Source organism: Oryzifoliimicrobium ureilyticum, from assembly GCF_037199735.1.
GTDB classification, from domain to species: Bacteria; Pseudomonadota; Alphaproteobacteria; order Rhizobiales; family Rhizobiaceae; genus Rhizobium; species Rhizobium ureilyticus.
In genome coordinates this window covers 171,726-229,396 of sequence record NZ_JBBBVQ010000005.1, presented here as the reverse complement: position 1 = coordinate 229,396, position 57,671 = coordinate 171,726, and the positions used below count along the sequence as shown (strand labels likewise).

Below are 57,671 nucleotides of genomic sequence, written 5' to 3'. Positions count from 1 at the left end.
GCACTTCCGCGACGAGCTTGCGAGAACTGGAACTGCTGAAGCCGGCGCGGAAAAGAAACTCGATAGTTGGGTGACCGGTGGGCGCCTCTTCGAGATCGCCGCTGAGATCAACGAAAGCCCAAGCGCAACGGCCCCTACGGTTTCAGACGCTGAAAGCGCCGCAGTCCATCTTGAGATCCTCGCTTTGAAAGCCGAGCAAGAGCGCGCTCAGGGCAAAGCATTTCCCAAATCGAAGACGCCAAATCCCGGCCTATCGATCAATGCCGTCGTATTCGCGACGTTGGGTCACGTTGGCAAGCGGCTCACCGCATAACACCGCAGAAATAGGCGGTCATTTTGCGGCTCGTGAGAACCTAGCGTCACCAAGCAATCGGAAGGATAAAACCCAATGTCCAACGTCGCTTCGCTTTTAGATCCAGACAACTGGTATCGCGCATTCAAAACATGTTCAGGGATCAAGGAAAGCGAGAAAGCTCATTTCATGAACGTCTTGTTGAATGATGGCCGCAGCCCGAGACCCTCTGGATTGAGGCTTGTCGTCGACAACACCGGCCGTTTGGAAAGCAGAATGCCGCCCGCCCGATAGAGACGAACGGCATTAAGGAAAACGAGCGTGAGCGCGCTCAAGTCAGACAACGGCGATGTTACGTTACAACGTATCACATTGCAAGAATGGAAACGTCAGATGGATACCCTGAATTCAAGATATGGACGCACAACTGAAATAAAACCTCAAAATATTGCGTCTCAGCCTGCTCCGGGCGATAATTCTCCCTGGTGGGATTATCTGCAAAAGCAGCGGGCTGCGGGTCGATCAAGAGCGGCCAATCCGACCCCGCCGTCTGCCGATACCGATGCGACGGCCAGGACACCAAGCTTTGCCGAACAACTGGCCGCGAGACGTGCAGAGCGTCTGCGGGATACGGCGCCGACATGTGGCGTTGCGGCGCCGTCAACTCAGAAAGACGATAGCGAGCGAAGTGCCGATCGCGATCAGATCAAGAAGTTTTGCAACGTCATCTTCAAGCGCTGCGTTGACGAAGCTGGCAATCTGATAGCCGGCCGTTTGGTTCTACGCGCGGTCAGGAATACGCCAAAAAAGGGCCATGACTTCCCAACAGTCAGCCGCAGCGCAATCACTCATGACGACGGACTTATCGACAAGATCGCGTCAGCGGCTACCGACGCTGCGCGTCTTCACGGCGACGATGCTTCTGTGTTTTGCCCGCCTGTATGTTTGTTCAGCGTACTAGGTAAATCGGGCGAAAGCGATGTTTTAGCCGGTCCAGCCATCGCCGTTGATCTCGACACCGTAAATCCCATCGAAGGCAAGCAAAGGCTCGAGACCGTCCTTGGACCGGCGACGCTGGTAGTCCGATCCGGAGGCATTTGGAAAGGCCCCGGCGGCGAGCTTCTGGACAAACTGCACCTTTATTGGAGGCTGAAGCGCCCAGCCGTAACCGATGATGAAAAGGCCCTTCTGAAGGCCGTCAGAAAGCGCGCGGCCGAACTTGTGGGTGGAGACGCTACGGCCGCGCCTCTATCTCATCCGCTGCGTTGGCCTGGTTCATGGCACACCAAGGATGAAAAGAACCCGCGCATATGCCGCATCATAGGCGGTGACCAAGAGCGAGAAATCGATCTCAACGATGCTGCAATCTTACTGGACGCCGAAACGTCGAACCTTCAGACGAAAGATCGGAAACAGGGGCAGTTCACGACACCGACAGCCTGGACGGCTGAGCAGTTGATGGATGTCGCAGAGAACATCCCGAACGAAGACTTGCATTGGGACGGGTACAATACAATCGGCCTCGCATTTTTTGACGCATCACATGGTTTCATCGATGGTTTGGAGGCATTTATCGCTTTCAGCGCAAAGTCGGAGAAACACGACGAAGAGTACGCCGAACAGCGATGGGAACACTATAAATCGCATCCGCCAGATCGCGTATCGGGCTCGTTCCTCATAGAGCAGGCTCGCAAAGTCGACCCGCTTTACTGTTTGCCTCTCCCTGCAATTTCTGATGAGGAACGCGTCAGGCTGCATGAGCTATGGCACCGCCAAAGACCTTCAGAGGACAAGGCCGACGCGACCGTCGAACCTCACGACATTTTCAATCATGATTTGCCCTTAGATCTGCGAGATCCGCCGGCGGGCTGCCTGCCTGGACTTGTCGACCAATGGGCTAGGAGTGAAGCGCGGCGGAAGGGGACGCCGTTGGCATTTCCGGCAGCCGCGGCCATTACTGCGATCGGAGCCGCAATAGGCTCGTCGCTCAAAATCCAAGTCCGTCAGAACGACACGACATTCGTTGAACCTGCCTCCTTATGGACCGCGATCGTCGCAGCGCCAGGAAGCGCGAAATCGGCGATCATCAGCGCTGCCATAAAACCCCTACAGGAACTCAACGCGCAATGGCTGAAGGAGGATTTGCCAAAGCACGCCGCATGGTGTCGAGAAGTGAAGGCCGCAGCGAGGAAAAAGGAAGCGCAGCCGCCTACGCCAAGGATCCGGCGCATGATTGTCGACGACGTGACGATCGAAAGCCAGATCCGCATCCACGCGGCAAATCCTAAAGGAATATTGCGTGCGCCGGATGAGCTTAGCGGCTTTGTGGAGAGCTTTGGCGCCTACAAGCGAAACGGCGGTGCTGACCGCAGCATGGCTCTAAGGCTGTTCGACGGCGGCAGCGTCAACGTCGACCGCGTCAGTTCCGAACCTCTTTTTGCCGAACATGCACTTATGAGCGTGATTGCAGGCAGTCAGCCAGACAAGATTGCCTCGCTCGTAGATGATCTTAAAGACGACGGCATGCTGCAGCGGTTCTTGTTCATAATGGACGATAGCGCACGCGAATGCGCCTTAGATGAAGCGGAAGACAGCGCGGCGGCCAACCGGTATCGGCAACTACTTCAAAAACTGGCTACCGAAACGTACGTCTTTCCGACGTCGATCAAAATGGAGCCGGCAGCGTATGACGATTTCCGCGCTTTCCATGCTCAAACCTTAGATCTTGCGCATCTTCCAGGCTCGAGCTCCGCTTGGAAAGGCCACCTATCAAAGATGGAAAAGATTGCAGCGCGCATCGTGCTAATTTTTCATTGCGTCGACATGTTTGATCGCACGGGGGAAATTGATTGCGAACTGCCAGTGCCTCAACCGACCGCGCGCAGGGCGCTAGCCTTTTGTCGGTTTCTACTAAGACACTCCCTCGCCTTCTATTCGAAATTTTTCGATCCAGATCCTGCTTACGCTGAGGCACTTAAGCTCGCTGGCTATTTGCTCACCAAGCCGGAACTTAGAAGCCTCGGGCAGCGAGACATCTATAGAGGCGTGAGAACATTAGGAGGTGCCGAAAACCGCCGAGCGCTGTTTGCGGTTGCCCGATCCTTAGAAGATGCTGGCTGGATCTCGGTTAAGTCACGCGCCGCTGAGGGACCGACTGAATGGACGGTAAACCCACTTGTACATACACGCTTCAAAGAACGTGCCGCATACGAACGCGAGGAGCGAGCACGCGCGCAAGAAGACATTCGGATGGCTGTCGAAGCCCGCAGCGCTTTGCAAAGGGGTGTCTGACGATGATTTACCTTGCATTTGTCCCAACTGTCCCTCGCGCACGCGAAATAGAGTTCAATCTCACTTTCTCTCTTCCTTATCTTCTGCTTACCCCTCGCATTTGTTTTTCCAAACTACCCCACGCGCGCGAGGGACAGTTGGGACAAGACCAGAAAAGGCAACCGACCAGTTCAAAACGATACGTGGCGTTTCGGGTCGGGGACAAATTGTCCTCAATGGCGCGGCGGAAATTCCTGCCTGTTAGCCGATACCTCAATGTCCTTATCTTTCTAAGGTCACCGCGAAATGCGTAACACTCCTGTTCAACGTGCGAAGGCGCGAAAAGCAATACTTGATTGGCGCCGCAACGTCCGTCCGCTTCTGCCCAAATGCGGGGCGAAACGCCGTCGAGACGGGGAGCCCTGCCAGCAGATCGCAATGGAAAACGGCCGATGCCACAGGCACGGCGGCCTGACCGGCTCGGGAAGCGATTGGCATAAAACCAAGTTCACGGGCATTAAAAGCGAGGCGAAACTGAACCGTAAGCTGCGTGACCAGGCAAAGGCGGAAAAGAAGAGGCGCGCGCGGCTGGATGCAATGACAGATGAGCAGCGCGCAAAATATGAAGCCTGGCAGCGCGCGCATCGACCAGGCGCTCCCACGCGACGCGCACAAGCTCGAAAAGAACGCAGCGACGCATCGACATTGCGTTTCGCGTCACCCGCACCGATCGATCCAGAGATCCAAGTCATTCAATGCGAGATAGATCGGCTGGAAGCGACCTTGCGAAAATGTGCTGACGACGATTTAGGGATTTTTGGCTGATGGATGAATTTCAAACCGAACGCGACCTGCTTCGCCGTATCCGAACGGAGGGCATTCTTGCAGCATATGAGGCCGCTCTTGATGTCTGCCGAGACAAAAAAGCGCCAGCGCCAGCGAGGGCTACAGCTTCCGGCGTCCTTTTCCGCGTTGCTGGCCTGTTCAATCCGGCCAAAGATGAAGCGGCTAGAAAGGAAGCCCACGAGATGACCGCCGCGGAGATATCGGCCGAGATAAAGAGACTTGGCGGTGACTTCCAAGCGAAGACGCCTGGTATTTTCGACTAAGCGATGCAGTAATCACTTTTGGCAGCGCGTCGGTCGCCGAAACGGAAGAACATTGCTTGGTTTTTCGACGGCGCTGCCCGCGCGTTCAAGCGCTTGACGAATTACAGCGGCGATATCCGGCGGAAGATCAAGGGCGGCGTAATCGCTCATTTGGACGGTCCAAAAATTTGTCGGGGAGCGAGAACGATACATTATCCGGCGTCTTCAAGCCACATGCTCGAGCCCGCATTATTAACTTCAGAAACCAGTATTTTTGCGCACCTAAAGGCGTTGTGATGGCCTTCCGATTATTATTATGGAAGTCAGACATGAACTTATTTCGGAACACAGACGAAGAATACGACGGGCTGCCTCCTGAACCTTTCGATCAAGCAGCACACGATAGGGCGCTAGATCATGCCGTTCGCTTTGATCACGTGCAAAGCCTCCTTGAAGAAGCAGTCGCTGGCGAAAACGTATCGGAGGCAGCAGGTCATGCGATCGCCATGATACGAAATGCTGCTTTCAATAGGAATACTTCGCGGCTCAACACGAGCGAACGAGATGAGTTGTTAGATTTGCTCGTTGGCGCACGCGAAAAGATTTTTAGCTGCCTCGGCGACCGTCTCGGGAGAAATTCGCCAAACCCAAAGATGCAAGCTTTCGCAAGCGCCGCGTTTGGGGCTTCCTGCGCCCTTATCGTTTTGTGGGCAGAGGAAGACCCGAAATCGAACCGCAGTCGAGAACTTTGCAGCGATCTTGAGGATTACACTCGTTGGCTGCGAAACGAACTCCATAATGTCTCCATAGAGGCGGACATTCAGCGGCGCCAGGCAGCACGCGTTCAGCTTATTGTTGATCAAATCAAAGAGGCAGCTAACAGCCAACGCCTCATGTAGTTTGGGAAATTGCCTTTGTCTGCCAATGTCTTGCGTCAAGTTAGGCTTTGACAGACGCAACATCGATCCCTGAAAAAGAGACTCCACAAACGGAGGCTCGTATGTCAGGCATCGTAGAAAGAGATCTAAGTAGGATCGATCTAGCTATCGGCGGGATGGCTAAGCGCTACCAAGAGAATGTTTCCGGCGAAGACGTCGAATTTCGTATTCTGACGCCTAAACGCCACGGGCCCTTGATTGCGCAGACAGCAACAGCGAATGGCTTTTCGCTGGATCTTATTTTTGACCTGTTCGAAACCGATTTCGTACTGCTAAGCCTTACGGGTAAGACAGAGTTCGCTCGCGATGTTCGGCTTAGGCTACGCAAATCAAGATTTGCCGAACTCCCGCCCAAAGCCGTTCAACCTGCTTCAAACTCGGTGCCTGGTCAGTGACAGATCACGCGATGCCGGCAGCCGGATTATCTTCTTCCTTTTGCCGGCGGGCTAGGCGCGCCAGTGTTGAACGTGAACACCCTGTCGCCGCCTGGATATCGTTCCAGCTTTGGCCGGCGGACAGCATTTTGAGGATCGCAGCGTTTCTTTTCGCGTCTTCAGGTCGACCTTGATAGCGGCCAAGCGATTGGGCCTTCTTGATGCCCTGAACCTGCCTACGGCGTCTGTCTTCGTAATCCTTCCGCGCAACAGCAGCGAGCACGTCAAGCATGAGCTGATTGATTGCCATGAATACGCGAGAGGTAAATTCGTCTGAAGGCGCTGCTAGCTGCCAGCTTGTCGGAAGATCCAAAGCGACAATCTTTATCTGTCTGCCGTCGATTTCCTGCCTCAGGCGTTGCCAGTCGTCGGACGTCAATCGCGAGAGGCGATCGACCTGCTCAATCAGAAGAACGTCTCCAGGCTTTGCGTCGCGTAACAGGCGGAAAAGCTCCGGCCTCTCTAACTTGGCTCCGCTCTCGTTTTCAAAATACCAAGAGGCAATCGATAAGCCTCGCTCTTGTGCAAATCGCTCGAGATCGGCTCGCGCGCGTTGCGCATCTTGATCGGACGTTGATGCCCGCAGATATGCCCTAATGAACAAAGGAGTTCTCCAGTTCGCTTAACATGGTCGCATTATTATAGGTCTGTTTTGAGTGGTCAGCACTGACTTATCGAACCAGTATTAGGCCGGTTCGATAAAGGCATACCCAAAAGATCGCTTCAATGGACGCTGAAACGGAGCGCGGCGCGACAACGTGCGCGCACGTCAAATCTGTCAGTGTGCATTTCCATTACTTCCAGCTCGTCGCGCCACTCGCGAACACCGGCCATGTCAGCGCGAGCCTTGGCGTCGGCAAGCATTGACAGCGCCTCTTCCAATGAAGCCAATTCTCTTTCGCGGGTGAGATCAAAGCGGGCCGCATTGACTTTAGGGGCATCATGCTTTCGTGAGCGCCTTTTTAACTCAATAACCTGCGCGGAATTAACGGCAGCAACTGAACGCGAGACGTGGGGGAATTGGATAATGTTAGACATGCTCGACCTCCAAGTTTGATGACTGAAGTGTCATTTAAATGGTTCGATATGTCAAGCAGCAGTTTTCATTTTTTATTTAGCTAGTGACGGTTCATGATTATCAAACGCGCGCAAGTTTCTCCGGCCAAGCCCCGCACCTAGCCCGGGTCACACCCCTGGCATCACTCAAAGCGCGTCTGCGGAAACGGCATCTGACCCCGACATAAAAATTGCCCGATCTGGAACTTTTGGTCGCTAAAAAGCTAGGAGCCAGAGGCATTTTCGCTGGAAAAGATGCGCAACGAATGTTATGCATTTACTTGAAATATCACGGACATGCGGAGATCGTGACACCGCGCAAGCCACTCCGGCTACTCAAGCCGGGCAAACGTCAACTCGAAAATCAAGCTAAACCTTAGCCGCTTGTTTCGACGTTTCTGGATGCGCCCCTTTGTCCGATCAAAACCTCTCTGAATACTATCTGTCCGCCGCCCTCAATCAGTTCCGCCTCATCCCCTGCGGAGACGATCCGATTATGCATGCGGTTGTTGGACTAGCTACGATTTCCAGTCTGTGGGAAGCGCCCGACGAGTGGCGAAACACGCATTCTGACCTTGTATTGCGGCTGCAGGAGAACATTGAAGACGCTACCTCTCGATTAACCGAGGCTTTGTCGAAGTGGCTTACTCCGGATTATGTCACCTTCTCGATGGCTACGGCTGTGTCCTTCCTCACCCCCGGCAGTTCCGAAACGAAGTTCGATCAGCTTCTTCACATTGGTCTTATCGAAGCCGAACTGAAGGCGATCCTGTGCAGACGCGAGATATCGGCTCGCGGCAACGTCATGCTCCGAAATTTCCAGATCCATCGTGCCAAAGATGCCGCGGTGGACGATCATGTCATTCAGTGAGGTCCAGGCGTGTCATCCATTCAGCAGAACCGCTTTTATAACGACCCCGCGCTCGGCACCGCTTTCTCTAATCTGGCCGCTGCTTTTGCGCCGCCGAGCGGGTCGGACCTTGCAGGATACGCCGTCGCAAGCGCGAAAAAGGCAGAGGCCGAACGTCTAGGCTGGCTGTTTTCCAACCCGAGCGATCCAACTGCGTCAGCCCGTTCGGCGCTGATCGGCGTTCAAAATTATGGTGCGACGCCAGCCGGCTTTGCGGCTACCGACGCGACGAACCGGCGCGGGCAGGATATTTCGGCTGCCACCTCTCGCTTTAACAATGCAGCCGACAACGAAAGGGCAATCGCAACTAACGGCGCCGACAATGCGAGAGCCTTTGCGGCCGCCCGTTACGGTCCAATTTCAAAAGACGCCGTTCTGCCCGCATTGCCCGGAAGCGTTGCCGATCTTTACGGCGTTCCGCAATCAGGACCGGTGCAGGGCAACATCAGTGTCGGACAAGGCGAAACGGTCGTCACTCCGGATAACCGGACGATCGTCGGTCAGCCTAAGCCGATGACGGAAGAACAGGTCAAAGCACAAGAGCGGCAGAGACTTTCAGCCAGCGGCTTGCTCACAGACGACATGTTGCGAAACCTGGTCCTTGGGGAACGAGCTCCTGTGAAGGTTCTTGACGATAATGGTAACGAACGATGGGCGTCTGCCGGCGAAGCGGCGCGCACTGGCGCTCCTGCCCCAAGTTCTCCAGAGCGCGCCCTCATTGAAGGGACGGCTTCAGTCGGCGGCCGCACGGTGCAGGTCTTCCGAAAGCCGAGCGACAGTCAGTATTTCACGGCTGATGGCACTGCTGTACCGCCGAACGTCCAGGTTTTCGACAAAGCGCGGCCCATTGGGACAAACGATCAGATCGGAATGAAAGGGACGGAGTTCAGCGATCGAAACGCGATTTTCTACAATCGCGCCGCGCCAGCGAGCGCGAATATCGATGAAGCGATCGGCAAGGGTTATGTGCCCGGCGCCACCGACTTCGAACTCATGCTCGGAAAGGCCGGAAACGTCCTACCGATCTCGATGTCCAACAGCATGGTCTCTGATGAAGGACGACGTTTCTACAATAACGCGATGAACTTTATGTTGAGTGTCTTACGTCCTGATACGGGCGCAGCGTTCGGGCGCGAAGAGTTCCAGAACTACGCCCGGGTCTTCATTCCGCTCCCCGGCGACGACGCGCAGACGATCGCAGAAAAGGCCGCCGCTCGTAACACTGCTCTTGCAGCCTTGCAGGGCACTTCGCGCGGGGCCGCCGACCAGATCACAAGACTGATGGCTGCAAATGGCCTCGATATCCCGCCAGAAATGGCGAACCGGATGAGAGAAAACCAGCAGCTCAACTCTCAGGGCACAAATCCGGCGCCGACCGCAGCTGCACCAAAGAGCAATTACGCCGAGGGAACGATCATTGGGAACAAGGCGACGGGCCAGCAGATGATCCTTCAGAACGGAAAGTGGGTGCCATATGGCGGATGATCTGCCTCCTGGTTTCGAAGTCATCGGCGGCCCGGACGCCTTGCCGCCAGGCTTCAGCGTTATCAAGCCGGGCAATGCCGCAACGGCCGCGGCCCCCAAAGAAAGCACGGCGTCAGATGTTGGCAAAAGCTTTGGAAGCGGCATCGTGCGCGGGCTTGCCGAAACGGCGATGCTGCCTGTCACCATTGGACGAGTTGGGGAAAAGGCGGGCAACTGGGTGTGGGATAAAGGCGAAGACGCTATCCGGGTGGCGCTCGGCTTGCCGCCGGCTGATCCTGTTCTTAAGCAGAAGATCGCGGACGCGCGAGCAGCATCGCCCGCCGGTAAATTCGACGCCGCCCTGTTCGGCGGGCAAGATAGCGTGCGTGGCGCGATGGACGACACGCTGCACGCCCCTCAATCAAAAGCAGGACAGTACGCCGAAACGATCGGCGAGTTCGTGCAGCCCGGCATGCTTCGAACAGCCGCCGAAAAAGGGATCGGGGCAGCTGCTCGTCATTTTGTTGCAGAAGCAGCCGTTCCCGGCGCAGCATCAGAAACGGCGGGCGAGCTGACAGAAGGAACACGTCTCGAACCTTACGCGCGTGTTCTTGGCGCGGTGCTTGGCAATGCGGCCGTAGTACTGCCCAAGACCATGAACACGCCGGAGGCCGTCGTTCGCCGTGCGCTCGGTCCCGCCGAAAACATCGATTGGGACCGTGCTGCAAGACTTCAGAACAATTCGACCGGCATCACTTTATCAGGACCGGAAGCCGTTGCGCATGCGCAGAATGGCACTACCGGCCTTCCGGATCTCTTACGCGTCGTTGAGGGATCGCCTGCCGGTCGTCAGAAAGTCGCTCCTTTCTTTTCCGCGCGCCAAGGGCAGGTCGACAACGCCGTTGGATCTCTTCTTGATGCTATCTTCTCGCAGAGCGCAAAACCTTCAGAGCTTGGCCCCACAATTTCAAAGGCTGCCGAACTCGCCCTTAAGAAGGGTCCGGAAGGTCAGGCCGTTGCCGATGCCGTCTACGCTGCCGGGCCACGAATGACGGACATGGAAGCCGGCTCGGTCATTCAGCCGGAGCTTCACAAAGTCTTCCAAGGTCGGGATAACATGCGGGACGCGCTCGCCGACCAGGCTTATGACGCTGCCCGTCGCTCCGCTCCGACTATTCCTGTCGATGATCTGCCAGTTACGCCGACGGTCAGAAACCCGAGCTACACGCGGCTTGATCCTGGCGAGAACATATTGACCGGTGCGCCTCAGATGCAGCCGACTGGCGTGCCGGCCGATATTCAAACGCCTTCACTCGTCAGCAGAACCGGCCCTGATCTTATCCAGGTCGATCCGCGCAAGGTTCTTCAAACTATCGACCGCTTGAACGTTGATGCTCGCGCCGGCACACAGGACGCATTGCAGTCGGTGCGCTCGATGCTCTTTCGTGACGGCGGAGCCGATACCAGCGTCTCTGGCCTTGAAAAGACACGCGGCGCCGTGGGTGATCTTATCACAGCGGCGAAGCAGGGCGGCCAGATGCAGCAAGTCGAATATCTGCGTGAGGTCCAGCGTTCTCTCGACGATGCGCTGTCATCCGTTCCGGAATACGCGAAGGCAAATGACCTTTATAATGCGGCGAGCGCGCCGCTGGCTCCTTTCCAGAACACAGCCGCCGGGAAAGTGATCGCCCGCGATGAGTTCAATTCGCGCTTTTTGATGAACCCGGAAAATGTGCCATCTTCATTGTCGGCGCCGTCTGAACTTCGCAATTTCGGATCGGTGGCCTCGCCGCAAGCCCGCGAAGCCATGGGCGCCAATATTACGACCAGATTGCTTGATGCGGCAACGGACGCTTCTGGCAATGTGTCGCTGGATAAATTGCGCACCGCCATCCGCGATAACGAAGACGTCCTGAACCAGATGCCAGACGTTCGCGATCGACTGCTGCAAATCGCAGACAAGGCTGAAGCGTTTGATGCAGCACGCGCCGGCAGCCAGCTCGGCCGCGTTGCGGCAGCCGATACGACCGAAGCTGCGGGGGCCGCGATCCTACCGCAACGGCCGCTGGTCGGCTCGGAAGCTGAAGCGGCCGACACTGTTCGGCGTCTTGTAGCGGAAAATCCCGAGGCAACCGCACAGATCGTTCGCCAGGAACTGGCGCAACGATACGCGCAGGCGGCTAAGGACACACAGGCCGGATCTCACGAAGCTGCCGGTATCAAGTTCAGAAATTCGATCGCCGGTTCGGCCCCACAGGATGCAGTCTTGCGAGCCGTCCTCGGAAATCTGCCCTCTCAGGAAGCGATGAAAGCAGCACCCGAACTTCTGGACGTGCTTCATGCGACAGGTCAACGAAAGGCGATCGGTAGCGCCACCGACTTTAACGCGGCGATCCGCGGCGACTTAAGCGTTAATTCCCCTGCACAGAGGTTCGGCGATATGCTGAGATCGCTCGGCTCCACATTCGTCACGAATGCGGCTGACACCGCTCGTCGTGCCGCCTATGGCAAAAGCCTCGACAGTCTCGCCGATCTTTTCACGGCGCCCAATTCCGTTGAATTGATCAAGGAAGCGGTAGAGCGAACAGCCAAGAGCGGGCTTGAGGAAGTGGCGCGCAGATCAGCTCGCCAGGCGCCCGTCGCAACACAAGGACATCGATGATTTGAAGATTTTGCCACTCAACTTGCTCACAATCTTGCTTTCGCTGGCGCAATTGCAAACGGCCTTCGCCCAAGAGCCAATCATTGGCCGCTCATCGGTTATCGATGGCGACACGATTGATATCTCCGGAACTCGCATCCGAATATGGGGCATCGACGCTCCGGAGAGTTGGCAACGTTGCCTGGACGCCAAGGGAAATCCGTATCAGTGCGGGAAGAACGCCGCCGACGCATTGGACCAGTTTCTTGCGGCATCACGACCGACAAGATGCGAGCAAGTCGATGTTGATCGGTATCACCGCATTGTCGCTCGCTGCTCCAGATCGGACGGCGCTAGCGTGAATGCCTGGCTAGTTGAGACTGGTAATGCGATCGACTGGCCGCGCTATAGTCATGGCGCTTACTCAACGATGCAGGAGAAGGCGAAGGGCCGACGAAGTGGGATTTGGCAGGGCACCTTCGTTAAGCCATGTATCGCTAGAGCTAAACTCGCCGGTCGCATCGCTTCATGCTGAATGTCAGCTTCTCAATTATTAGAAACCGGCTTCACTTTCTTTAGCGTCGCCATCAACTCGATAGACAGTGTTCCTGTATCTATGAATATGCGAGGAAACAAGTTGACCTTATCGGGGTGAAGTTCGCCTACAACAGCAAGAAAATACGGCGGGCCAATCTTGTCCAGATTTGCAAAACCCATGTTAGCAAACATCCGCAAACAATAAACCAACAGAACCTTGTTTTGCTTTCTAATAGCAGCAAAGACCCAAGCCATGTCAGCCTCCAGCGGAGCATACCTCCCCTCGATAGCGCCAATTAAATTAAAGACGTCATTTCGGTGGCCAAGGACAATGTCTGGCAAATAAGGATCAAAACCATCTATGCCTAAAAAGTTGACTGCTTCGCAGTGGGCAATTTTAGCGATAACCCTTCCGAGTAAATCAAAATCCAACTTTTCCTCATGATACATTGGAACGCGGCCCGTCGGCAGTTTCGGAGTGGATATCTCGTGTTTGATCCAGAATCCGATCCCGACGTCCCCCCAATTCTCAGCAGACCCTTTTTCATGAAGCAGGCCGGGTAGATTGAAATGGGGAAGACTAAGAGGTGCTGGGTGCTCGGTTTTGGCGTCCAGCATCACTTCCTTAAGTCCGTTGTCCGTCCTCAAAAGCTGGGGGAACTCGGTCCTTCTGTTCTTTTTGTGGCGAGTGAAGACGTTTGCCGCAGTTCTGAACACTGCTAGATGGCTTCCCGTGATATAGCCCTCAATTCGTTTCGTTATATCTGTGCATTTGACGCATGTCGCCTCACGCAGTTGGTGCTTTCCACCAAGAGACTTTGGGATGACGTGCTCGTCTGTTAACCCTGCCGCCAAATCATCTGCGCCGCAGTAAATGCATTTTCCGATCAACGGGTAGGGGCTTACGTTTTTTGCCATCTCGGTACGTTCCAATTCTTTGGAGGCGTTCTGTTGATGATCACTAGGGATGAAGGCTTACCGCAATCATTGATCCTCGATCACCATCCACCTGGTCTAGACGCAGCGCTACGCGCACCGCATCGGTGACCTGCAGCATCTGTCTGCCAATCATACTGACAGTTTCCCGGGTACTGGCGATAACCACCGCCGCCACAGTTTGCGTTTGCGCAGACGGCGACCGCTGTTCCCGCAATAGCTATGGCTGCCACTGTCGCCGCTGCCTGGTTTTGCTGCTGAACCATCGCCATACATGAATTCGGATCAACTTTCCGCTTCACAAGCTCCTGAGCGACTGCTTTTGCAAAAGCAGGGTCGGTTGTTTCTACTAAAGTCCTGCAAAGGGACGCTTTGCTGATCGACTTCGGGTTGCGATAGAAATCGACTTGAGAAGTACTTTGGCAGCCAGACAGGACAAAGCTAGCGCACGCCGCGAAGGCGACGGCAAGACGAATATTTTTCATTAGTTCCCCCTGAAGTACTTCCGGAAAGAACCACACCAAAAAATAATAGTCTACAAAATTTTCTCGGAATGCGAGCGATACGACTTGATCATATTGACTCAAAATCGATCGGTACTCATTCTGTAGTTATCGGGGATGGGGATCTTTGATGGTTACTTGGCTTCGGGCGTCAGGATTTTGCCTGTTATTGGTATGCGCTGGCTGCGCAATGATTCCGCGCACCCAAACAAATTATCAGAAACTCGTTTTTGACCTCACCTCAAGGGTGAAGTGTGAACTGGCGGTAAACTACCGCAACATCCTGAAGGGCAAGGACGGTAGCAATCGGTTCTCAGGTCTCAAAGTAGCGTTTTCATTGGAGATCGATACACAACGAGAATGGAGTTTGGGTGTGTCGCCATTTAGATACATCGAACCCGTCACGGACGTAATGAACTGGTCTATCTCGCCTAGCATTGAAAACAACGCCAGGCGTTTCGTCAAAGTCACCTACATCATTCGTCCGGAAGATCTTTTAGCCAAGTGGCCTCAGTCTCAGATTAAGCAATGCGACACTCCCATATCTGGCGAACTCTACACAATGTACCCGGGCAACTTCGCAACCGCCGAATGGTTCAACCAAATTGCGCTAGAGGCCGATAAGCCCGATACTATTGGCTATACCGTCGACTTCACCACCACAGTTTCCGTATCAGCCGGCGCGTTAAGAGAGACGCGAAATTTTTCTGCCTCCCCAACCGGATCCTTCCGAAGAATTCTGAAGAACTCGGTCGATTTTGCGTTTTCCTTCGAGGGCAGAGATAAGGCCGCACCATCGCAGACGGATCAGCTACTGCGACAGATATTGTTTACTCTTCAGCAAGCGCGCGACAATACGAAAAGGTAAGCAGCCGCACAGCTAAACTTCCGCGGTCGCACTATCCCACAAACGAGCGATCACCTGGGTCTCTATCTTCTTGAACAGCGGTTCGCCTTCGTTTTTTAGCTTGTCTGCCGCTTCTCTCATGAGCGGCCTAACGTCGTGCTCCTCGTTTATCTGCTGCTCTATCAGAGCCGCATGGAGCAGTTCGATCATTTTCTTCATGTCTTCACGGACTTCGGGAACGACGAAGATTCCATGTTTCGATAGTGACGAGTTGGCGTCGCGGAGCTTGTCCATAGCATCCGCATAGCGGTAACGCTCAGAGATCTTGATGTATGTTTTCTGCTTATCACTAGCGTTCTTGATATGACGCCTGTCCCTTTCCGAAAACTGAGTCTTTGCAAGGAACTCGTCTAGATCAGTCTCAGTCATTCGGCCAACATCAGCGTATTGCTTAAAAACCGCCATATACGAACCAGCCCAAGTTCGTGCCTCTACGAGCGCCTCCCAGATACTCGGTAAGACCTCGAACTCTTTATCATGGAGCCTTTTCGCCCGATCAAAAACGCCGTTTATCCTGTGCCGTAAACGCTCCAATTCGCGTGTCTGTTCTGCCTTAAAGGCCTCTAGTCGTTCCGCAAACTTCTGATCGATCCATTTCCCTCCCAGAAATTTGAAAAAGGCATACGCCGTTCCGACAAGAAGGGTCACTCCGATGCCGGTCAGACTTAAAACAGCAAGTATCACCTTAGCCCAGTCCCAGATGATCCACATTTGCTGGACGTACTGCATAACGAACCTTCCCCTCTCGGTCGGCTGGCTTTTCCGCAGCTATATGTAGAGAGGGCCGGCAAAAAGTTGTTAACAAACCAACGATCTCTGCGGATCAATCGCTATGCACGTTTCATCTGGCCCTTGCTTAGCATTCACCGCAATGTGGTTTATCTGCAGATTGGCGTTTACTTAGTTCATATCGTTGATGAGGTCGCTTCTTCGCTTGTTCCAATTTTTTTGTTCTGAAAATGCTTAAACCCTTGCCTGTCTAAGCCCTAGCAGTTCATCACTCTTCTTCTATATCCGAATTATTGTATTAGCGAAAAAACTGATCAACGATATCTCTGAAGCGCAGGCTATATAATGAAGCGTGACGATGAATTCATCCGGAAGATACTTCTCGATCTGGAAGATTCAGCCGAGATCTCGATTTTGGCCGGCCTTGAAGTTGGCCCGGATGAAGACGAGGAAAAGCTTTTTTACCATCTTCAGCTTCTTTGCGACGCAGGCTTAATGGTTGAGATGCAAAGAAGCGTTTTCAGAATGACCAATCAAGGTCACGACTTTGTCGCAGCAGTTCGCACTGAAGGAATATGGAACAAAACCAAGGCCGGTGCGAGCCAGTTGGGCGGTGTGACACTTGGTATCCTCAAAGATATCGCTGTCTCCTACCTCAAGCAGGAAGCAAAGAAGACGCTGGGGCTTGATCTACCATGATGTCGGCTGGGTACGACTTCAGATTTCACAGGTCGTAAACAGTTCCCGATCCTCTACGTTAGAAGACCTACTACCGATGTTACTGACGCAAAAGCCATTGTTGTTAATGCAACACTTTCTACTATTAGGTCATGGAGGTGCGACGGGGACGCGTCCCGGCACGTGATAATTGAGACATATATCTTAGGAAGCTGAGATTAAGTGGGCCCGTGTTTAACCTCAGGGTTTGCACGCGAAAGCAGTGTAGCCAGGTTGACACAATCGCTGCGATAAATTCTAACATATCACTAAACAGCCTTGATTCCTGTTTAGGTTTAACTTAACTCTTCCTGTGTTAGATGGTATCTCCGAATTTAGAAGAATATGAGGAAGAGGATGGCGCCCTAATTGTTGCTTCGGGCAATTACGCCAGAGTCTTGCTTTTTGGTGAGGCTCGTGAAGAGTTTGAGCTTCTAATGAAACTCACTGATAAAGACAGCGTCGCTGCGTGCATTACGCTTAAGCGGTACTTCAAGCAGTACGCTGATTATGGCCCAGAATATCTCACAAAAAAAATGTATCGGAATGAAGGTCGCCATAGGGTGTCAGGAACAAATGTGCTGGTCCATGCCTTCAAGGGTAAACACGTTCGAATATACGGTGTAGCAGACGCATATAAGGGCTTGTTATGCTTCTGTGGGACATCGTGCGATCCTGCAAAAAAGCAACCAAAAGCAGATCCCGATAAAATTGAAAAAGCCGCAAAAGAATGGGTAAGGATAACCAATGGCAGCTAGAACTCGTGATGTTTCTCCAGAACAGGTAATTATTGCTGAGAACGCACTCATTGACTTCCAATTTGCCGTCATCAAAGCGCTCAATGAGAACAAAATTTCCCAGAAAGAACTCGCAGAAACGCTGGGAATTACGCGAGCTCGTATGAGCCAGATTCTCTCATCAGACGCGAACCCAACTGTTAAACTGATGGGACGCATCGTTTCGGCTTTAGGCTTGGAAGCGCGCTACATGAAGAAGTCTGAAGCAACACCCCAGGTTGCTAGCGTCATGAGCGCTCTCGCTGATTTTGAAATACCAGAGACGATAAACAATTCTGCTGCTGTGCACGCTGGAAGCTGGTTTGTATCTGGATGGCAAACAGGACAAAGAGAGTGGCATAACGATAACCGAAAAGAGACCAAAGATCGTCGTAGGTCAGGCGCATTTGCCGCGTAAGAGATAGAAATTGGCTAAAACGAAGAAAAAATCGGAACCTAAAGCAGCTGATGCTTACGCTCGAGTTGTCGATCATGCAAATCTTGAAGCGGTTAGTCTTGTTAACCTGAACTTTTCGGTAAAGCCGACTTTTTTCACAAAGAGAAGTGAAATCGAGTTGGGCTACGAGATTGGAGTGGAGGAAAATTCATACAACCGCGAAACCGGAAGCGCTATTTCTGTGATCGATTGCTCGGTAACCGCTGTTGTAGATGAGGAAAAGCTTTTTGACTGCGAAGCAAAATATATCGTCCTGTATTCCATTTTAGAAGAATGCGACGAGGATGCAGTCCAGTCGTTTCTAAATCGCGTGGCCGTTTTTGCGTGCTATCCTTATTTTCGTTCGGTTGTCGCATCCGTTGACTGGGCTGCCGGCACACAGTTACCTCCTATGCCCGTTCACCGTGAAAACAACGCAGTACAGGCGAGAGGCCCGAAAGCAACGAGCCCGGAAAGCGGAGAAGCATAAACCAGCGCACACTTTGAGTTTAAAGTCACAAAGTGTGCAAATCAGGGTGCCGACCGCTGACGTTAGAATAAAGGCCTTTCAAAAAGGGACTCTATTGGAAATAGCACAAAGGCCCTACCTATATCGGAAGATTTTTACACGGACCGGAACTTTGCGTTCCTACAATCTTCCAGTTATCAGCGGTCCCGGCTTCCCCGACATGGACCGTTTGAACCAGCAACTGACACTGGTTTGATCTGGTAACCGCTGGCGTGATATTTGTTGCCGGTAGCGTTACGAAAACAGGCGCCGTCCTGAAGACAAATACTCGGCCGTCGGTGATCGGATAAGCGTCCTGCGGCAACAAACCGGTCTTTGCCTGAAACTCTGCCATTGTCGAGCCGTTGTAGCTCTCGAGCCGAGCGTTCAAGTCCGCGTTTCTTTCGGCCTCTGCCTCTTCCATCGTCTGACAGCCGATTAGACAAAACCCTGTAAGCAAAAGCACGCAGATCATTCTCACCATCGCACTACTCCCACTTTATCCCGCGCCCAACGGGTCGCGCCCCAAAAGACATCGTGAGCATTTACTGAAAAATGTCTTCGATCATTTCTGGGGCCTTTACGGATTTCGGCTCACAAAATGCCGCCCAAGCTTCCATCAGTTCACGTCGCTTAGCGATCGCGTCGCCGCGGCGGTATGCGCGTTCAGTCGTGTCGCCGACAACATGGGCCAGGGCAGCTTCAGCGATCTCACGGGGAAAGGCAGTTTCCTCGCCGCACCAATCGCGGAAGGATGATCGGAAACCGTGAACCGTGACGTCGACTTCCATCCGCTCAAGCACCGCTTCCATCGAAGCTGAGGAAAGTGACTTGCCTTCGTTCTGACCCGGAAAAACGAAGGCGTCCGGATCTGTGCCGATGATCGCCATCTCGTCAAGGATCTCCATCGCACGCGGCGCCAGTGGAACGCGATGCTCTCGGAAGGCTTTCATGCGCTCCGGCGGCACCGTCCAAATCGCGGCCTTACGATCCAGCTCACGCCATCGCATTCCGTAGGTCTCGCCCGACCGGGCGGCAGTGAGAACGGTAAATTCGAGCGCTTTGGCAGCCAGCGCCGGCCGGTCGCGCAAAGCCGCGATCAAGGCAGGGACGTCAACGTAAGGCATAGCCTTGTGGTGACCGCGGGATAGCTTTGTTCGCTTCGGCAACAGGTTGGCCAGATGGCCGCGCCAGAGCGCCGGGTTCTCTCCCGTTCGATAGCCTTTTGATTTAGCCGCATCCAGCACGCGTTCAATCCGACCTCTCAACCGCGATGCTGTTTCCGACTTTGTCAGCCAGATCGGCTTGAGCACTTCGAGAATGTCGGCCGTGGTGATCTGGTCGACCTTCTTCTCACGCAACGGCTTTGCGTACTCTTTCAGGGTCATCTTCCATTGCGCAATGTGCTTGTCATTTCGGAAAGACGGCTGCATGGCCTCGATAAACTCGTCGGCACACTCGCCGAATGTCGGAGCTTCAGAAGGAACGGCGTTCTTCGCCTCTATGGGATCAATCCCGGCTTGCAGCTTCTCGCGAGCATCCTTCGCCATCTCGCGGGCTTTAGCCAGGGAAACCGATACGTTCCCGCCCAGGCCCATTTCACGCAGGCGATCATTTCGCCGGTACAGGAACACCCAACGCTTTGCGCCCGACTTATCAACGACGAGATAGAGCCCTCCCCCGTCACTGTGACGGCCGGCTTTCGTGATGCTCGTCACCTTTCGGTCAGACAGTTTATTCAGAACAAGCGCCATTTCCGCCCCAACAATTACCCTAACAGCTTGCCGTCATTCTATGCTATTTGCTGAGACAGCCCAATACGGGTGACGCAGCTAAATAACTGACGATATTAGATATTTCTGGATATCACTAGACAGTGTGAGACGGTAGTACGGCGGACCCCCTCTCCGCCAGCTTGGACCTGGATTGCCAGCGTTTCCGTATTAAATGTAGATCGTCTTCGTAGTTATATGTATCTGCTTTTCCTTGGCAGGGCCACAACCGGGGCACTGGTCGGCGAATGCTAGTGCGCCAGCCTGTCAGCTTTGTAGGTTCCGACATGTAAGCCAGACTCATTTTGTTTAACGTCTCGGCGCGACGTGTTAAGATAATGCGTATTTTTTTAACATATCGAGTCGCACATGTTAAAGCCGTCCTACCAGCTGCCTGATCTGACATCTCTTGCTCGTCTGGAAACTATCGAAATTTTCAAGGCGCTTGCCGCAGCCAATCGGTCGCTAGCTGAATTAAAGGGTCGCGCAGCAGCCATACCCAATCAAGGTATCTTGATTGATACGCTTGCACTGCAAGAAGCAAAGGCGAGCTCCGAGATTGAAAACATTGTCACCACCCAGGACGAGCTGTTTCAAGCCGAGCTGTTTCCTGAGGGTCCAGAATCCCCCGCGGCAAAAGAAGTTGCTCTCTATCGTGACGCCTTGAAATTTGGCTTCGACAAGCTCCGACAGACCGAGGGTCTGATTACGAATGCAACGATTGTTGGCATGTTTCAGCTTCTCAAGCGGCGCACCGATGGATTCCGCCAAACGCCAGGCACGGCGCTCAGAAATGATCGTTCGGGTGAGATCGTCTATGTGCCACCTCAGGATCTGCACGAGATAAATGCAGCAATGAGCTCGCTTGAACGCTTCATCAATGATGACCAGCACTCAACACTGGACCCGCTCATCAAGATGGCATTGATCCACCATCAATTCGAAAGCATTCATCCGTTCCCTGATGGCAATGGGCGAATAGGGCGAATTCTAAATGTGCTTTACCTTACGCGCGTGGAGTTGCTCGAAATACCAATCCTTTATCTCAGTAGAGCGATCAACAACTCGAAGGGCGAATACTACCGGCTCTTGCAGCATGTTCGCGATACCGGTGAATGGGAAGATTGGCTCGTATACATGCTCAAAGCGGTAGATGAGACCGCCAGAACAACGCTTGATCTATTAGAAAATATTCGCGGACAGATGGCATCTGTCAAGAAAAGGATGCGCAACGAACTGCCTAAGATCTACTCACAGGACCTACTCAATAATCTGTTTCGGCACCCATATACGCGGATCGATTTTGTGCAAGGCGAGCTTGGAATTACACGTCAAACTGCCGCGAAATATCTCGACACTCTTACTGAACATGGGTTTTTGACCAAGCAGCAGAATGGCAGAAGCAATTACTACATCAACGCGCCGCTCGTTGCTCTATTCCTGAAGGTCTCTGAATAGTCGGAGCGCGCCGAAATTACCCTCGGCTCCGGTCCTGGGGCGTTCTACGCATGACCTTCAACAAGCTTTGACACCTTAGACACCGATCCGAAAGCCGAGGCAGCGGTAGCTACCGTCGGTTGCGTCGAGAGATTAACCGGGTTGATATTGCAGCTGGTATAGGATGTATCTCCCGATAGGCCAAAGCCTTTCCATGAAACGGGAGCTATTCGTGTTCAAAATTGAAAAGCAAGAAAATCGGATAGAGCGTCTTTCGCCCCGGTCTTTTACAGAACTGGGTTTCAAAGAGCGCGCTCATCTGCAGGAGTGGATCGCGAATAAGCCGGACGCCTTGGGCGAGGAGCTGCTCGTCATTCAAAAAGAATTTGCCGGTTTCTCCGACACTAAAGAGCGCCTGGATCTTCTCGCGATCGACAAGCAGGGCTCACTAGTTATAATCGAGAACAAGCTCGACGACACTGGCCGTGATGTCACCTGGCAGGCGTTAAAATACGCCTCTTACTGCGCCCGGCTGACCTCCGACGATATTCGCGATTTATTCCAGTCCTACCTGGACCGACATTTCCCTGGTGCCAGTGCCGAAGAGCAGCTTTGCACTTTTCTGGACGAAGACGAATACCAGGACGTCACGCTTAACAAGGGGCTTACGCAACGTATTATCTTAGTCGCGGCAAACTTCCGAAAAGAGGTCACCTCGACGGTTCTCTGGCTATCAAGCTTCAATCTGCGCATCCAGTGCTTTAAGGTCGCGCCGTTTTCGCAGGGTGACAATCTTTTCCTGACCGTCGACCAAATCATTCCAACTAAAGATACCGAAGATTTCATGATCGGTTTGGCTGTGAAGGCGCAAACTGAAGTGAAAGGGGTCGAGGCTGAGAAGACACGACACGCTCTGCGGTTAGAATTCTGGACGCTATTGCTCTCTGCGATAAACCAGAAGAGTGCCCTATTTCGAAACTTGTCTCCTAGGACGACGCACTACCTCGGGACCAATGCAGGAAGCCGCGGGGTGAGCTTCACGTTTGTGGTGACCGGCGGGGCTGCTAGGGCAGAGGTCTATATTGATGCAGGTGCAGAAGGAGAAAACGAGCGTATTTTCGACGCACTTCAAGCTGATGCCGAGGCAATCGAAAGGGAATTTGGCGAAGAGTTAGTCTGGGAGCGTCTCGAAGGCCGAAGAGCTTGCCGGATCAAAGCAGAACGACCTGGCAATATCTTCGATCGTGAACAGTGGCCAGGAATGATTGATTACATGGTCAATGCGATGATTCGGCTCGACCAAACATTCAGGGCGCGCGTGGCCGACATTTCGAAGAGGATTGTCCCAACTTCGCCTGGGCTGGGATAGTCCTTGGCTCCCCTCTAGCGGCATCCTAAGCGTGATCTTCAATATCAATTGGAGCTCACATTGGCGACGATCCGTAAACTTAGGGGACGCTGGCAAGCGCAGGTGCGTCGTCGGGGCATGAAGCCCCGCTGCAAGTCGTTCGACAGCAAGCTTGAGGCCGAGAAGTGGGCACGCGAGCTTGAAGCTCAAGTTGATCGCTTCGGTGCTGCTCCGGATGCGAAGATCCTCGAAAGCACGACGCTTGGGCAGCTCTTAGAGCGCTACCAGCTTGAGATCTCGCCTCTGAAGCGTGGATCCACCCAAGAGATTCAGCGGATCGACGTCCTTCCTCGCCACAATCTTACATTCCAAACGCTGATCGGGCTGAGCCAGCAGGACATTGCGTCCTTCCGCGATGAACGGCTGAAATCGGTAGTTCAATCCACCACCGTTCGCGAGCTGGGTGGAAAGATGTAGTTTTTAGCAGCGCCGAATCTAAGCCAAAATTAGCCTTACCGCGCCGCGATGTAGGCCGCCGTCACGGCCAGAATACCTGCGGCGGAGCGGTTCAGCGCCTTGAGGGCCCTCGGCCTTTTCAGAAGCTCGCGCGCTTTCGCCGCGAGGAGAATGTAGGGCAGCAGGACCGCCATCAGGACAAGGAAGGTCGTGCCGACGAGGACCGCGTAGTCGCGCAGGCCGATGTCGGCGAGCGGGATGAGCGTCGGTACCAGCGCTACGTAAAACAGCATGGTCTTTGGATTGCCCAGCGTGACGAGCAGGCCCGACAGAAAGGCCATGCCGCCTCTTGCCCCGCTTTGCGCCTTGATATCCTGTCGCAAAAGGCCAGCGCTCCAGAGTTTCCAGGCGATATAGCTGAGATAGGCCGCGCCTAGATATTTGATGATGAGAAATGGCGTCGTGAAATTCTGAGCGACGATGGAAAGGCCAAGAATGACGGCCGTGAGATAAGTCAAATCGCCGAGGATGAGGCCGAGACCCATGTAAAAGGTCGGGCGGAAACCGGAGCCGAGCGCCCGTGCCACGAGGGCCGTCATGCCAGGGCCAGGAATGGCCGCAGCAATGAAAAGCGCAATGGCATATGTGATCATCAATGAAAGCGTCATGACGGCGGTTCCTCCGGGCGCTCATCTGCTACTCCCGGAACCGGACGCAGGCAAGATGTGACTGACGCACTGCATCGCGATGGAAAGAGCCGCGCTACGCTTGCAACTGCGCTTGATTTGTCGCGAGTGCCTGTCTTGCCCAGTCGTGCCACAACTCCATCGGCGGCAACCAAATCCAACCGCCTTTCGCGTCCCCAACGGCCTCTGCCTTACCCGCTGCCGCACAGGCCGCCGTCAACAGGCAGATATAGGCGGCACGCTTTTCATGATCGCGCTCGCCCTCCAATGTCTCGAGGAGATTTGACGAACGCCAACCAATCCAGGACAAGAGCGCCGAGAAACAGCCAAGCGCAATGGCCGCATCGTACATCGCATCGAATTTCTTGCCTCGCACAATCGGTCCGGTCGAAAAGAAAGCGTCGGGAAGCAGAACACCGAGAAAGGCGTTCGGAAAAGCCTCGATGACGGCGGCGGGGGCAAGCACAGCATGGGTAAAGGTCGCCACCGCGGCGAGATGACGGACCTGATCGAAGGTCTCTTTCGCAGCTTGCTTTAAATTCAGGCCCGTCCCGAAATGGCTGGAGCCCGGCTTACAGCGTTTTTGAAACTTGCCGCGAGAGAGGAGCTGTTCGCAAGACCGGACCAGATTGTCGGGTGATCCCTCCGGCACAAGAGGCCCATCGATGGCAATGATAGAAAACTGGGCGGAATATGGCAGATGAACGCGACGTCGTTCCCAATCACTATGGGTTCTTGCCGCATCGATGTTCCCAGCGAGGCTCCAGGCGATACCGGTGGTCGGCCTCGATCTTGAAAATCCCACGTCGATACCAAGGAGAGAGGTGTGTTCGCTCCACATGGAAACGTCTCCAATGTGTGGTGGGATCCGTACCCAGAATAGAATGACCGGGAGCCTTTATAAAGGGCCCGGTCACTTACGCCATCATCAGACAGTCGCTATGCTTTCTGCCTTACGCGAAGACCTCGGCACCGCCATAAGGGGACAAAGGATCCGGACCATACTTGTTGGGGCCGTCTGTGCCTTTGAGAACATCGATGACAACCAAGGCGATGCTCGCGGCAAAATTCAGAAATGGAATGAAACCCGCAACAAACACGCCAAGATACCACCAGCCGGACATGTTTCGATCATGAAGCCGCCGAACCTGCAAAGCGATCATGGGCACGAGCGCTGCTAATCCAAGTATTCCCGCGATGATAAAGACCGCAATGACAGGCAGAGGAAATCCGCCCTGAGCTGACTCAGCTGGCATCTGCATCGCCCCTGCAAGGAACAATAAAACGCCGAAGGCCAAGCAGCAAAGAACGTAGAAAAGCTGAAACCACCAAAACTCTGATCGCGAAGCCCTGCCTGAAAAGGTTGCATATTTGTCCTTCAGCACAGTGCAAACTGCTTCACCGAATCCCATTTGAAACCCCGTTGCTTATTTCGAAGGCACACAACCAATCACACTTTCAACACAATTGCAAAGCCTGTTCACATGTTAGTGAAGACTGAAATCGCAACCTGCGCGCACATATTTGCGGTCAACGGCTGTCTACGCGCTGGAACCAAGGGTTGAAGAGTGAACAGGCTGGTTGGAGATTGGGCTCTACCAGCGATGCATCCATTCCGTGTCATCCGATGAACGAACGATGCGGTGGATTTTTATCAAAGCATCCGAGACGCTTTGTCGGAAAACCGCTGACAGCTAAGGCTTTTGCCGCGGAGCGATGACTGCCTTACCGCTGGTGACATCGTTCGCCATTTTCATGAGATCTGTCAGCTCGGCCTCGGGAACAATGAAATCAAGATGGGCCCCAGTTGCGGTAAAGCGCTCACTCTTCATTCGCACGCCATGAATTGCCAAAAGGCGCGCCTTCAGGAGCGCGATCGTGGAAAATGGAGCGTCTATCGCCACCTCGGTCTCCGCAACCAGTTCCTTCGCCTCGCCCGCCTGTAGGCAAAGTGACGCAGTGCCACCATAAGCACGCATCAAGCCGCCACTGCCGAGCAAGGTTCCGCCAAACCAACGCGTGACGAGGACAGCAACCATATCAAGGTCGGCGCCTTGTATCGCCTGCAGGATCGGCCGGCCCGCTGTTCCGCTTGGTTCGCCATCGTCGCTGAAGCGGTAGTTTTGTCCGATACTCCAGGCCCAGCAATTATGGTTGGCTTCCGGTACGGCGTGGCGCTGGATGAATTGCTTGGCGGCCGCTTCGTCAGCCACCGGGCCCGCTGCCGCGATGAAGCGGCTGCGCTTGATGTCCTGATGTGCAGTGCAAAGATTTGTCAGTGTGAACATAGGCTTTGCTTAGGACATTACGCGACCAGAGTGAAATGAGGATCAACCCGATATTCCAGCGCGCTTGCAGACCGGTAAGCCTGCGGATGAGATTAAGGCCGGCCCGAAGAGCAATTAGTCGATGACACGAACCCCCTCGGCATTGAAAAGATGCAGCCTCTCCAGCGGCAAATCGAAGGAAATTTCCTTGGCCGGGACGAGCGTTGCACGATCCTGCGTGAAGACCTTGAATGCAACGCCGTCGATCGAAAGATGTAAGATGACGCCAAAGCCGGTCGGCTCGACCAGATCGACGGATGCCGAAAAACGGCCCTCAGATGTCAATGCAACATGCTCAGGCCGAATGCCAAGCGTCACCTCCGCGCCGGAAGAAAGCTGGGTGGTAACCGGGGCAGGAACAGACAGGCGGCTGGAAACGCGAACTGCCGCCGTTGTGCCTTCCCTGTAATAGACGCCCTTCAGGAAATTCATACCGGGCGAGCCGATGAACCCTGCAACAAAGAGATTGGCAGGTCGATCGTAAAGCTCCAGCGGCGAGCCGATCTGCTGTACATAGCCGCCATGCATCGCGACGATCCGGTCTGCGAGCGTCATGGCCTCGATCTGGTCGTGTGTCACATAAATGGAAGTTGCGCCCAACTGACCATGCAAGCGCTTGATTTCGGCGCGCATTTGTTCGCGCAGGCGTGCGTCGAGATTGGACAAGGGCTCATCGAAGAGAAAAGCCTTCGGTTGGCGCACGATGGCACGGCCCATCGCAACGCGCTGGCGCTGGCCGCCCGACAGTGCTTTCGGCCGCCGCTCTAAAAACGTGTCGAGACCGAGCTTGGCTGCCGCTCCATTGACGGCATCGGCAATCTTCTCCTTCGGCGTGCGCCGTATGCGAAGGCTGTAGCTCATATTGTCGGCAACCGACATGTGAGGATAGAGCGCGTAAGACTGGAACACCATGGCGATATCCCGGTCCTTCGGCGCTGCCTCGTTCACGCGCTTTCCGGCAATGCGGATCTCCCCAGAGGAAACCTCTTCGAGCCCTGCGATCATGCGCAGCAGCGTGGATTTCCCACACCCGGAAGGGCCGACCAGCACAATAAACTCGCCGTTCTCAATGGTGAGATCGACGCCGTGAAGCACCGGGAAGTTACCGAAGGTTTTGCGGACAGCCTCAATATGGATGGACGCCATTTGATTTCCTTTCAGCCTTTAACGGCGCCAGCCGTCAGGCCCTGGACGAGATATCGCTGGATAAGCAGGAAGAAGATGCATGCCGGGATGAGCGCGAGAACGCCTGCGGCCATCATCTGCCCGAAATCGACGGAGAATTTCGAAACGAAGGTCAAAAGGCCAACCGGGAATGTGGCCGACTGATTGCCTGATATCAGCATCAGGGCGAAAAGAAGCTCGCTCCAGGCTGCGGTGAAGACGAAGCCGAGGGTCGCCGCAATGCCGGGCAGGGTCAATGGCAGGATAATCTGACGGAAGGCGGTAAACTTGCTCGCCCCGTCGATCATCGCCGCCTCTTCCAGATCCTTCGGAATTCCATCGAAGAAGGATTGCATGAGGAAGGTGGCAAAGGGCACGTTGAAGGTGGTGTAAACAATGACGAGACCCGTCAGACTGTTTGTCAGGCCCAGCGGCGAAAGCATCTTGAAGATCGGCGCAACCAGCATCACCAGCGGAAACATCTGGGTGATCAACATCAGCGAAACGATCCAGTATTTCCCGCGAAAGACGAAGCGGGACAACGCGTAGCCCGATAGCGAGGCGATAACCGTGACGCAAAGCGCCGTCGCCCCCGAAACGATGAGGCTGTTGCGAAAGAAAGTGGGAAACGCGCTATGGGTCAACACGAAGCTGAAATGATCGAAGGTCGTGCGCGATGGCCACATACGCACGCCTTCTGAATAAAGAAGATCGTTCGGCGTCACGGCAACCTTCAAAAGCCAGTAGAGCGGAAAGAGCGCAAACGCGATGTAAGCGAGAATGGCCAGACGATGCGCGCCGATGACCAGGATTTTTTGAGGTCGCATCTGGTCAACCCTTTTTAAGCAGCGACTGCCGCAACAAAACGATCAGCAACGAATAGACGAGAAGCAGGGCAAGCAAAGCGAGCGCGACGGCGGAGGCATAGCCGAAATCGAGCCGCTTGAACGCTTGGGTGAAGATATAACTTGCCACGATTTGTGTACGGTCGGCCGGCCCGCCATTGGTCATGACGACGATGAGGTCGGCGAAGTTCGCGATCCAGACCGTGCGCAGTAGAACCGTGATCGCAATGGTCGGCGCAAGAAACGGCAGGGTGATCGAGGTAAAGCGCTTGACGGGTCCTGCCCCATCGATCGACGCTGCCTCGTAAAGGTCACGCGGGATCGCCTGCAGCGCGGCCAGAAGGGTGATGGCAAAGAATGGAATGCCCCACCACACATTAGCAATGATCGGTCCCCACATCGCCAATTGCGGATCGGATAGAATATTGCGCGGCTCGCTCATCAGCCCGAGCGCGAAAAGCCAATGGGGAATGGGCCCGATGACGGGATTGAACATCCAGGCCCAGTTCAAGCCCGCCAGGAAGGTCGGGACTGCCCAGGGCAGAAACACCAGAGCCTGGGCAATGCCTCGTCCGTAGAACGGCTTATCGAGCAGCAATGCCAGGATGAGCCCGAAGATAAACTGCAGGATGACCGATGCGCCGGTCCACCAGAGCGTGTTCTTCAGCGCTCTGAAGAAGGCCTGATCCTGGCCAAGTGCACGAAAATGCTCCAAGCCGACAAAGCCGCCGGAAAAGGGATTGAGCAATTGCACATCGCGAAAGGCATAGGAGATCCCTAAGACAAGCGGCGCGAGCATCACCGTCAGGATGAGACACAGCGCGGGGGCGCTGTAGAGATAAGGTTCCGACGCTTGCGCCAGTCGCTGCAGAAACGAACGGCGATCGTCCGGATGGGCGGCACGCATCATAATATCCAGCTTTTAAGAGAATAGGCATGGCAGGGCGACTTGAGGCCGCCCTGCCCACAGAACTTTACTTCTTCGAAAGATACTTCTGCTGAGCCTTCGTCATGTAATCGGCCCACTGCTTGGCAAGGTCTTCCGGCGAAATGTCGCCGAGAAGCGCCTCCTGCGAGGTTTTGATCACGAGGGAGTCCTTGAAGTAGGCAAACTCCTCAAGATAGGTCGGCATGGTTGTCGGCACGGCATCCTTGTCCGCCAGTTCGTCGAACCAGCCTTTGAACTGCGGGCTGGCATAGAACGGGTCGTTGGCGGCCGATTTCAGCGCCGGCAGAGCGCCGGTGCGCTTATTCCAGGCAATATTGCCTTCCTTGCCTTCCAGCGTCGAGATGAGCTTCCAGCTGAGATCCTTGTTCTGGCTTGACGCCATCATCGACCAGCCAGCATAACCGATGGTCGGAAACGCTTTGCCCGATGGCCCTTTGGGCATACCCACGATGCCGAAATCCTCGGCCTTCATGCGCTCTGCGATGGCGATGAGAGCATCCGGATCCTGGTCAAGGAAGGCGCAGGTGCCGCTGTAGAAACCAGCAACAATCTCGTTGAAGCCCCAGTTCACAGAATCCTTCGGCGCATAGCCGTTCTTGTAGAGGTCGACGACCCATTTGATGCCCTTTGTCCAACCTTCGCTGTCGAAAGTGGATGTGCCATCTTGCTTGAAGAATTCGTTGGAGCCGGCCATCGCGGCACTGAACATGACCCAGCCGTTCAGGCCGCCGGGGCCGCCGCGCAGGCAGTAGCCTGACTTGCCGGGAATGGCCGAGACCTTCTTGGACGCATCGAGAAATTCGTCCATGGTTTTGGGCGGCGCACTGACACCGGCCTGCTCAAGCAGCTTCTTGTTGTAGAACATTGCCCGAAGGTAGAAGCCGTAGGGCAGCATGTAAGCCGTATTCTTGACGCTACGACCAAGTTCCAGCGTCCGGTCGGAGAGATCGGCTGTGCTTTCCCAGTTCTTCAGGTAAGGCTCGAGGCTTTCCAGCATGCCGTTATTGGCATAGAGCGACAACCAGGTGTCGGGCATCTCCATGACATCAGGCACATCGCCGGCCGAGACCATGGTGGCAAACTTCTGGAAGGCATCGCTCCAAGGCAGGGATACGATTTCGACCTTCGTGCCCGGATTTTCCTGCTCGAATTTGGAGACGATCGTTTTAAGCGTTTCGGTTCGCTCTGGACTGGTAATCACTTCGACCAGTTTCAGCGTCGTGTCGGCAAATGCCGTTCCCGCCATCATTGCCGTAAATAGCGTTGCAGTAATCAGTCTTTTCATTGTCATTCCCCCTTTTGGTTCCCAGGTTTAGGTTTCTTAAATCTTCGCGGCGACAAGCGCCTCTTCGATGTCTCGCCACAGGGCTTCTGTGCCTTCGAGCCCGATATGCAGGCGCACGGAGCGCGGATCGATGCCGAAAGCCTGTGCAGAATTAGGCTGTGCCTTTTGTTGCACGACCACTTCGCCCGGCACGATTAGGCTTTCGTGGCCACCCCAACTGACGCCGAGCTTGAACAGCTTGAGCTGATCGGCGAAGGCGCGAATATTGACGCCCTCGCGGAAAATGAAGGAGAAGAGGCCAGACGTGCCCTTTAACCCAGGCGGCAGGCGATTGCCCAAGGCAGGATGGCAAACCGTCTCAACCACTTCAAGGTTTTGAAGGCGGCGCGCGATCTCAAGCGCCGATGCCTCGTGAGCCTTCATGCGGATCGGCAAAGTGCGCAGACCGCGGGCCAATAGCCAGGCCTCGAAGGGGGCCATTTTACCGCCGAGATAAGGCAGGCTTTCGCCGCGGATCTTGTCGATGAGAACCTTCGCACCGGCAACAACGCCAGACACGACATCCGAATGACCTGATAGATATTTTGAAGCTGAATGCAGAACGATGTCGACCCCGAGCCCGATCGGCTGCTGGAAGACAGGGCTTGCCCAGGAATTGTCGATCACCGAGACAGCGCCATGCTGCTTTGCAAGTCTAGCCAATGCGCCGACGTCGTGTGTTTCCATCACCCAACTGGTCGGGCTTTCGAGGTAAAGCAGCTTTGCGCCCGGCAGCGCCGCCGCGACCTCATCTTCGTTTCGCCCGTCGACATATGTCACGTCCACCTTCATTCGTTTCAGGATCGTCCCGAACAGTCTGAAGGCATCCGGGTAGACATGCCGCACGGCCACGATCCGGTCGCCTGGCTCGACAAATGCAAGAACGGTGGAGGAAATCGCCGCCATGCCGCTCGCAAAGCCGAGCGCATCTTCGGCGCCTTCAAGCTTGGCGATCATCTCCTCGAAGAAGCGCACTGTCGGATTGAGGCCGCGCGAATAGACCGGACGCGTCTTTTCGCCCCTATAAGTTGCCAGCATCTCGTCGTAGGAAGAGAAGGTGAACAGCGATGTTTGAACGATAGGCGGCACTACGGCGTCAAAGGCATGCCTCTCGTCATGGGCCGTGATCAGAGAAAAAGCATCAAGCCCTTCGGCGTCAATCATTTCGACATTTCCTTGATATCTTCCTCAACGATGTCGAGGATCTTGAGCGTTTCGCGCCGAGCCGCCTCCGCATCGCGGGCGGCGATGGAATTGAAGAGCGTACGATGAAAGGGAAAGGAGCGCCGCGCAAAGTCAGGCCGATCGAACGGCTTTTCCCAAAACCGCTCGAATGCCTCCCGCATTTGCTCGAGCAACTGGCGAAACAACGGATTATGCGAGGCATCGTAGATAGCCAGGTGAAACGCCAAATCCTCAGGTCCCGAGGTCCCCTTGGAAAGATGCACGCGCTCCATTTCGTTCAGCTTGATCTCGATATTGGCAAGATCTTCATCCGAGCGTCGGGCAGCAGCGCAGGCCGAAACCTCGACTTCGAGGCCCCGGCGGACTTCCAGCGTTTGAAGGAGAGCCTCACGCAGGTTAACCGCCTCAAGCGTCAAAGGCATATGGATAGACGCCGAACTGATCGGGCGGATCAAGTAGGTTCCGCTTCCCTTGCGCGTCTCCATAATCGCAAGTGCTTGGAACCGGCCGATGACTTCTCGAATCGTCGAGCGGCCAACGCCGAGAGCCTGCATAAGCTCCCGTTCGGCCGGGATGCGATCGCCGGCCTTCAGCCCCGTTCTGGCAATGAAATCTGAAAGCGCGTCGCTCACCTGCTGCACGCGGTCGATACGCCCCAGGGGCATCAGCTCGGCTGCAGTTTGGTGACGAGATTGCGGCAAGTGAGTACCTTATAATTGGTCTGACATCTTACCAAAATAAAAATTGCACGAGATGTCAATCCTATAAAAGAAGTTCGAGATACAGTGGTCGGCTCATTTATGGTGACGCGCAGAAATGGATGGGCGAGCGGCGTGACAGCGACATCGGCTTGTGCCACAGGGGCGCCAACACGAGGTTTCGTCCATGATCCGCATTGAAAATATCAGCAAATCCAACAGCCACCGCATTCTCTATATCGAGGCATCCGCAGCCCTCAACCGCGGCGAAAAGATAGGGTTGGTCGGGCCGAACGGCGCTGGAAAGACAACCCTGTTCCGCATGATCACGGGTGAAGAAAGTCCCGATGAGGGACAAGTCTCCGTCGAGAAGGGCGTCACCATCGGTTACTTCGACCAGGATGTCGGCGAAATGTCCGGGCGCTCCGTGGTTGCCGAGGTTATGGATGGGGCAGGTCCTGTCAGCGAAGTGGCAGCCGAGCTTCGCGATCTGGAAGCGGCAATGTCCGATCCCGATCGCATGGACGAAATGGATGCGATCATTGAACGCTATGGCGAAGTGCAGGCGCGCTATGAGGAACTCGATGGTTATGCGCTTGAAGGCCGGGCACGCGAGGTGCTGGATGGCTTGAGCTTTAGCCAGGAAATGATGGATGGCGATGTCGGCAAGCTCTCAGGAGGATGGAAGATGCGCGTTGCGCTGGCCCGAATTCTTCTGATGCGTCCCGACGTGATGCTGCTCGACGAGCCGAGCAACCACCTCGATATCGAAAGCCTGATCTGGCTTGAGGGCTTCCTCAAGACTTATGATGGTGCATTGCTGATGACCTCGCATGACCGCGAATTCATGAACCGCATCGTCACAAAGATTATCGAGATCGACAGCGGTGCGCTGACCACCTATTCCGGGGATTATGCCTTCTACGAAGGCCAGCGCGCATTGAACGAAAAGCAGCAGCAGGCCCAGTTCGAACGCCAGCAGGCGATGCTCGCCAAGGAAATCAAATTCATCGAGCGGTTCAAAGCGCGTGCTTCCCATGCTTCGCAGGTGCAAAGCCGTGTGAAGAAACTAGAAAAGATCGACCGCGTCGAACCGCCGCGTCGTCGCCAGGTCGTTGCCTTCGATTTTGCGCCAGCACCTCGCTCGGGAGAAGACGTGGTGAGCCTCAAGGGCGTGCATAAAGCCTATGGCAGCAAGACGATCTATGACGGACTGGACTTCATGGTCCGCCGCCGAGAGCGGTGGTGCATCATGGGCGTAAACGGAGCGGGCAAATCAACATTGCTAAAGCTCGTCGCCGGCTCCTCCGAGCCGGACAAAGGCAGCGTTGCAGTTGGCGCCAGCGTGAAGCTCGGTTATTTCGCACAGCATGCGATGGATCTTCTCGACGGAGACAGCACGATTTTGGAGTGGCTGGAAGAACAGTTTCCAAAGGCAGGGCAGGCTCCGTTGCGCGCGCTGTGCGGTTGCTTCGGCTTTTCCGGTGACGATGTCGAAAAGCGATGCCGGGTTCTGTCAGGCGGCGAAAAAGCGCGCCTCGTGATGGCGGCCATGCTATTCGATCCGCCAAATTTTCTGGTGCTGGACGAGCCGACAAACCACCTCGATCTGGATACCAAGGAAATGCTGATCAAGGCACTGTCCGATTATGAAGGCACCATGTTGTTCGTCTCGCACGACCGGCATTTCCTCGCCGCACTTTCGAACCGTGTGCTGGAGCTAACCAGCGACGGTGTCCATCAATATGGCGGCGGCTACACCGAATATGTCGAAAGAACAGGCCAGGAAGCACCCGGCCTGCACAGTTAGTGCTTCGGCATTGCGATAGGCTTGTTCAGCTCTCGCCACCATTGTCTTCGACTGGTGGTGGCGCCTTATCGGCAATGGCCGCTCGCGGCGTTTTCTTCGGTTTCGGCCGTGTTGCCTTTGCCGTTACCTTGAGCGCTCGCTTTGCGGCTTTCGCCTGCTCAAGCATCATCTCGATCTGAATCTGCTGGATTTCCGTCAAGCGCTCCCATTGCCGATTGAGCAGGTGATCGACCTTTTCATGCAGGTGGCGGATTTCAAGCTCGGCTTTAAGATTGACCTTGTAGTCGTTCAGCGCGCGCAACCTGTCTTTCGCTTCGGTGCGCCTCTGGCTCATCATAATGATTGGAGCCTGAAACGCCGCAATGGTTGATAAGATCAGATTGAGCAGGATGAACGGATAGGGGTCGAAGGCTTTCGTATCGCCGATAAGAACATTGGCGCCCATCCACACGACCAGAAACAGGAGGAAAGAGAGGATAAACGTCCAGCTGCCGCCAAAGGCCGCTACAGCATCGGCAACGCGATCGCCGATTGAACGGTGATCTTCGTAGTCTTCTTCGATATTTTCGGCGAGAACGTCATGCGACTGGAGGCTCTCGACAACTTCGTTCTCAAGATTGGAAAGCTCACCACGCTCGTCGCGCAAGAGATCGGACACGAACTGCCCCCGATAATCGTCAACCACTTTACGGCTGACATAATCGTCCGAGCGGATATCGGGATGGCGAAGACGCACAAACTCGGCGATCGACGGCCGCAAATCGTCAAAGCGCAGAGCATCCTTCTTTTTCAGCGGCTGTCCTGTAATGGCATCGACAAGCTTGACCGACTTCGCTTTGGCACGGGCAATGCTTTTGCTGTAATCTTCTAATTCAACGATAGCGGGCTCGCCTTCACCCGCGTCAAAATCGACAATCTTTTCCATTATGCCACCTTCAACATACCGATATTCACCGCTTCCTTGCGTCACCGCTCAACACGGACTTTGCCTGAAATAAGGCACGGGTGGCAGTGCTCTTATCCGATCTATGACGCGAAACGATGAAAGTTATGCTAAGGCCACATTAAAGCCCCGGGGCGGCATAGTGCCGCCCGGGACTTTTGGGAAGGCTTAGTTCGCGGGGTTAAGGGTAACGGACGTCCCCGTTGCCGCGACATTGAGACCAAGCTGACCGGTGACGCTAATCGTCTGAAGCTGAATGGAGCCGGCAGTACCGCCGACAAGAACATTGGCGCCGACGCCAGCTGCAAGCGTCGCTTCAGCCGTGATGCCCTGATAAAGACCGCTCAGCGAACCGCGATGATAACCGGCCGTCGGCGCAAAAACCGCCCAGGCAAGCTTTCCGCGGGTGGTAAAGCCAAGATCAACGCCCATCTTGCGGATCACGCCGGTGTAGTGATCAGAAGCAATACCGCGTCGAATTGGATTGAAGACGCAATCGAGTTCTTTAGCGGATCCAAGAACGTAGCCAACACCGCCGCCGACATCGCAGGAAAGATAGCCGATCTTAACGCCATCGCGGTCGTCGGACTCATAGCTTTGACCGATCATATCCGCAGCAGATACCGCAGAAGTTCCAGCGGCCAAAAGAGCCGCAACAGAAAGTGCCAGGGCAACAGCCTTTGTCATCTAATAATCTCCTTGTATCGTCTTGGCCGGTATCATGCATGGTACAGCCGGCTCATTCTAACGCCTAAAGAGCGGAAGCGATCCCGAAAAACTGCCTCGCGCCGCGGGGAGATATAATGCGGAGCTTTGCGAGCGCCATCCCCCTTTGCGCGCACAAAGCGATTAGCGCGCTCCAAAGCCGGATATTTTCCCTTTTTATCGGCGCGATGCTCGGCTAAGTCTTGCGGCATCGAAACAACGAAAAAGGTGCTTTATGGCTGGAGAAACGGTACTTGTTGTCGGTGGCGCAGGCTATATCGGATCCCACACGTGCCTCGATTTGGCCAACAAGGGCTTCAAGCCGGTCGTCTATGACAACTTTTCCAACGGTCATAGAGAATTCGTGAAGTGGGGCCCGGCTGAAGAAGGCGATATTCGCGATCGGGCGCGCCTTGACGAAGTTCTTGCCAAGCACAAGCCCTCGGCAATCCTGCATTTCGCGGCCCTGATCGAGGTCGGCGAGTCCGTCAAGGATCCGATCTCATTCTACGACAACAACGTCGTGGGCACATTGACCTTGCTGGCCGCTGCTCAAGCTGCCGGCATTGATGCTTTCGTTTTTTCTTCGACCTGCGCGACCTATGGGTTGCCGCAGACCGTTCCCCTTGATGAGACGCATGGCCAAGCGCCGATCAATCCCTACGGCCGTACAAAATACATCGTCGAACAGGCGCTCGCCGACTATGCCCAGTACCGTAATTTCCGATCGGTCATGCTGCGTTACTTCAATGCGGCGGGCGCAGACTTCGAAGGCCGGATCGGTGAATGGCACCAGCCGGAAACACATGCGATCCCGCTTGCGATCGATGCCGCCCTCGGTAGGCGGCAGGGCTTTAAGGTGTTTGGCGACGACTATGAGACGCGCGACGGGACATGCGTGCGCGATTACATCCATGTGCTTGACCTTGCCGATGCACATGTGCGGGCTGTCGAGTACCTTCTCAATGGTGGGGAATCCGTCGCCCTCAATCTCGGCACAGGAACCGGAACCACTGTCAAGGAATTGCTCTCGGCAATCGAACAGGAGTCCGGCCGGCCATTCCCGGTTGAATATACAGGTCGGCGTGAGGGCGATTCGCACACCTTGGTCGCCAACAACGATAAAGCGCGCGACGTTCTGGGCTGGGTGCCGAAATATGACTTGAGCGACATTATTCGGTCGGCCTGGAGCTGGCATTCGAAAAGCAACCAGCACTGACCGTCGCCTTACGGCGAGCGGCCCGAGAAGGTGCTCGCCGTTCTCTCCGACCTTTATCCGCACAGCGGACGGGAACTTAAATGCAACTCGTATTCGATGGCCATAACGATGTCCTTCTTCGCCTTTGGCAACATGAGAAGGAGGCGCAAGATCCCGTCGCAGAATTTCGCGACGGAACCACCAAAGGCCATTTGGATGCACCAAGAGCAAAGACAGGTGGCGTGGCGGGCGGCCTTTGCGCAATCTACATACCCTCCGGCGACTTGGTCTTTGCCGATCCCGATGCACATGGACACTACGATACGCCCATGGCCGCTCCGCTTCAGCAATTGCCATCCCTGAAAGTTGCGAGCGAAATGGCCTCGATTGCAGTCCGGCTGGATCGGGCCGGGGCCTGGAGGCTCTGCACGTCCGTCAACGACATCAGGCGCTCGATCGAGGATGGTGTTTTCGCCGCCGTGCTGCACCTTGAAGGATGCGAGCCGATCGCGCGCGATCTTGCCGCGCTCGATCTTTTTTATTCGGCGGGATTGCGCTCGCTCGGGCCAGTATGGAGCCGGCACAATGTCTTCGGGCATGGTGTTCCCTTTGCGTATCCACGTTCACCGGATACCGGCCCTGGCCTGACCGAAGCCGGTTTTGAGCTCGTGAGGCAGTGCAATCGCCTCGGCATCGTGATTGATCTTGCTCATATCACCGAGAAAGGTTTTTGGGATGTTGCGCGCGTCAGTGATCAGCCTCTTGTGGCCAGCCACTCGAACGTGCACGCGTTGACACCGGTCGCGCGTAATCTGACGGACCGGCAGCTTGATGCGATCAAGGAGCGAAACGGGCTCGTCGGCCTCAACTACGCGACGGCGATGCTGCGAGACGACGCGCGCTCGGATGGAAATACGCCATTGTCCGATATGGTCCGCCACATCGATTACCTCGTTGACAGGATCGGTATCGACTGCGTCGCCCTTGGCTCGGACTTCGACGGCGCAACCATTCCTGACGAGATCGGTGACGCCGCTGGCAATCAAAAGCTGATCGAAGCTCTCCGAAAGGCCGGTTATCGGGATGAGGACCTCAAGAAGATGGGCCTTGAAAACTGGCTGCGCATTCTTGCGGCGGCGTGGAAAGAGGCGCCATAACGCTGCTTGGCCACTTCAAACACGACTACCTGACTAGACTATTGACACTTGCCATGTTTCTGTCATGATCTGGTTAACGAATGTTAGGTTTCGTGATGTGGAGGTGGTGCATGTTCTTCTTGGGTGGCATGACCTTGGGCTATCTCGAGCCGCCGAAAAAGACCGTTTTGGCGAAAAAGTCCGTTCGTAAACAATCTGTTAGACGCAACAGGAAGATCGCTACGTTTCTGGCGTCGTTGTCCACAAAGCAATCGGCGGCGGACAGCCATAAGCTATGGGCCTGGCGGACGATCTGTTAACAATTAAGGCGAACTTAAGAAGATCTTGTGGTGAGATTTTTCAATCTTCCCGCGTTTCGCGCAAAACGATCTCTACCTTCTTTGTAGAGAAGGTCGGAACATAAAGAACATAAGAACGTAAAGTCGCAAGATTGGCTGCTTCAACGGAGGAAGCTCATGGCAGACCTGGGTATCTCGCATGCTCATGCAGACCACTACCGGGCCTTGGCGGGCAAGAAGCGAACATCGGCTAAACATCCGGTATCAGCGAAACATAAGGCCATGCTGGCAGTTCACGCTGTGATTCTGACGGCGGCCTTTTCTTTTGTCGCTGCAATGGTACTTGGTATCATTGGCTGAAATCTAGCGCCGGACAAAACCCCCCAACCTTGTCGCCGGGCCAGCCAACGTTATTCGGTTTAGGTCAGGTGGCGGATATTCGGCACCACAGATAGGCTCGATGATGCCAGGAGAGCGGCTTCAACCGGCCAATGAGTTTGCAAAAGGCGCTGGTTTTTCCACGCGCCTTTTTTGTTGCGTCAATTCTTAAGTATCCCGACAAGCGGTGTTTGGTGCCGAGGCTCTTGAATTATGGCCTCCCCCTCCAAGTTTGTGAGGGGTTGATCAACGGCCACGCAGGCCATCGCGAATGATGCATGATGTGTAGTTTAAATGCCTTAACCCGTTCATGACAGACTACCGGTTTGCAGCATAAGATGTCTTCTCGTTCATGCGACAGTCATCTTTTTCAGTGCAAAAGGCAGTCTGACTTACCTCAACTTTATATGGATCAAGACACGACCCATGTCCATTTCCACTTCGTCTTCGACTAGATCCCACACTCCCGAAGCAAAGCAGATCGATCACAACGACTCGATACGGTCCACCTATCTGTCGGCGGATGACTTACGCGCTACAGGACGGGCTGTCGCGGATCGAAGCTTCGGTGCGCTTCCCGCGTTCTCACCTTTCGATTTCTTTGCACGTCACAAGGAAAACGAACGAGAAATCCTGCGGGTCTATAGAACCACCGCAGCCGATGTCGAGGCGGGGGAGACGATCACACCGGCCGCCGAATGGCTTCTCGATAATCACTACATCGTCGAGGAAGCGATCCAAGAAGTGCGGCGCGACTTTCCGCGCCGTTTCTTCCGCGAGCTGCCTACAATGAACGTCGCTGGCGCCGAGGTGCCTCGGACGCTGGTCCTCGCATGGCTCTATGTTGCGCACACCCATAGCACCATATCTCAGGAGAGCCTGACGGCCATGGTGGAGGGTTTCCAGGAAAAGGAAACGCTCAAGATCGGCGAGTTGTGGGCCGTCCCATCGCTTGTGCGGTATGTTCTCGTTGAAAATCTGCGCCGTATTTCAAGCCGTGTCGAGGCAAGCCGCCGTATGCGCCGTCGGGCAAATGAGGCAGCGGACGAACTTGTCCGGCTGACCGACCCGGAAAAGGCAGCCGCGTTCCTCAAGACCTTGGAACATCTGGTCGAAGACAACACCTTCTCCACCCAGTTTCTCTATCGCATGCGAGATGGTTCTCAGGCCTCCAGCCTCGCCATCACCTGGCTCGATGAGCATCTGGCTCGGCTGGGACGCGATACCGAAGAAGCCACGACCGCCGAGCATAGCCGGCTGTCTTCGGGCAATGTCACGATGGGTAACATCATCCGCAGCCTGCGCGAGATTGACGACACCGAATGGTCTGTCTGGGTCGAGCAGGTCAGCCATGTCGACCAGTTGCTTTGGGAGCATTCCGACTACGATATTCTCGATCCCGGCTCGCGCAATGCCTACCGCAAACAGATCGAAAAGCTCGCCAAGCGCTCGCCGATGAGCGAACTTGAAATCGCGCAACTTGCCCTGGATATGACGGAGGAGGCCAAGCGGTCTGAACAGCCACAGATCCATGAGCCGAACGTTGGCAGTTTCCTCACGGGTGCGCGCCGCCCGGAGCTGGAAGCACGAGCACGTTTCCAGCCGGGCCCGCTCCAGAGCTTCGTGCGCGCGGTCCGACGCCTCAACTGGATCGCGATTGCAGTTCCTGTTCTCCTGTTGACGATCCTTGCGCTTTTCATCGTTGGTTCGTTCTTGGCCGCCAGCGGCCTCAGCGTCGGTGCGATCATCGTTCTTCTCTTGATGTTTGCACTTCCGGCTTCCGAGGGAGCTACCGGCCTGTTCAACACAGTGCTTTCCTTCTTCATGACGCCGACGCGGCTCGTTGGATATGAGTTCAAGGAGGGCGTTCCCGAAGATGCGAGAACCTTGGTTGCCGTTCCCTGCCTGATTTCGAACCGCGACAATGTCGATGAACTGGTCCGCAATCTGGAAGTCCACTATCTCGCCAATCCGCACGGCGAAGTGTACTACGCCTTGCTGAGCGATTGGCCTGATAGCAAGATCGAAGAAAGCCCTGCTGATCTGGAAATCCTGGATTATGCGCGCCGCGAAATTGCCAATCTGTGCACGCGATACGGCCATGACGGCGCAAACCGTTTCTATCTCCTGCACCGCCGCCGCCTTTACAACCCTTCTGAAGGCGTCTGGATGGGTTGGGAGCGTAAGCGCGGCAAGTTGCACGAGCTCAATCTTCTCCTACGCGGCGATAAGGACACGACCTATCTGCCGGGAGCGAATATCGTTCCGAAGAATGTTCAATATGTCATGACGCTGGACTCAGATACGCGCTTGATGCGCGATGCGGTCACCAAGCTCGTCGGCAAGCTTTACCATCCCATCAACCGCCCGGTCATCAACCCGAAGTCGGGCCGCGTCGAAACCGGATATGGATTGCTTCAGCCGCGGGTGACGCCGTCCCTGACGACAGGCAAGGATGCTTCCGTATTCCAGCGCGTCTTCTCCATCAATCGCGGCCTTGACCCTTATGTGTTCACGGTCTCCGACGTCTATCAGGACATTGCCGGCGAAGGCACATTCACGGGTAAGGGCCTTTATCACGTCGATGCATTCGAGGCATCGCTGAAGGGGAGGGTCGATGAAAACTCCGTGCTTAGCCACGACCTTCTCGAAGGCTCTTTTGCGCGCTGCGCCCTGGTGACGGACGTCGAACTGGTCGAAGATTTCCCGATCCGCTATGAGGTCGAAACCTCGCGTCAGCATCGCTGGGCGCGCGGCGACTGGCAGCTCCTGCCTTATATGTTCAACAACAAATACGGTGTCACGGCGCTGGGTCGCTGGAAGATGTTCGACAATCTTCGTCGTTCTCTGACGCCGATCGCGTGGTTCTTCGCTTCTGTGTTGGGCTGGGCTTTGATGTCGCCGCTGAGCGCTCTGATCTGGCAGATCGTTCTCATCTTCTGCCTGTTTGTCGCCCCGACTCTCTCGCTGATCAAGAGCATCGTTCCCGCCACGAGCGACATCGTCGCAAGAGCGCATCTCTACACCCTCTGGTCTGATGTACGCGCTGCCAATGCGCAGGTTGCGCTTCGCATCATCTTCATTGCCGATTCCGCTGGCATGATGGCTGATGCGATCGCCAGGTCCCTGTATCGCCTGTTCGTCAGCCGCAAACTGCTTCTGCAATGGCGTACGGCGGCAAGCGTACAGGCCGGCAAACAGGGCACGATCCTGTCTTATTACAGAGCGATGTGGCACGCACCGGTGGTTGCCCTTCTTGCCCTCGCCTTCGCGGCCTTGTCAGGCGGCAACACATATCTCGTCGGACTGCCCTTTGTGATCCTCTGGATCCTGTCGCCGATGATCGCTTATAACGTCAGCCAGTCCGCCGAAACCGAAGATCGCCTCGAAGTCGCGGAAAACGTGGCGACCGAGCTTCGTCGTATCGCCCGTCGCACATGGCGCTATTTCGAAACCTTCACTACGCCGGAGCAGAACTACCTGCCGCCCGACAACGTGCAGGAAAAGCCGACCGTCATCGTTGCGACACGTACGTCGCCGACGAATATCGGCGTCTACTTGCTCTCCGTTATCTCCGGACGGCAGTTCGGCTGGCTCTCATTCGAAGAGACCATTACCCGTCTGGAACAGACTATCGCGACCGTCGACAAGATGGAGAAATTCCGCGGCCATCTGTTCAACTGGTATCACACGGATTCGCTTCAGACGCTCGGACCCCGCTATGTTTCCGCCGTCGATAGCGGAAACCTTGCCGGTCATCTGATTGCCGTCTCTTCAGCTTGCCGTATCTGGGCTGAAGCGCCATCTGCGCATCTCCAGGGCAACCTCGATGGCGTCGGCGATACTGCCGGCATCCTTGAAGAAGTTCTGCGCGATCTGCCTGACGATCGCAAAACGGTGCGCCCGCTGCGGCGTCGTTTGGAAGAACGCATCATCGGCTTCCTCAATGCCCTTGCTTCGGTAAAGAGGGAGCACGAGTTTGCTTCGATCCGCGTCATCAACCTAGCGGTTCTGGCGCGCGACATTGAAAAGCTCGCCTCCAATCTTCACCATGAGCTAAGATCGGCCCAGAGCAAGGAAGTCACGGAATGGGCACAGTCGCTGGTCCAGGTTTGCGAAGCGCACATCGCCGACAGCACCTTCGACCTCCTGAACATCGACAGTTTGCGCCCACGCCTTATCGCCCTTCGCGACAAGGCCCGCGATCTTGCTTTCTCGATGGACTTCAGCTTCCTCTACAGGCCTGAGCGTCGCCTTCTGTCGATCGGCTATCGTGCCGAAAGCGGCGAGCTCGATCTTGCATGCTATGACTTGCTGGCCTCAGAGTGCCGTTTGACCAGCCTCTTCGCTATCGCCAAGGGCGATCTGCCGACCGAGCATTGGTATCGCCTCGGCCGCCAAGTGGTGCCGGTCGGTTCGCGCGGCGCGCTGGTATCTTGGTCCGGCTCGATGTTCGAATACTTGATGCCGCCCCTCGTCATGCAGGAGCGCGGCGGAGGTATCCTCAACCAGACGAACAATCTCGTCATTCTCGAGCAGATCAACTACGGTCGCAAACTGGGTACGCCTTGGGGCATTTCGGAAGCTGCCTTCAACGCCCGCGACCATAATCTGAACTACCAGTACACGAACTTCGGGGTTCCGACCCTCGGCCTTAAGCGTGGCCTTGGCCACAACGCGGTCATCGCGCCTTACGCGTCCCTGCTCGCAAGCCAGTACAATCCGACGGCTGCGACGGAAAACCTCAAACGCCTGCGCACCATGGGCGCACTTGGCAAATACGGCTATCACGATGCCGTCGACTTTACGCCGACACGCGTGCCGGAAGGTGCGCAATGCGCGGTTGTTTACAACTACTATGCCCACCACCATGGCATGTCGATTGCAGCCGTCGCCAACGTCGCCTTCAACGGCTATCTGCGTGAACTCTTCCACGCCGATCCTGTGGTCGAAGCCGCCGAACTTCTCCTCCAGGAAAAGGCACCGCGTGATATTCCGGTGATGAGTGGCAAACACGAATCGGACAGCCCCGCCAGTATCCAGGACGACCTCCTGCGGCCGGAGCTTCGCAAAATCAGCGATCCTGCCTCGCAGGAACGGGAATTGGTTCTGCTCTCCAACGGCCACTATTCGACAATGATTTCCGCTACCGGCACGGGCTATTCGCGGTGGAACGGTCTGTCCGTTTCGCGTTGGAAGGCCGATCCGACGGAAGATCGCTGGGGAAGCTTCATCTTCCTACGCGACGTGACGACCAATGAGTGGTGGTCGACAACCGTTGAGCCCAAGCAGGCGGAAGGTGAACGCGCCAAGGTTCAGTTCGCGGATGAAAAAGCCGAGTTTACTAAGGTAGTCGGCGACCTCACCAGCGAGGTGGAATGCATTATCGCGACCGAACATGATGCTGAAGCACGCCGTCTGACGCTGCTCAACATGGGTACAGAGGATCGCTTCATCGAAGTCACCTCCTACCTTGAACCCGTTGCGGCCAGCGATGATGTCGACAATGCCCATCCGGCTTTTGCGAGGATGTTCGTCAAGACCGAGATCGGCAAGAAGGGGGACGTCATTCACGTCGAGCGCAACAAGCGCGATCCGAATGAGCCGAATATCAGCATCGCGCATTTGATCGTCGATAGCGCCGGTCCCCAGCGCGAGACGGAAGCAGAAACCGACCGCCGGAAATTCCTGGGTCGCGGCCGCAGCCTTGCAACGGCGGCAGCGTTCGACCCAGGCCAGAAACTGTCCGGCTCGGATGGCTTTACACTTGATCCCGTCATGTCGCTGCGCAGAACCGTGCGTGTTCCGGCGGGTAAAAAAGTCAGCGTGATCTTCTGGACGATTGCTGCCCCGAGCCGCCAGGAAATCGATCAGGCGCTCGAGCGATACCGTCATCTGGATGCCTTCAACCAGGAACTGGTACAGGCATGGACGCGCACCCAGGTGCAGATGCGCCATGTCGGCGTGACGTCGCAGCAGGCGGCGGCCTTCCAGCATCTCGCCCGTTACATGGTCTATCCAGACATGCAGTTGCGTGCCGACACGGCCATCGTGCAATCGGGAATGCAGTCCCAGTCCTCCCTGTGGCCGCTCGCAATCTCTGGCGACTTCCCGATCTTCGTTCTGCGCATCAATGACGATCTCGACCTCGATATCGTCCGAGAAGCCCTTCTGGTTCAGGAATATCTCCTGTCGCGCGGCGTGACGATTGATGTCGTGATCATGAACGAGCGCGCTGCCTCCTACGCACAGGATATGCAGCACGCAGTTGAGCAGATGTGCGAAAATGCGCGGCGCATCGGCCAGAGCGACGGTCGCCAACATATCTTCGCGGCCCGCAAGGACCTTATGGAAGAAGAGACCTATCAAGCCGTTCTGGCCGTGTCCCGCGTGACGCTGCACGCCAAGAATGGCAAGGTTGTCGACCAGATCAATCGCGCTGTGGCGCTCTTCAAGCCATCCAAGGAAGAACTGGCCGAAATGGAAAAGGTGGAGCAGCGGGCCAAGACAGCCCCTGTGAAGCGCGTCCTACCGCCAGCAACCCTTCCTGTGGAGCCGGTCCTTATCGAAGATCGTGGCGATCTCACCTTCTGGAATGGGATCGGCGGCTTCTCAAAGGATGGTCTGGAATATGTCGTGCGACTTCCGGGCGGCCATTCTACACCTCAGCCGTGGATTAACGTCATCTCCAACGAAAGCTTTGGCTTCCATGTGGCCGCGGAAGGATCAGGTTTCACCTGGAGCGCCAATTCACGTGACTTCCAGCTGACGTCGTGGACGAATGACGCCGTGATGAATCGGCCGAGCGAAGCGCTCTATGTGACCGATCTTCAGAGCGGTGTTACTTTGACACCCTATGCAGCTTTGTCCGATCGAAGCGATCTTACCTTCGAAGCGCGCCATGGGCTTGGTTATTCGGTCTTTGCAAGTGAGCAAGACGATGTCGCGATGGAGGTGGTCCAGACCGTCGATCGCGAGCGGCCTTTGAAGTTCCAAAGGCTGACGCTTCGCAACGGCGGACCAGCGCCGCGAAAACTACGGATATTCGCGTATGCGGAATGGGTTCTCGGCAACAACAGACAGAAAAGCGCCCCGTTCATTCTCTCGTCTTATGACGAGGGAACCGGGACCCTCTTGGCAACGAACAGGTACAGCATCGATTATTCGAAGCGTGTGTCCTTCTTCGGCGCCAGCGAGAAAGCATCGGCCTTCTCGGCGAGCCGACGCGAATTCATCGGTCGAAACGGCACGATCAAGGCCCCGCAAGCCATCGCACCAGCCTTTACGCTATCGAATTCGATAGAGCCGGATGGTGATCCAGCTGCGGTTCTTGCCATCGACATCGAACTTGCGCCGGGCGCCGAACGGCAGTTGACCTTCTTCATGGGCGACACGACCTCACCTGAAGAGGCGGTTGGCCTCGTGCGGGCAGCGCGCGAGACAGCGTTTGACGATGTTGTCCAGGCAAACCGTGATTTCTGGGCGGCCTTTACCGGCAAGCTTCAGATTGAAACGCCGGATCAGGCGATGAACAACCTGATCAACACCTGGCTTCCTTATCAAAGCCTAGGCTGCAGAATCATGGCACGCACCGCCTTCTATCAGGCAAGCGGCGCCTATGGTTTCCGCGACCAGTTGCAGGACACGCTTGCGTTCGTCTTGCACGAGCCGTCACTCGCTCGCCGGCAGATATTGAATGCCGCCTCGCGTCAGTTCAAGGAAGGTGATGTGCAGCATTGGTGGTTGCCGGGTTCGGGCGCCGGCGTGCGCACGACCATCTCCGACGACGTCGTTTGGCTGGGCTATGCCATCCATCACTATGTCTCGGTCACGGGTGACAAGACCGTCCTGGACGAGCAACTGCCCTTCCTGGTTGGCCCTGCCCTCACGGAAACGCAGCACGACGCCTTCTATCGTCCGGAGATTTCTGCCGAAACGGCCAGCGTTTACGAGCATGCGGCTCTCGCGCTTGATCTTGCGATCAAACGCACGGGCTCGAACGGCTTGCCGCTGTTCCTCGGCGGGGACTGGAACGACGGCATGAACCGCGTCGGGATTGCAGGCAAGGGCACCAGCGTATGGCTGGGTTGGTTCCTGGCCGGGACATTGCGGGCCTTTGCCGAGATCGCCCGCGAGCGCGGCGATAGCGAGCGTGTCGAGCGCTGGCTCAAGCATATCGACCAGCTCAAGGCGGCACTGGAAAGCGCTGCATGGGACGGGTCCTACTATCGCCGCGGCACATTCGACGATGGCACGCTCCTCGGTTCGCACGACAGCGCTGAGTGCAGGATCGACTCCATTGCCCAGTCATGGAGCGTTCTGTCCGGCGAAGGCGAACCGGCACACGCCCGTCAGGCGATGGATTCGGTTCTCGAACACCTCGTCGACCGGGAAGCGCGGATCATTCGGCTCTTCACACCACCGTTTGAAAAGTCGCCCAAGGATCCAGGCTATATCAAGAGCTATCCTCCCGGCGTTCGCGAAAACGGTGGTCAATACACCCACGCTGCGACCTGGGTCGTTCTCGCGCTAGCCGAACTTGGCCGAGGTGATGAAGCGCTCGAATGTTTCGAACTTCTAAACCCCATCAGCCATGCGGTGGATCGTGACGCGGCAGAACACTACCGTGTCGAGCCCTACGTCGTGGCAGCCGATATCTATGGTGCAGGCGATCTGACGGGACGCGGCGGCTGGACCTGGTACACGGGCTCTGCCGGCTGGCTCTACCGCGCAGCTGTCGAGGGTATCCTCGGCATCCGCATCAAGAACGGCCATCTTTTCGTTAGCCCCTCACTGGCATCAGCCTGGGGCGGCTATAGCGCAGAGATTGAACACAATGGCGTGAAATACCGCATTTCCGTCTCAAAATCGTCCCAACCAAGCGGTTATACCGTTATGGTCAACGGCAGCGAAATGACTGATTCCCAACAGGGATTCCCGCTCGGATAGCAGCAGCCCTCGAAGCTCAAGTCCAAGCCTATCGCTGCGGCCGGAAGGGCAACCTTTCGGCCGCAGCCGCGTTTTCAGGGCGAAGTTAAGGAGATTCGGTTATGCCGGCACCTGCGAAACCAGCGTTCGATACGGCGCGCCCGCCAGGTTCAACTCGTACAAGCACGCGCGATACTCGCCTCGACGTTCTTCGCGGCCTTGCTCTCATCACCATCTTCATCAATCACGTTCCCGGTCAGATTTTCGAATATCTGACGACGAAGAATTTTGGATTTTCGGATGCAGCCGAAGCATTCGTGCTGATATCGGGAATTGCAGTTGGCCTCGCCTACGGTTCTCGCTTTGGCGCAGGAAAGCGGCTGGAAGCTGCAGTAAAGGCCATCAAGCGCGCATTCACGCTTTATCTCGCCCATATGATCACGACCTTCATGACGCTGGCGCTTTTCATTGCTGGCGCCTGGCTCTTCCACCGGCCAGGTCTTTTGTGTGAGATCAACATTCTCGCAATCCTGACGAACTTGAAGGAGGGCCTGCCTGCGCTGGTCCTGCTTGGCCACCAGATCGGCTACAACAATATTCTGCCGATGTACGGTGCCTTGATGCTGATGGTCCCGATCATCCTGTTCCTGAACCGCATCAATCCGCTGTTGGCACTGTCAGTGTCCGGTATCGTATGGCTTTTATCCGGCATCTACGAGATTGCGCCGAAAAACATGCTGATCGAGGGCTATTGGTTCCTCAATCCTTTGTCCTGGCAGTTTCTCTTCACCATCGGCATCGTTGGCATGATGCATGTTCGGGCTGGCGGTAAACTGCCGAAGCATCCTCTCTTGCTGATGGCTTCGGCTGCCTATGTCTTAGTGTCCTTCGTATGGGTCGTCGGTCATCTCTGGAGCTTTGGGGAGGTCTTGGCTTCGCTCGGCCTGCCACCGGTCATCACCGGCTTCGACAAGACCTTCCTGTCATTGCCGCGCCTGCTTCACGTGCTTTCGCTGGCTTACCTTGTGATCAATGTTCCGGCGCTCTCGAACTTGGCGCGCAGACCGGCAGACAATCCGCTGACCATCCTCGGCCGGCATTCCCTGAACATCTTCGTTGCAGGAACCATTCTTGCAATGATCGGTCAGGTCGTCCTTTACATCAACAACGGCGACCAAATCATTGGACCGCTCTTTGTGATTGCGGGCCTCGCCGCCCAGTTCAGCTACGCTTACCACCTAGAGCGCAAAAGGCTCGATGGGCAGATCAAAAAGCCTGTTATCGCGCGCGGTCTTAAGGATATGCCGGTAAGCGTTCGCATGTCCCCGACCGGAAAGCTGCGGGATCGATAGTTCAGTCCCGCCTCACTAACATGACGGCAGAAAAGAGGATGGCGGCTTTTTCGGAGGCCGCCATTTTCTTTATCGGTTGGCTTATTTGCACAGATCGCCGACGCTACGCACCAATGCCATTTTATGAATCGCATCGAGGCTGTGGCTTTGCGCAAAATCGCCGACGGCATGAGCAAGCGAGACCGGGCAATCCTTACGCGCGCGGAGAGCAGCTGTCTGCGAAAAGGCCTGAAGAAGCTCACCCTCCAGCTGATCCAGGTGTACCCGCAACGCAGCCAACTCAGGCCGCTTTCCATTGGGCGCCACTCCCCTCACCCGCCATTCACTCAAGAGTTCGTATTGAACGAGCTTGTTGCTTTCGATGAGGCCTGCAAAGATTTTCGCCGCATCATCGGGATCTAACCCGTGTGTTGCGGCCTTGCCCTTCACTGCCTCAAGAACCGCAGCCTCACGCGCAGGATCAAGAACAGGCTTTCCGGTATCCCACTTGCTAAGGGCGACTTCATCGCCGATAGCGTTGCGCTCTGCCATACGCTCAAGAAGGGTGTTCCAGTCCGAAGTTGATGCCGCTTGCACGATATTGGGCAGCAAACCGGCAACCGCGAAAACCAGCCATCTCAAGCTTGTCGCTTTTTTCCTCATATCGAAACGTCTCATAATCTGCTCTCTGAAATAATTTCTGGCACCGATAAAATGCGCTTTCGCAAAACGTGGCCACCCTATGCAATCAACTGCATCAATGCAAAGATCTGATGAAAGATGGCATAGATCGCCGTTTGATCTGCCCCGATAGCCCTTAGCACCAAGAAACCTGACCAATAGTACATCTGTGCTATCGAATTCGGGCGCGTTTTCGCTACCCTTTAGGCGATGTTATCGAACGGAGGACCGCATGATCACCGTTTACTTCTGGTCATATAAATCATACCGAACGCATGTCGGGCACGCTTCCGTGAGGATAGGCGTCGGTCAAGGGCAAGGATTGGACACGTATGTGAGCTGGTGGCCTGCGGGAGACGGAGGCCTCTCAGAACCAGGCGTGCCTAGTAGCCTTGAGAGGGACCTTTCTGAAGAAGGGCAGCCGACGGGCACAGTTTCAATTGCCGGCCTTGACGAAGCAGCAATGCGCCGTCTTTGGAAACATATGCTTGCTCGAAACCCGGGCTACGCAGCAACACGGCAAAATTGTGCGTGGGTAGTTAAGTGTCTGTTGGATGCCGGTACTGGCCTGGATGTACATGCTGCAGTCTCAAACATCACGAACATGTATTGGTTTGCAGGAATCTGGACGCCTCGGCACGTCTATGACTATGCTCGGGAACTAAGAAATCGATACGAGCGGGACCTTCAACGAAAGAACCGGTTTCAGGACGCGACAAACAGATCGCTGCCGCTGCGTTCGCGGATGGCTTGAGCAGGCGCTAGCTTATCCATAATGACGATGTGATCTAACGAAAAAAGCCGGATTTTCATCCGGCCTTTCTTATTTTCATCTTGTCGCCTTACGCTGCTTCCGTTGCGCGAGCCCGGCGCACCTCTTCGTCGGTGAGGATGCCGCTTGCTCGGAGCAAGGCGGCAAATCGGCCATTGCTTTGGCTCAATTCATCGAAGCTGCCCTGCTCGACAATGCGACCGCCATCCAGGAACAGCACCTTGTCCGCTTCGCGTACCGTGGACAGACGGTGTGCGATAATAAAGGTCGTACGATCCTTGCGAAGATTGTCGATGGCAGCCTTCACACGATTTTCCGTTTCGACGTCGAGCGCACTGGTCGCTTCATCGAGAACAAGGATCGGCGCATCCTTAAGGATTGCACGGGCAATCGCGATACGCTGGCGTTCGCCACCGGACAGACGGTTGCCGCGCTCGCCCACATGTGTGTCGTAGGATTCCTCACGGCTCTCGATGAAGTCAGCGGCAGCTGCTGCTTGCGCAGCTTGACGCATTTCATCGTCACTGGCCCCCTCGCGACCAAGGCGAATGTTTTCGCTGATCGATCGGTTGAGCAAGCCGGCATCCTGGAAGACCGTTGCAATATACTTGCGCAGCGAGCGGCGGCTAATCTTCGTCGTGTCGTGACCATCAACCAGGATCTGGCCGCTGTGCGGATCATAGACACGCTGCAGAAGATTGATCAGCGTCGTTTTGCCTGATCCGGTAGGACCGACGATCGCAACAGTCTGACCAGCCTCAACCTTGAAGGAGATGTCGTGCAGACCCTGCTCAGTGTTTCCAAAGCGGAACGACACATCGCGGAATTCCACATTACCTTCGACATCCGAAATGTCGGTCGTACCGGCGGGCTCTTCGCGATCCTTGACGGAATCTTCCAGGACATAGAAGTCCTCGAGCTTAGAGCGAGCCTCAAAGATCTGCGTTGCAAACTGGCGCATCTGGTCCAGACGAGCGATGAGCAAGTTGGCGAAGCCGATAAAGGCAATCACGTCGCCGATCTTGAGCGTGCCGGCTTGAACCATCAAGGTACCGATCACCAGAATGATCATCATTGCCAAAGTAGAGGCCATGCGGTTCAGCGCACCGGCAAAGGCCCACCAGTCGAGCACAGGGTACTGCGCATCGAGAAGGCGATCGGCATAAGACTTGAGCGCCTTGGTTTCAGCCTCGATGCGATTGTAGCTGTGCAGGACGGAGACGTTGCTGATCGAGTCGCTCACATGCGAAAAGACGGTGTGATAGTGCTTCTCGACAGAGGCCTGACCTTCCTTGGTCCTGCTCATGACAACGCGGCCAATCAACCAATATGCGATGCCGAGGACGATCAGAACGCCCGATAGACGCATATCCATCGACATCGCCGTTGGGATGAGCAACAGAATGGCGATCGCTGTCGACAGGTGGTTGCGCATGAACTCCAGCCAGAGGCCGAACAGCGTCTCGCAGGCGCGCAGAAGGGTATGAAGCGCGTTGGACGTGCCGCGCTGCTGATGCCATGACAGCGGCATGGAAATGATACGGCCGAACGCTTCGGTCAGGAGCGTCGCCCTTCGACCGTGCGCAAGTCGATCCGCCTCACGTGCGACCAGCACGAAGGCCACCGTATTGAAGACCGCAAGTCCGGCCCACATCATGAGAATTGGCTTGACTTCGCCCTTGCCGGAGATCGCATCGATGATACGACCAAAAAGGACGGGCTCAGCGATGGTTATTCCCGCAAGCACAATATTCGCGATAACGACCAAGGATACGCGGAGCCGTTGGGCGCCGAGATAGCGCAGAGCTCTTGCATAGACCTTAAATAGCGACACGGCATGACCTTTCGTGGTGTCAGCGGGGGATGATGCATCGCATGCTAGGCGAGTATAGCTGAACCTGTGATTAACGATTGGTCCGTCAACAAGAATCCGGCAAAATGTTCGAAAAAGAACGCACCCGCATGCACGTTTTCGTGATGCGAGGCTGATTGCTGCGCAATAGGCTGTGGCGAACCGACGGGTTGATCCGCAAAGCATTGATTATTATTCGGGAGATTGACAAACATAGAGTCACTATAGCTTGGGAGGGAAATCAGAATGACAGGCGTATCCCGCAGGAGCAAAGGGTGAAGGTTCAATCTCTTATTCAGCTGCTGAGCAGCTTGGGAGAGGCAAACAACCTCAATCAGGCGGTCGAAGAGATTGAACGTACTCTTGCTGTCTACGGCTTCGATTATTATCGTCTTGTCCAGCAATATGGTAATCGCCAAAGTGCAGATAGCGCTGTGCTCGCTCAGAAATGGCCGGCCGCGTGGCTTCAGCAATATGCTGAGAAAAACTACGCGAAAAACGATCCGCTGATGCGACATCTTCCCACTGTCGACAGGCCGTTTCGATGGCGCGGCGTGCTCAGCAAGCTGAACGATGGCGTCCGCTACTCGCGCGTGAACAAACTGATAAAGGAAGCGGCCCGGTATGGGTTGGAGGATGGCTATGTCTTCCCGATCCATGGAAGCCATGGAATTATCGGCAGGTTCACCATCGCTGGTAAACCTATCGATCTGACGCAGCTTGAGATCTCGTTATTCGATGCGGCGGCAAAAGCGGCGTTCTGGACGATCACCGAGCTCAACAATGCAGAACCTCCAAAGCATCCAAGGGAAATCTCCGAAGCTTGGCTCACGCCACGGCAGGCAGAAATTCTCAATTATCTGGCGGAAGGCATGACCTCCATAGAGATTGCCGAACGTCTGCATATCTCCACGCATACGGTCGATTGGTATATGACGGGCTTGCAAGGCAAGCTCAACGCGCGCAATCGTCAGCACGCCGTTGCCCTTGCCTTTCGACACGGGCTTCTTTGAGCCTATCCCTTCACGAGGGCTCGTGTGAGAAATTGAACTTTTAAAAATGTCGCGGTAATACTTTCTTCGCAGATGCAGCATGCGCGCGCTCCGGAGGAAAATTCTTTGCCCATCTCAAAAATACTTGTCGCCAATCGTTCTGAAATCGCTATTCGCGTTTTCCGCGCCGCCAATGAACTCGGTATTAAAACGGTTGCGGTTTGGGCTGAAGAAGACAAACTATCCCTCCACCGCTTCAAGGCGGATGAAAGCTATCAGGTGGGACGTGGGCCGCACCTCGAGCGCGATCTGGGGCCGATCGAAAGCTATCTCTCAATTCCGGAAATCATTCGCGTTGCGAAGCTTTCCGGCGCAGACGCAATCCATCCCGGCTATGGCTTGCTGTCCGAAAGTCCGGAATTCGTCGAAGCCTGCAACGAAGCCGGCATCATCTTCATCGGTCCGACGCCGGATACGATGCGTCAACTTGGCAACAAAGTCGCGGCACGTAATCTCGCCGTCTCCGTTGGCGTTCCGGTCGTTCCCGCGACCGATCCTCTTCCGGACGACGAAGCTGAAATCGAGCGTCTTGCAGCAGAGATCGGCTATCCGGTGATGCTCAAGGCCTCTTGGGGCGGCGGTGGCCGCGGCATGCGCGCAATTCGCGATCCCAAGAACCTGATCAAGGAAGTCACGGAAGCCAAGCGCGAGGCCAAGGCCGCGTTCGGCAAGGATGAAGTTTATCTGGAGAAGCTGGTCGAACGCGCGCGACACGTCGAAAGCCAGATCCTGGGCGACACCCACGGCAATGTCGTTCATCTGTTCGAACGCGACTGCTCGATCCAGCGCCGTAATCAAAAGGTCGTCGAGCGCGCGCCGGCTCCCTATCTCAATGAAGCACAGCGCCAGGAATTGGCCAATTATTCGCTCAAGATCGCCAAGGCGACGAACTACATCGGCGCCGGTACCGTCGAATACCTGATGGATGCCGATACCGGAAAATTTTACTTCATCGAAGTCAATCCGCGTATTCAAGTCGAGCATACGGTCACCGAAGTCGTCACCGGCATCGATATCGTCAAGGCGCAGATCCATATCTTGGAAGGCGCGGCGATCGGCACGCCTGAATCGGGCGTTCCCCAGCAGAGTGATATCAGGCTGAATGGACATGCCCTTCAGTGCCGCATCACGACGGAAGATCCCGAACAGAACTTCATTCCCGATTACGGGCGCATTACGGCCTATCGTTCGGCAGCAGGTTTTGGCATCCGCCTTGATGGCGGCACCGCCTATTCGGGTGCGGTCATCACGCGCTACTACGATCCGTTGCTGGTCAAGGTAACTGCATCGGGCGGCACGCCTCAGGAAGCGATCAGCCGAATGGACCGCGCGCTGCGCGAATTCCGCATCCGCGGCGTTGCCACCAACTTGACCTTCCTCGAAGCGATCATCGGTCATCCAAGCTTCCGCGACAACTCCTACACGACGCGCTTCATCGACTCGACGCCGGAGTTGTTCCAGCAGGTCAAGCGACAAGATCGAGCAACCAAGCTTTTGACCTATCTTGCCGATGTCACGGTAAACGGTCACCCCGAAGCAAAAGGGCGCCCGAAGCCGTCGGAAAAGGCGCCGAAGCCCTTCGTGCCCTACATTGAAGGCGCTATTCCAGATGGCACCAAGCAGAAACTGGACCAGCTTGGACCGAAGGGCTTTGCGCAGTGGATGCGAAACGAACAGCGCGTCCTAATGACCGACACGACAATGCGGGACGGCCATCAGTCACTGCTCGCGACGCGTATGCGCACCTTCGATATTGCACGCATTGCCGGCGTTTATGCACGCGCGCTGCCCGATCTCTTCTCGTTGGAATGCTGGGGCGGTGCGACATTCGACGTGTCGATGCGCTTTCTAACGGAAGATCCTTGGGAGCGTCTTGCACTGGTGCGCGAAGGTGCGCCGAACCTGCTTCTGCAGATGCTCCTGCGCGGCGCCAACGGCGTCGGCTACACCAACTATCCCGACAACGTCGTCAAATACTTCGTGCGACAGGCCGCCAAGGGCGGGATCGATCTTTTCCGCGTGTTCGATTGCCTCAACTGGGTCGACAACATGCGCGTGGCAATGGACGCGGTGCAGGAAGAAAACAAGCTGTGTGAGGCGACCATCTGCTACACCGGCGATCTGCTCAACAGCGCAAGACCGAAATACAACCTCAATTACTACACCAAGCTGGCGGGAGACCTGGAAAAGGCAGGGGCGCACATCATTGCGCTCAAGGACATGGCGGGCCTCTTGAAGCCGGCTGCCGCAAAACTTCTGTTCACGGCACTGCGCGAGGCGACAAGCCTTCCCATCCATTTCCACACCCACGATACGTCAGGCATTGCCGGCGCGACAGTGCTTGCCGCCGTTGATGCAGGCGTCGACGCTGTCGATGCGGCCATGGACGCCTTCTCCGGCAACACATCTCAGCCTTGCCTCGGTTCGATCGTCGAAGCTCTGAAGGGTTCGGAACGAGATCCTGGTCTCGACACTGAATGGATCCGCCGGATTTCTTTCTACTGGGAGGCGGTTCGCCATCAATATGCAGCCTTCGAAAGCGATCTGAAGGGGCCCGCGTCGGAAGTCTATCTGCACGAAATGCCGGGTGGCCAGTTCACCAACCTCAAGGAGCAGGCCCGCTCCCTTGGATTGGAAAGCCGCTGGCACGAAGTGGCCCAGGCCTATGCCGATGCCAACAGGATGTTCGGCGACATCGTCAAGGTTACCCCCTCCTCCAAGGTTGTCGGGGATATGGCGTTGATGATGGTCAGTCAGGATTTGACGGTGGCCGATGTCGAAAATCCAGAGAAGGATATCGCATTTCCGGATTCGGTCGTTTCGATGCTGAGGGGCGATCTTGGCCAGCCGCCAGGCGGATGGCCAAAGGACTTGCAGAAGAAGGCCTTGAAGGGTGAAGCCGCCTATACCGACGTGCCCGGCTCGCTGCTGGCACCTGCCGATCTCGATGCAGAGCGAAAGGCGATCGAAACCAAACTGGAACGCGAGGTCAGTGACTTCGAATTTGCGTCCTATCTGATGTATCCGAAGGTGTTCACCGACTTCGCCCTTACCCTCGACACCTACGGGCCGGTCTCGGTTCTTCCGACGCCAGCCTATTTCTATGGCATGGCAGACGGAGAAGAACTCTTTGCCGACATCGAAAAAGGTAAAACCCTCGTCATCGTCAATCAGGCTGTCAGCGCGCCCGATGCTCAAGGCATGGTGACCGTGTTCTTCGAGTTGAACGGTCAGCCACGCCGTATCAAGGTGCCCGATCGCAGCCGCAGTGCGTCGGCCAATGCCGTTCGTCGCAAGGCCGAGACAGGCAATGCGGCGCATTTGGGAGCACCGATGCCCGGCGTTATCTCGCGGGTCTTCGTATCCCCCGGCCAGACCATCAAGGCAGGGGACGTTCTGCTATCGATCGAAGCCATGAAGATGGAAACCGCTTTGCACGCGGAAAAGGACGGAAAAATCGAAGAGATCACCGTCAAGGCCGGCGATCAGATCGATGCAAAGGACCTGCTGATCGTTTTCGCCAGCTGATCTTTAGCGGCCGCGCTTGGATACGTCCTGGCGCGGCCTACTCAGCGCTCGCATTCGACTTGCTTGCCTCCCCCTCCCGGGATTGGGCAGCAGTAACAGTTGCAACAAACCGCTTGGTGCGTTCCTGCGCCGGGTTGTCGAAGATCTCGCGGGCGGTTCCCGCTTCCACGACCACACCAGCCTCCAAAAAGACGACGCGGTTGGCGATCTTGGACGCCAAACGAAGGTCGTGCGTTGCAATGACCATTGTCGTTCCTTCCGCGGCGAGTTTGGCAAGAACATCGACAACCTCGGCGGCCAGTTCGGGATCAAGTGCCGAGGTCGGTTCATCGCACAAGAGAACGCGCGGCGATGGCGCAAGCGCACGGGCAATTGCAACACGCTGCTGCTGACCGCCGGACAAGGTTGCCGGCCATGCATCAGCTTTATGTGCCATCCCGACTTTGGTGAGGAGCTCCATGGCGCGCTGCCGGGCTTTCTCCTTTGGCCATTTCAGCACCGTCACCAGCCCTTCCATCACGTTGTCGATGGCGCTGCGATGGGGAAAGAGTTGGAAATTCTGAAAGACCATGCCTGTCTGGCGGCGAATGCGCTGGATAGCGCCCCAGGAAGGCCTTTGTCCGCCTGCAAAGGCAAAACTTTCGCCGCCAAGTTTCAGCGTGCCGTCAGAAGGGATTTCAAGCAGGTTAATACAGCGCAAAAGCGTACTCTTTCCGCCGCCTGAT

47 protein-coding genes (2 of these 47 cut by a window edge) are annotated in these 57,671 nt (G+C 55.6%); 27 read left to right on the top strand and 20 right to left on the bottom strand.

From position 1 onward, the window contains the following. The 6 genes from VQ830_RS09680 to VQ830_RS09655 form a co-directional block, all read left to right on the top strand. On the top strand, positions 1-313 hold the end of the coding sequence (locus VQ830_RS09680) for a hypothetical protein (protein ID WP_337267888.1). It extends 647 nt beyond the left edge of the window; the window shows 313 of its 960 coding nt (coding positions 648-960); the start codon falls outside the window, past its left edge; its stop codon occupies positions 311-313. Positions 314-685: 372 nt separating this feature from the next. Then, the gene (locus VQ830_RS09675; protein ID WP_337267887.1) at positions 686-3,583 is read left to right on the top strand and encodes a DUF3987 domain-containing protein; all 2,898 of its coding nucleotides are present in this window, start codon (positions 686-688) and stop codon (positions 3,581-3,583) included. A gap of 285 nt (positions 3,584-3,868) precedes the next feature. Further along, complete coding sequence (locus VQ830_RS09670) at positions 3,869-4,387, top strand: HGGxSTG domain-containing protein (protein ID WP_337267886.1); 519 nt, start codon at positions 3,869-3,871, stop codon at positions 4,385-4,387. Then, positions 4,387-4,671: a hypothetical protein gene (locus VQ830_RS09665; protein ID WP_337267885.1), complete on the top strand. Its 285-nt coding sequence runs from the start codon at positions 4,387-4,389 to the stop codon at positions 4,669-4,671. Before VQ830_RS09670 ends, VQ830_RS09665 begins: the two co-directional genes overlap by 1 nt. Before the next feature lie 308 nt (positions 4,672-4,979). Next, positions 4,980-5,549 (top strand): hypothetical protein, encoded by a 570-nt coding sequence (locus VQ830_RS09660; protein WP_337267884.1) that lies wholly within the window; start codon positions 4,980-4,982, stop codon positions 5,547-5,549. A 101-nt stretch (positions 5,550-5,650) separates the two neighbouring features. Further along, a complete protein-coding gene (locus VQ830_RS09655) occupies positions 5,651-5,983 on the top strand; it encodes a hypothetical protein (protein ID WP_337267883.1) in 333 nt (110 codons plus the stop codon). A gap of 4 nt (positions 5,984-5,987) precedes the next feature. On the opposite strand, the gene VQ830_RS09650 is transcribed toward VQ830_RS09655, so the two are convergent. Both VQ830_RS09650 and VQ830_RS09645 read right to left on the bottom strand, forming a co-directional pair. Continuing rightward, entirely contained in the window at positions 5,988-6,626 is a 639-nt protein-coding gene (locus tag VQ830_RS09650) for a recombinase family protein (protein ID WP_337267882.1), read from the bottom strand. A 119-nt stretch (positions 6,627-6,745) separates the two neighbouring features. After that, the gene (locus VQ830_RS09645) at positions 6,746-7,060 is read right to left on the bottom strand and encodes a hypothetical protein (RefSeq protein ID WP_337267881.1); all 315 of its coding nucleotides are present in this window, start codon (positions 7,058-7,060) and stop codon (positions 6,746-6,748) included. A gap of 430 nt (positions 7,061-7,490) precedes the next feature. On the opposite strand from VQ830_RS09645, the gene VQ830_RS09640 reads away from it, so the two are divergent. Genes VQ830_RS09640 through VQ830_RS09625 form a run of 4 tightly spaced genes read left to right on the top strand, consistent with a single transcriptional unit; the run spans position 7,491 to position 12,628 of the window. Further along, on the top strand, positions 7,491-7,949 hold the full coding sequence (locus VQ830_RS09640; RefSeq protein ID WP_337267880.1) for a hypothetical protein: 459 nt from the start codon (positions 7,491-7,493) through the stop codon (positions 7,947-7,949). Between the two features lie 9 nt (positions 7,950-7,958). Next, positions 7,959-9,473: a hypothetical protein gene (locus VQ830_RS09635; protein ID WP_337267879.1), complete on the top strand. Its 1,515-nt coding sequence runs from the start codon at positions 7,959-7,961 to the stop codon at positions 9,471-9,473. After that, a complete protein-coding gene (locus VQ830_RS09630) occupies positions 9,463-12,114 on the top strand; it encodes a hypothetical protein (RefSeq protein WP_337267878.1) in 2,652 nt (883 codons plus the stop codon). Before VQ830_RS09635 ends, VQ830_RS09630 begins: the two co-directional genes overlap by 11 nt. A 22-nt stretch (positions 12,115-12,136) precedes the next feature. Then, entirely contained in the window at positions 12,137-12,628 is a 492-nt protein-coding gene (locus VQ830_RS09625; RefSeq protein WP_337267927.1) for a thermonuclease family protein, read from the top strand. A gap of 11 nt (positions 12,629-12,639) precedes the next feature. Here VQ830_RS09625 and VQ830_RS09620 read toward each other — a convergent pair whose 3' ends face one another. Next, entirely contained in the window at positions 12,640-13,548 is a 909-nt protein-coding gene (locus tag VQ830_RS09620; protein ID WP_337267877.1) for an HNH endonuclease, read from the bottom strand. A 651-nt stretch (positions 13,549-14,199) separates the two neighbouring features. Between VQ830_RS09620 and VQ830_RS09615 the strand changes: the two genes are divergently transcribed. Beyond that, positions 14,200-14,937, top strand: coding sequence for a hypothetical protein (locus tag VQ830_RS09615; RefSeq protein ID WP_337267876.1), 738 nt, complete (start codon positions 14,200-14,202; stop codon positions 14,935-14,937). A gap of 12 nt (positions 14,938-14,949) precedes the next feature. On the opposite strand, the gene VQ830_RS09610 is transcribed toward VQ830_RS09615, so the two are convergent. Further along, positions 14,950-15,705, bottom strand: a complete 756-nt coding sequence (locus VQ830_RS09610) for a hypothetical protein (protein ID WP_337267875.1) — start codon at positions 15,703-15,705, stop codon at positions 14,950-14,952. Positions 15,706-16,050: 345 nt separating this feature from the next. Between VQ830_RS09610 and VQ830_RS09605 the strand changes: the two genes are divergently transcribed. The 4 genes from VQ830_RS09605 (at position 16,051) to VQ830_RS09590 (ending at position 18,124) form a co-directional block, all read left to right on the top strand. Continuing rightward, entirely contained in the window at positions 16,051-16,404 is a 354-nt protein-coding gene (locus VQ830_RS09605; protein WP_337267874.1) for a DUF2513 domain-containing protein, read from the top strand. Positions 16,405-16,742: 338 nt separating this feature from the next. Beyond that, complete coding sequence (locus VQ830_RS09600; protein WP_337267873.1) at positions 16,743-17,180, top strand: hypothetical protein; 438 nt, start codon at positions 16,743-16,745, stop codon at positions 17,178-17,180. Further along, a complete protein-coding gene (locus tag VQ830_RS09595) occupies positions 17,170-17,616 on the top strand; it encodes a helix-turn-helix domain-containing protein (RefSeq protein ID WP_337267872.1) in 447 nt (148 codons plus the stop codon). The genes VQ830_RS09600 and VQ830_RS09595 overlap by 11 nt, the downstream gene beginning before the upstream one ends. A 10-nt stretch (positions 17,617-17,626) precedes the next feature. Then, positions 17,627-18,124, top strand: a complete 498-nt coding sequence (locus VQ830_RS09590; protein WP_337267871.1) for a protein-export chaperone SecB — start codon at positions 17,627-17,629, stop codon at positions 18,122-18,124. 563 nt (positions 18,125-18,687) lie between these two features. On the opposite strand, the gene VQ830_RS09585 is transcribed toward VQ830_RS09590, so the two are convergent. After that, positions 18,688-19,896 (bottom strand): tyrosine-type recombinase/integrase, encoded by a 1,209-nt coding sequence (locus VQ830_RS09585; RefSeq protein WP_337267870.1) that lies wholly within the window; start codon positions 19,894-19,896, stop codon positions 18,688-18,690. Positions 19,897-20,283: 387 nt separating this feature from the next. Between VQ830_RS09585 and VQ830_RS09580 the strand changes: the two genes are divergently transcribed. From VQ830_RS09580 to VQ830_RS09570, 3 genes are all read left to right on the top strand, one after another. Continuing rightward, positions 20,284-21,372, top strand: coding sequence for a Fic family protein (locus VQ830_RS09580; RefSeq protein ID WP_337267869.1), 1,089 nt, complete (start codon positions 20,284-20,286; stop codon positions 21,370-21,372). A gap of 211 nt (positions 21,373-21,583) precedes the next feature. Continuing rightward, complete coding sequence (locus VQ830_RS09575) at positions 21,584-22,720, top strand: DUF4268 domain-containing protein (RefSeq protein WP_337267868.1); 1,137 nt, start codon at positions 21,584-21,586, stop codon at positions 22,718-22,720. Between the two features lie 60 nt (positions 22,721-22,780). Further along, complete coding sequence (locus tag VQ830_RS09570) at positions 22,781-23,176, top strand: hypothetical protein (RefSeq protein ID WP_497812705.1); 396 nt, start codon at positions 22,781-22,783, stop codon at positions 23,174-23,176. A gap of 35 nt (positions 23,177-23,211) precedes the next feature. Here VQ830_RS09570 and VQ830_RS09565 read toward each other — a convergent pair whose 3' ends face one another. From VQ830_RS09565 to VQ830_RS09520, 10 genes are all read right to left on the bottom strand, one after another. Beyond that, entirely contained in the window at positions 23,212-23,823 is a 612-nt protein-coding gene (locus VQ830_RS09565) for a LysE family translocator (RefSeq protein ID WP_337267867.1), read from the bottom strand. A gap of 94 nt (positions 23,824-23,917) precedes the next feature. Next, positions 23,918-24,682, bottom strand: a complete 765-nt coding sequence (locus VQ830_RS09560; protein WP_337267866.1) for a DUF429 domain-containing protein — start codon at positions 24,680-24,682, stop codon at positions 23,918-23,920. 112 nt (positions 24,683-24,794) lie between these two features. Further along, positions 24,795-25,253 carry a DUF805 domain-containing protein gene (locus VQ830_RS09555; protein WP_337267865.1) on the bottom strand — a complete coding sequence of 153 codons (459 nt, stop codon included), beginning with the start codon at positions 25,251-25,253 and terminating at the stop codon, positions 24,795-24,797. 282 nt (positions 25,254-25,535) lie between these two features. Next, the gene (locus VQ830_RS09550) at positions 25,536-26,129 is read right to left on the bottom strand and encodes an IMPACT family protein (RefSeq protein WP_337267864.1); all 594 of its coding nucleotides are present in this window, start codon (positions 26,127-26,129) and stop codon (positions 25,536-25,538) included. 114 nt (positions 26,130-26,243) lie between these two features. Further along, entirely contained in the window at positions 26,244-27,314 is a 1,071-nt protein-coding gene (locus VQ830_RS09545) for an ABC transporter ATP-binding protein (protein ID WP_337267863.1), read from the bottom strand. An 11-nt stretch (positions 27,315-27,325) separates the two neighbouring features. After that, on the bottom strand, positions 27,326-28,159 hold the full coding sequence (locus VQ830_RS09540; protein WP_337267862.1) for a carbohydrate ABC transporter permease: 834 nt from the start codon (positions 28,157-28,159) through the stop codon (positions 27,326-27,328). Positions 28,160-28,163: 4 nt separating this feature from the next. Continuing rightward, the gene (locus VQ830_RS09535) at positions 28,164-29,084 is read right to left on the bottom strand and encodes a carbohydrate ABC transporter permease (protein ID WP_337267861.1); all 921 of its coding nucleotides are present in this window, start codon (positions 29,082-29,084) and stop codon (positions 28,164-28,166) included. A 67-nt stretch (positions 29,085-29,151) separates the two neighbouring features. Then, on the bottom strand, positions 29,152-30,411 hold the full coding sequence (locus VQ830_RS09530) for an ABC transporter substrate-binding protein (protein ID WP_337267860.1): 1,260 nt from the start codon (positions 30,409-30,411) through the stop codon (positions 29,152-29,154). 36 nt (positions 30,412-30,447) lie between these two features. Next, entirely contained in the window at positions 30,448-31,614 is a 1,167-nt protein-coding gene (locus tag VQ830_RS09525) for a PLP-dependent transferase (RefSeq protein ID WP_337267859.1), read from the bottom strand. Next, on the bottom strand, positions 31,611-32,300 hold the full coding sequence (locus tag VQ830_RS09520) for a FadR/GntR family transcriptional regulator (protein ID WP_337267858.1): 690 nt from the start codon (positions 32,298-32,300) through the stop codon (positions 31,611-31,613). Before VQ830_RS09520 ends, VQ830_RS09525 begins: the two co-directional genes overlap by 4 nt. 220 nt (positions 32,301-32,520) lie before the next feature. Between VQ830_RS09520 and VQ830_RS09515 the strand changes: the two genes are divergently transcribed. Next, positions 32,521-34,143, top strand: coding sequence for an ABC-F family ATP-binding cassette domain-containing protein (locus VQ830_RS09515; protein WP_337267857.1), 1,623 nt, complete (start codon positions 32,521-32,523; stop codon positions 34,141-34,143). Between the two features lie 25 nt (positions 34,144-34,168). Here the strand turns inward: VQ830_RS09515 and VQ830_RS09510 are convergent, their stop codons facing one another. After that, positions 34,169-35,068, bottom strand: a complete 900-nt coding sequence (locus tag VQ830_RS09510) for a DUF1003 domain-containing protein (RefSeq protein ID WP_337267856.1) — start codon at positions 35,066-35,068, stop codon at positions 34,169-34,171. 186 nt (positions 35,069-35,254) lie between these two features. Continuing rightward, positions 35,255-35,773, bottom strand: a complete 519-nt coding sequence (locus tag VQ830_RS09505; RefSeq protein ID WP_337267855.1) for a DUF992 domain-containing protein — start codon at positions 35,771-35,773, stop codon at positions 35,255-35,257. Between the two features lie 253 nt (positions 35,774-36,026). Here VQ830_RS09505 and galE point away from each other — a divergent pair, with 253 nt between their 5' ends. The 5 genes from galE to VQ830_RS09480 all read left to right on the top strand — a co-directional run bounded on the left by galE (position 36,027) and on the right by VQ830_RS09480 (position 49,082). Then, positions 36,027-37,010, top strand: a complete 984-nt coding sequence (gene galE / locus VQ830_RS09500; RefSeq protein ID WP_337267854.1) for a UDP-glucose 4-epimerase GalE — start codon at positions 36,027-36,029, stop codon at positions 37,008-37,010. Between the two features lie 80 nt (positions 37,011-37,090). Further along, on the top strand, positions 37,091-38,146 hold the full coding sequence (locus tag VQ830_RS09495; protein ID WP_337267853.1) for a dipeptidase: 1,056 nt from the start codon (positions 37,091-37,093) through the stop codon (positions 38,144-38,146). Positions 38,147-38,601: 455 nt separating this feature from the next. Then, entirely contained in the window at positions 38,602-38,784 is a 183-nt protein-coding gene (locus tag VQ830_RS09490) for a hypothetical protein (protein ID WP_337267852.1), read from the top strand. A 444-nt stretch (positions 38,785-39,228) separates the two neighbouring features. Continuing rightward, the gene (locus tag VQ830_RS09485; protein WP_337267851.1) at positions 39,229-47,751 is read left to right on the top strand and encodes a glycoside hydrolase family 94 protein; all 8,523 of its coding nucleotides are present in this window, start codon (positions 39,229-39,231) and stop codon (positions 47,749-47,751) included. 101 nt (positions 47,752-47,852) lie between these two features. Next, entirely contained in the window at positions 47,853-49,082 is a 1,230-nt protein-coding gene (locus tag VQ830_RS09480; protein ID WP_337267850.1) for an OpgC family protein, read from the top strand. A gap of 81 nt (positions 49,083-49,163) precedes the next feature. Here VQ830_RS09480 and VQ830_RS09475 read toward each other — a convergent pair whose 3' ends face one another. After that, positions 49,164-49,739, bottom strand: coding sequence for a chorismate mutase (locus VQ830_RS09475; RefSeq protein WP_337267849.1), 576 nt, complete (start codon positions 49,737-49,739; stop codon positions 49,164-49,166). A gap of 235 nt (positions 49,740-49,974) precedes the next feature. Between VQ830_RS09475 and VQ830_RS28985 the strand changes: the two genes are divergently transcribed. Further along, positions 49,975-50,496: a hypothetical protein gene (locus VQ830_RS28985; RefSeq protein ID WP_497812704.1), complete on the top strand. Its 522-nt coding sequence runs from the start codon at positions 49,975-49,977 to the stop codon at positions 50,494-50,496. An 88-nt stretch (positions 50,497-50,584) separates the two neighbouring features. Here VQ830_RS28985 and VQ830_RS09470 read toward each other — a convergent pair whose 3' ends face one another. Further along, positions 50,585-52,348 carry a glucan ABC transporter ATP-binding protein/ permease gene (locus VQ830_RS09470; protein ID WP_337267848.1) on the bottom strand — a complete coding sequence of 588 codons (1,764 nt, stop codon included), beginning with the start codon at positions 52,346-52,348 and terminating at the stop codon, positions 50,585-50,587. A 293-nt stretch (positions 52,349-52,641) separates the two neighbouring features. On the opposite strand from VQ830_RS09470, the gene VQ830_RS09465 reads away from it, so the two are divergent. Beyond that, positions 52,642-53,379, top strand: a complete 738-nt coding sequence (locus VQ830_RS09465) for a helix-turn-helix transcriptional regulator (RefSeq protein ID WP_337267847.1) — start codon at positions 52,642-52,644, stop codon at positions 53,377-53,379. A gap of 105 nt (positions 53,380-53,484) precedes the next feature. Continuing rightward, the gene (gene pyc / locus VQ830_RS09460; protein ID WP_337267846.1) at positions 53,485-56,946 is read left to right on the top strand and encodes a pyruvate carboxylase; all 3,462 of its coding nucleotides are present in this window, start codon (positions 53,485-53,487) and stop codon (positions 56,944-56,946) included. Between the two features lie 37 nt (positions 56,947-56,983). On the opposite strand, the gene VQ830_RS09455 is transcribed toward pyc, so the two are convergent. Beyond that, a protein-coding gene (locus tag VQ830_RS09455; protein WP_337267845.1) for an amino acid ABC transporter ATP-binding protein crosses the window boundary here: on the bottom strand, positions 56,984-57,671 show its 3' portion. 104 nt of this gene lie beyond the right edge of the window; only the last 688 of its 792 coding nucleotides appear in the window; its start codon lies beyond the right edge, outside the window; the stop codon is at positions 56,984-56,986.

What these genes read in the sequence shown, in the direction of transcription:
- VQ830_RS09485 (WP_337267851.1), top strand. Translation starts at nt 39,229, where the DNA reads ATGTCCATTTCCACTTCGTCTTCGACTAGATCCCACACTCCCGAAGCA.
- VQ830_RS09495 (WP_337267853.1), top strand. Translation starts at nt 37,091, where the DNA reads ATGCAACTCGTATTCGATGGCCATAACGATGTCCTTCTTCGCCTTTGG.
- VQ830_RS09480 (WP_337267850.1), top strand. Translation starts at nt 47,853, where the DNA reads ATGCCGGCACCTGCGAAACCAGCGTTCGATACGGCGCGCCCGCCAGGT.
- VQ830_RS09520 (WP_337267858.1), bottom strand. Translation starts at nt 32,300, where the DNA reads ATGCCCCTGGGGCGTATCGACCGCGTGCAGCAGGTGAGCGACGCGCTT.
- VQ830_RS09540 (WP_337267862.1), bottom strand. Translation starts at nt 28,159, where the DNA reads ATGCGACCTCAAAAAATCCTGGTCATCGGCGCGCATCGTCTGGCCATT.
- VQ830_RS09660 (WP_337267884.1), top strand. Translation starts at nt 4,980, where the DNA reads ATGAACTTATTTCGGAACACAGACGAAGAATACGACGGGCTGCCTCCT.
- VQ830_RS09545 (WP_337267863.1), bottom strand. Translation starts at nt 27,314, where the DNA reads ATGGCGTCCATCCATATTGAGGCTGTCCGCAAAACCTTCGGTAACTTC.
- VQ830_RS09630 (WP_337267878.1), top strand. Translation starts at nt 9,463, where the DNA reads ATGGCGGATGATCTGCCTCCTGGTTTCGAAGTCATCGGCGGCCCGGAC.
- VQ830_RS09600 (WP_337267873.1), top strand. Translation starts at nt 16,743, where the DNA reads ATGGTATCTCCGAATTTAGAAGAATATGAGGAAGAGGATGGCGCCCTA.
- VQ830_RS09670 (WP_337267886.1), top strand. Translation starts at nt 3,869, where the DNA reads ATGCGTAACACTCCTGTTCAACGTGCGAAGGCGCGAAAAGCAATACTT.
- VQ830_RS09530 (WP_337267860.1), bottom strand. Translation starts at nt 30,411, where the DNA reads ATGAAAAGACTGATTACTGCAACGCTATTTACGGCAATGATGGCGGGA.
- VQ830_RS09615 (WP_337267876.1), top strand. Translation starts at nt 14,200, where the DNA reads ATGGTTACTTGGCTTCGGGCGTCAGGATTTTGCCTGTTATTGGTATGC.
- VQ830_RS09610 (WP_337267875.1), bottom strand. Translation starts at nt 15,705, where the DNA reads ATGCAGTACGTCCAGCAAATGTGGATCATCTGGGACTGGGCTAAGGTG.
- VQ830_RS09550 (WP_337267864.1), bottom strand. Translation starts at nt 26,129, where the DNA reads ATGTTCACACTGACAAATCTTTGCACTGCACATCAGGACATCAAGCGC.
- VQ830_RS09510 (WP_337267856.1), bottom strand. Translation starts at nt 35,068, where the DNA reads ATGGAAAAGATTGTCGATTTTGACGCGGGTGAAGGCGAGCCCGCTATC.
- VQ830_RS09475 (WP_337267849.1), bottom strand. Translation starts at nt 49,739, where the DNA reads ATGAGACGTTTCGATATGAGGAAAAAAGCGACAAGCTTGAGATGGCTG.
- VQ830_RS09585 (WP_337267870.1), bottom strand. Translation starts at nt 19,896, where the DNA reads ATGGCGCTTGTTCTGAATAAACTGTCTGACCGAAAGGTGACGAGCATC.
- VQ830_RS09595 (WP_337267872.1), top strand. Translation starts at nt 17,170, where the DNA reads ATGGCAGCTAGAACTCGTGATGTTTCTCCAGAACAGGTAATTATTGCT.
- VQ830_RS09525 (WP_337267859.1), bottom strand. Translation starts at nt 31,614, where the DNA reads ATGATTGACGCCGAAGGGCTTGATGCTTTTTCTCTGATCACGGCCCAT.
- VQ830_RS09580 (WP_337267869.1), top strand. Translation starts at nt 20,284, where the DNA reads ATGTTAAAGCCGTCCTACCAGCTGCCTGATCTGACATCTCTTGCTCGT.
- VQ830_RS09675 (WP_337267887.1), top strand. Translation starts at nt 686, where the DNA reads ATGGATACCCTGAATTCAAGATATGGACGCACAACTGAAATAAAACCT.
- VQ830_RS09515 (WP_337267857.1), top strand. Translation starts at nt 32,521, where the DNA reads ATGATCCGCATTGAAAATATCAGCAAATCCAACAGCCACCGCATTCTC.
- galE (WP_337267854.1), top strand. Translation starts at nt 36,027, where the DNA reads ATGGCTGGAGAAACGGTACTTGTTGTCGGTGGCGCAGGCTATATCGGA.
- VQ830_RS09555 (WP_337267865.1), bottom strand. Translation starts at nt 25,253, where the DNA reads ATGGGATTCGGTGAAGCAGTTTGCACTGTGCTGAAGGACAAATATGCA.
- VQ830_RS28985 (WP_497812704.1), top strand. Translation starts at nt 49,975, where the DNA reads ATGATCACCGTTTACTTCTGGTCATATAAATCATACCGAACGCATGTC.
- VQ830_RS09605 (WP_337267874.1), top strand. Translation starts at nt 16,051, where the DNA reads ATGAAGCGTGACGATGAATTCATCCGGAAGATACTTCTCGATCTGGAA.
- VQ830_RS09535 (WP_337267861.1), bottom strand. Translation starts at nt 29,084, where the DNA reads ATGCGTGCCGCCCATCCGGACGATCGCCGTTCGTTTCTGCAGCGACTG.
- VQ830_RS09620 (WP_337267877.1), bottom strand. Translation starts at nt 13,548, where the DNA reads ATGGCAAAAAACGTAAGCCCCTACCCGTTGATCGGAAAATGCATTTAC.
- VQ830_RS09505 (WP_337267855.1), bottom strand. Translation starts at nt 35,773, where the DNA reads ATGACAAAGGCTGTTGCCCTGGCACTTTCTGTTGCGGCTCTTTTGGCC.
- VQ830_RS09565 (WP_337267867.1), bottom strand. Translation starts at nt 23,823, where the DNA reads ATGACGCTTTCATTGATGATCACATATGCCATTGCGCTTTTCATTGCT.
- VQ830_RS09490 (WP_337267852.1), top strand. Translation starts at nt 38,602, where the DNA reads ATGGCAGACCTGGGTATCTCGCATGCTCATGCAGACCACTACCGGGCC.
- VQ830_RS09655 (WP_337267883.1), top strand. Translation starts at nt 5,651, where the DNA reads ATGTCAGGCATCGTAGAAAGAGATCTAAGTAGGATCGATCTAGCTATC.
- VQ830_RS09645 (WP_337267881.1), bottom strand. Translation starts at nt 7,060, where the DNA reads ATGTCTAACATTATCCAATTCCCCCACGTCTCGCGTTCAGTTGCTGCC.
- VQ830_RS09560 (WP_337267866.1), bottom strand. Translation starts at nt 24,682, where the DNA reads ATGTGGAGCGAACACACCTCTCTCCTTGGTATCGACGTGGGATTTTCA.
- VQ830_RS09665 (WP_337267885.1), top strand. Translation starts at nt 4,387, where the DNA reads ATGGATGAATTTCAAACCGAACGCGACCTGCTTCGCCGTATCCGAACG.